Origin of the sequence: Archangium sp., assembly GCF_045802675.1 — a bacterium.
Lineage (GTDB): Bacteria > Myxococcota > Myxococcia > Myxococcales > Myxococcaceae > Archangium.
Genome location: NZ_JBJMQO010000010.1, coordinates 1 through 42,775 on the forward strand (window position 1 = coordinate 1; position 42,775 = coordinate 42,775).

General features: G+C 69.9%; 32 protein-coding genes, 1 tRNA gene and 1 pseudogene. 17 read left to right on the forward strand and 17 right to left on the reverse strand.

Features of this window, described 5'->3' with window-relative positions; genetic code table 11:
* On the forward strand, window positions 1-2,649 hold a 2,649-nt coding region (locus ACJ8AN_RS02195), incomplete at its 5' end, for an FG-GAP-like repeat-containing protein (RefSeq protein WP_407753520.1).
* A 129-nt stretch (window positions 2,650-2,778) separates the two neighbouring features.
* Here the strand turns inward: ACJ8AN_RS02195 and ACJ8AN_RS02200 are convergent.
* The 3 genes from ACJ8AN_RS02200 to ACJ8AN_RS02210 all read right to left on the reverse strand — a co-directional run bounded on the left by ACJ8AN_RS02200 (window position 2,779) and on the right by ACJ8AN_RS02210 (window position 5,584).
* Window positions 2,779-3,165 carry a VOC family protein gene (locus ACJ8AN_RS02200; RefSeq protein WP_407753521.1) on the reverse strand — a complete coding sequence of 129 codons (387 nt, stop codon included), beginning with the start codon at window positions 3,163-3,165 and terminating at the stop codon, window positions 2,779-2,781.
* A gap of 294 nt (window positions 3,166-3,459) precedes the next feature.
* Window positions 3,460-4,443, reverse strand: a complete 984-nt coding sequence (locus tag ACJ8AN_RS02205) for an aldo/keto reductase (RefSeq protein WP_407753551.1) — start codon at window positions 4,441-4,443, stop codon at window positions 3,460-3,462.
* Between the two features lie 97 nt (window positions 4,444-4,540).
* Complete coding sequence (locus ACJ8AN_RS02210; RefSeq protein WP_407753522.1) at window positions 4,541-5,584, reverse strand: NAD(P)-dependent alcohol dehydrogenase; 1,044 nt, start codon at window positions 5,582-5,584, stop codon at window positions 4,541-4,543.
* 161 nt (window positions 5,585-5,745) lie between these two features.
* On the opposite strand from ACJ8AN_RS02210, the gene ACJ8AN_RS02215 reads away from it, so the two are divergent.
* Both ACJ8AN_RS02215 and ACJ8AN_RS02220 read left to right on the forward strand, forming a co-directional pair.
* Complete coding sequence (locus ACJ8AN_RS02215; RefSeq protein ID WP_407753523.1) at window positions 5,746-6,651, forward strand: LysR family transcriptional regulator; 906 nt, start codon at window positions 5,746-5,748, stop codon at window positions 6,649-6,651.
* A 147-nt stretch (window positions 6,652-6,798) separates the two neighbouring features.
* A complete protein-coding gene (locus tag ACJ8AN_RS02220) occupies window positions 6,799-7,587 on the forward strand; it encodes a hypothetical protein (protein ID WP_407753524.1) in 789 nt (262 codons plus the stop codon).
* A 35-nt stretch (window positions 7,588-7,622) separates the two neighbouring features.
* Here the strand turns inward: ACJ8AN_RS02220 and ACJ8AN_RS02225 are convergent, their stop codons facing one another.
* Both ACJ8AN_RS02225 and ACJ8AN_RS02230 read right to left on the reverse strand, forming a co-directional pair.
* Window positions 7,623-9,227, reverse strand: a complete 1,605-nt coding sequence (locus ACJ8AN_RS02225; RefSeq protein WP_407753525.1) for a Na+/H+ antiporter — start codon at window positions 9,225-9,227, stop codon at window positions 7,623-7,625.
* A 108-nt stretch (window positions 9,228-9,335) separates the two neighbouring features.
* Window positions 9,336-9,668 (reverse strand): carboxymuconolactone decarboxylase family protein, encoded by a 333-nt coding sequence (locus ACJ8AN_RS02230; RefSeq protein ID WP_407753526.1) that lies wholly within the window; start codon window positions 9,666-9,668, stop codon window positions 9,336-9,338.
* Window positions 9,669-9,896: 228 nt separating this feature from the next.
* On the opposite strand from ACJ8AN_RS02230, the gene ACJ8AN_RS02235 reads away from it, so the two are divergent.
* The 3 genes from ACJ8AN_RS02235 (at window position 9,897) to ACJ8AN_RS02245 (ending at window position 13,346) form a co-directional block, all read left to right on the forward strand.
* Window positions 9,897-11,699, forward strand: a complete 1,803-nt coding sequence (locus tag ACJ8AN_RS02235; RefSeq protein WP_407753527.1) for an acyl-CoA dehydrogenase — start codon at window positions 9,897-9,899, stop codon at window positions 11,697-11,699.
* 4 nt (window positions 11,700-11,703) lie between these two features.
* Window positions 11,704-12,510 carry a hypothetical protein gene (locus ACJ8AN_RS02240; protein ID WP_407753528.1) on the forward strand — a complete coding sequence of 269 codons (807 nt, stop codon included), beginning with the start codon at window positions 11,704-11,706 and terminating at the stop codon, window positions 12,508-12,510.
* 167 nt (window positions 12,511-12,677) lie between these two features.
* The gene (locus ACJ8AN_RS02245; RefSeq protein ID WP_407753529.1) at window positions 12,678-13,346 is read left to right on the forward strand and encodes a hypothetical protein; all 669 of its coding nucleotides are present in this window, start codon (window positions 12,678-12,680) and stop codon (window positions 13,344-13,346) included.
* A 75-nt stretch (window positions 13,347-13,421) separates the two neighbouring features.
* Here ACJ8AN_RS02245 and ACJ8AN_RS02250 read toward each other — a convergent pair whose 3' ends face one another.
* Entirely contained in the window at window positions 13,422-15,545 is a 2,124-nt protein-coding gene (locus ACJ8AN_RS02250) for a M4 family metallopeptidase (RefSeq protein WP_407753530.1), read from the reverse strand.
* Window positions 15,546-15,754: 209 nt separating this feature from the next.
* Between ACJ8AN_RS02250 and ACJ8AN_RS02255 the strand changes: the two genes are divergently transcribed.
* Window positions 15,755-16,972, forward strand: a complete 1,218-nt coding sequence (locus tag ACJ8AN_RS02255) for a DUF1615 family protein (protein WP_407753531.1) — start codon at window positions 15,755-15,757, stop codon at window positions 16,970-16,972.
* A gap of 85 nt (window positions 16,973-17,057) precedes the next feature.
* Here ACJ8AN_RS02255 and ACJ8AN_RS02260 read toward each other — a convergent pair whose 3' ends face one another.
* The 4 genes from ACJ8AN_RS02260 to ACJ8AN_RS02275 form a co-directional block, all read right to left on the reverse strand.
* Complete coding sequence (locus ACJ8AN_RS02260; RefSeq protein WP_407753532.1) at window positions 17,058-18,656, reverse strand: hypothetical protein; 1,599 nt, start codon at window positions 18,654-18,656, stop codon at window positions 17,058-17,060.
* 93 nt (window positions 18,657-18,749) lie between these two features.
* Complete coding sequence (locus ACJ8AN_RS02265; RefSeq protein WP_407753533.1) at window positions 18,750-20,210, reverse strand: M16 family metallopeptidase; 1,461 nt, start codon at window positions 20,208-20,210, stop codon at window positions 18,750-18,752.
* The gene (locus ACJ8AN_RS02270; RefSeq protein ID WP_407753534.1) at window positions 20,207-21,616 is read right to left on the reverse strand and encodes a M16 family metallopeptidase; all 1,410 of its coding nucleotides are present in this window, start codon (window positions 21,614-21,616) and stop codon (window positions 20,207-20,209) included. The genes ACJ8AN_RS02265 and ACJ8AN_RS02270 overlap by 4 nt, the downstream gene beginning before the upstream one ends.
* Window positions 21,617-21,683: 67 nt before the next feature.
* Complete coding sequence (locus tag ACJ8AN_RS02275) at window positions 21,684-23,318, reverse strand: bifunctional 3-(3-hydroxy-phenyl)propionate/3-hydroxycinnamic acid hydroxylase (RefSeq protein ID WP_407753535.1); 1,635 nt, start codon at window positions 23,316-23,318, stop codon at window positions 21,684-21,686.
* 242 nt (window positions 23,319-23,560) lie between these two features.
* On the opposite strand from ACJ8AN_RS02275, the gene ACJ8AN_RS02280 reads away from it, so the two are divergent.
* From ACJ8AN_RS02280 to ACJ8AN_RS02295, 4 genes are all read left to right on the forward strand, one after another.
* The gene (locus ACJ8AN_RS02280; RefSeq protein ID WP_407753536.1) at window positions 23,561-27,814 is read left to right on the forward strand and encodes a DEAD/DEAH box helicase family protein; all 4,254 of its coding nucleotides are present in this window, start codon (window positions 23,561-23,563) and stop codon (window positions 27,812-27,814) included.
* A gap of 134 nt (window positions 27,815-27,948) precedes the next feature.
* Window positions 27,949-28,218 (forward strand): hypothetical protein, encoded by a 270-nt coding sequence (locus ACJ8AN_RS02285; protein WP_407753537.1) that lies wholly within the window; start codon window positions 27,949-27,951, stop codon window positions 28,216-28,218.
* 251 nt (window positions 28,219-28,469) lie between these two features.
* Window positions 28,470-28,976 (forward strand): hypothetical protein, encoded by a 507-nt coding sequence (locus tag ACJ8AN_RS02290; protein WP_407753538.1) that lies wholly within the window; start codon window positions 28,470-28,472, stop codon window positions 28,974-28,976.
* 2 nt (window positions 28,977-28,978) lie between these two features.
* Window positions 28,979-29,464 carry an SMI1/KNR4 family protein gene (locus tag ACJ8AN_RS02295; RefSeq protein WP_407753539.1) on the forward strand — a complete coding sequence of 162 codons (486 nt, stop codon included), beginning with the start codon at window positions 28,979-28,981 and terminating at the stop codon, window positions 29,462-29,464.
* Window positions 29,465-29,538: 74 nt separating this feature from the next.
* Here ACJ8AN_RS02295 and ACJ8AN_RS02300 read toward each other — a convergent pair.
* Window positions 29,539-29,611, reverse strand: a tRNA-Phe gene (locus ACJ8AN_RS02300).
* Between the two features lie 197 nt (window positions 29,612-29,808).
* On the opposite strand from ACJ8AN_RS02300, the gene nhaR reads away from it, so the two are divergent.
* Entirely contained in the window at window positions 29,809-30,705 is an 897-nt protein-coding gene (gene nhaR, locus ACJ8AN_RS02305) for a transcriptional activator NhaR (protein ID WP_407753540.1), read from the forward strand.
* Here nhaR and ACJ8AN_RS02310 read toward each other — a convergent pair.
* Both ACJ8AN_RS02310 and ACJ8AN_RS02315 read right to left on the reverse strand, forming a co-directional pair.
* Window positions 30,688-32,418: an amidohydrolase gene (locus tag ACJ8AN_RS02310; protein WP_407753541.1), complete on the reverse strand. Its 1,731-nt coding sequence runs from the start codon at window positions 32,416-32,418 to the stop codon at window positions 30,688-30,690. The genes nhaR and ACJ8AN_RS02310 overlap by 18 nt on opposite strands.
* Window positions 32,419-32,543: 125 nt before the next feature.
* On the reverse strand, window positions 32,544-32,747 hold the full coding sequence (locus tag ACJ8AN_RS02315; RefSeq protein WP_407753542.1) for a hypothetical protein: 204 nt from the start codon (window positions 32,745-32,747) through the stop codon (window positions 32,544-32,546).
* Window positions 32,748-32,969: 222 nt separating this feature from the next.
* Here ACJ8AN_RS02315 and ACJ8AN_RS02320 point away from each other — a divergent pair, with 222 nt between their 5' ends.
* Window positions 32,970-34,289, forward strand: coding sequence for a glycosyltransferase (locus tag ACJ8AN_RS02320; RefSeq protein ID WP_407753543.1), 1,320 nt, complete (start codon window positions 32,970-32,972; stop codon window positions 34,287-34,289).
* Between the two features lie 12 nt (window positions 34,290-34,301).
* Here the strand turns inward: ACJ8AN_RS02320 and ACJ8AN_RS02325 are convergent, their stop codons facing one another.
* Window positions 34,302-36,248 (reverse strand): OPT family oligopeptide transporter, encoded by a 1,947-nt coding sequence (locus ACJ8AN_RS02325; RefSeq protein ID WP_407753544.1) that lies wholly within the window; start codon window positions 36,246-36,248, stop codon window positions 34,302-34,304.
* Between the two features lie 116 nt (window positions 36,249-36,364).
* Here ACJ8AN_RS02325 and ACJ8AN_RS02330 point away from each other — a divergent pair, with 116 nt between their 5' ends.
* Both ACJ8AN_RS02330 and ACJ8AN_RS02335 read left to right on the forward strand, forming a co-directional pair.
* Window positions 36,365-37,705 (forward strand): NfeD family protein, encoded by a 1,341-nt coding sequence (locus ACJ8AN_RS02330; protein WP_407753545.1) that lies wholly within the window; start codon window positions 36,365-36,367, stop codon window positions 37,703-37,705.
* Complete coding sequence (locus tag ACJ8AN_RS02335; RefSeq protein ID WP_407753546.1) at window positions 37,702-38,463, forward strand: slipin family protein; 762 nt, start codon at window positions 37,702-37,704, stop codon at window positions 38,461-38,463. The genes ACJ8AN_RS02330 and ACJ8AN_RS02335 overlap by 4 nt, the downstream gene beginning before the upstream one ends.
* 11 nt (window positions 38,464-38,474) lie before the next feature.
* On the opposite strand, the gene map is transcribed toward ACJ8AN_RS02335, so the two are convergent.
* Complete coding sequence (gene map, locus ACJ8AN_RS02340; protein WP_407753547.1) at window positions 38,475-39,275, reverse strand: type I methionyl aminopeptidase; 801 nt, start codon at window positions 39,273-39,275, stop codon at window positions 38,475-38,477.
* 111 nt (window positions 39,276-39,386) lie between these two features.
* Between map and ACJ8AN_RS02345 the strand changes: the two genes are divergently transcribed.
* Window positions 39,387-39,668 (forward strand): LysR family transcriptional regulator, encoded by a 282-nt coding sequence (locus ACJ8AN_RS02345; protein ID WP_407753548.1) that lies wholly within the window; start codon window positions 39,387-39,389, stop codon window positions 39,666-39,668.
* A gap of 13 nt (window positions 39,669-39,681) precedes the next feature.
* Here the strand turns inward: ACJ8AN_RS02345 and ACJ8AN_RS02350 are convergent, their stop codons facing one another.
* Together ACJ8AN_RS02350 and ACJ8AN_RS02355 are read right to left on the reverse strand one after the other, a co-directional pair.
* On the reverse strand, window positions 39,682-40,317 hold the full coding sequence (locus tag ACJ8AN_RS02350) for a hypothetical protein (protein WP_407753549.1): 636 nt from the start codon (window positions 40,315-40,317) through the stop codon (window positions 39,682-39,684).
* A 60-nt stretch (window positions 40,318-40,377) separates the two neighbouring features.
* Window positions 40,378-41,607 (reverse strand): cytochrome P450, encoded by a 1,230-nt coding sequence (locus ACJ8AN_RS02355; protein WP_407753550.1) that lies wholly within the window; start codon window positions 41,605-41,607, stop codon window positions 40,378-40,380.
* A gap of 319 nt (window positions 41,608-41,926) precedes the next feature.
* Here ACJ8AN_RS02355 and ACJ8AN_RS02360 point away from each other — a divergent pair.
* Window positions 41,927-42,775: pseudogene (locus tag ACJ8AN_RS02360) on the forward strand (histidine kinase); the annotation flags it as partial.

Sequence of the window (42,775 nt, forward strand, 5' to 3'; positions counted from 1 at the left end):
CCCATCACCTCCTGGAGCGTGACCCGGCAGCCGGGCAACGTGACGATGACCCAGGCCACGGGGCCGTTCGAGTTCACGGGGCTCACCAACGGCACGAGCTACACGTTCACCGCCGTCGCCACCAATGCGAACGGCGCGGGACCGGTCTCGGATGCCTCGCAGCCCATCTCCCCCGCGGGCACGCCCAGCGCGCCGACGAACGTGGTCGCGACCGCCGGCGACACCGAGGTGACGGTCACCTGGACCGCCTCGGCCAGCACGGGCGGCGTGCCGCTCACCGGCTACACGGTGACCGCGAGCCCGGGCAGCGCGGTGAAGGTCACCCAGTCGACGAGCGTGAAGTACACGCGGCTGCCCAACGGCGTGACCTACACGTTCTCGGTGGTGGCCAATAACGCGGTGTCCTCTAGCCCCGCGGCCACGAGCAACCCCGCTACGCCGACGATGGTCGTCTGCAGCGGGACGCCGATCTTCGGCGCCCAGCCGCTCATCCCCGCGGGCGGCAACGTCCAGTTCCTCCTCGCGCGAGACTTCGACGCCGACGGCAAGGTGGACATCGTCGCCTCGCTCACGTCGAAGAAGTTCGCGATCCTCAAGGGGCTCGGTGGCGGCAAGTTCGGCGCGCCGGCGCTGTATGACGCGACGGACGGCCTGCTCTACCTCGAGGCGGTCGACTTCAACGGCGACGGCAAGCTCGACCTCGCATCGCACTCGACCCTGTGGCCCGGCAACGGCGACGGGACCTTCCAGACCGACTATCCCTTCGGCCTGCCCAGCCTCACGGGCGGAACGGGAGTGGCGTTCGGCGACTTCAACGGCGACGGCAAGCTGGACTCCGTGAGCGTGAACAACAACTACGGGCCTGAGCAGATCTACATCGGGCTCGGCAACGGCGCCGGCGTCTTCACCAAGGCGTACACGACCAGGGCCCACCCCACGAGCAACGTCTACCCGATCTCGGTCGTCGCAGCGGACTTCAACGGCGACGGCAAGCTGGACGTCGCGACGGCGAACAACACGTTCTACGACAGCAACGTGAGCGTGCTCTTCGGCAACGGTGACGGCACGCTCGGCGCGCCTGCCTTCGTCCAGGTCAACGGCTTCCAGTCGACCGACCTCTACTCGCAGCAGGTGATCGCCGCGGACTACGACAAGGATGGCGACATCGACCTCATCGTCGCCTCGCCGAACCAGGGAGGCGCGACGCCGAGCGCCGATGGACGGGTCACCGTGCTGATCAACCCGGGGAACGGGGTCTTCGCTCGCTCGAACGGGACGTCGACCGGGCCCGGGACCTCGACCGTCGCGTTCGCGGACTTCGACGGCAACGGGACCAAGGAGATCGTCTCCGCCGCCTATACCGACGGGACGATCGCGCTCCAGCCGCGTGGCCTCGAGCAGCAGCGCTTCCCCGCCGGCGCGGTCCGAGCGGTCGCCGCGGCGGACGTCGATGGCGACGGCAAGCTGGACCTCCTCGGCGGCGGTGCGGACGGCATCGCGATCCTCCGCGGCCGCGGAGACGGGACCTTCCTCGCTCCGGTGCAGTACGCGACCGGCCCCTGGCCGCAAGGGGCGACCATTGGTCAGATGGATGGCGATGGCTACCCGGACGTCATCGTGTTCGACCAGGACAGGCAGTCCACGACGAACCTGCTCGTGAGCGTGATGCGCAACGACCCGGCGCAGGGCAACTTCTACCGCTCGACCGTCAACATCTTCTATCCCGCCCCCGGCAACGCCTACCTCCACAACGACTACCCGCGAGGCGGCGCATTCGGCGACTTCAACGGCGACGGGACGACGGACCTCGTGCTGTACACGCGCTCCGACACGAGCAGCTGGAACTTCGAGAAGTTCTTCTACAGCGTGGCGGGACAGCCCGGCTCGTACCGCGCGCTCAGCGACGGGCGCACGATGTACCAGCAGTCCTCGGGCTCGCCCTACGGACTCGTCACGGGCAATTTCGACGGGCTCGGTAACGTCGACCTGCTCGCGACCCAGTCCGGAACGTTTGCGTTCATCAACTCCGGCGCGGGGACTGGCAGTTACTTCTACGGCACGGAGACGAACGTGGGATCCACGGGTCCCGTGATCGCCGCGGACGTGAACGGCGATGGGCGCCAGGACGTCATCGCACCGCTCACGATCGCCAACACGGTCAGCGTGCACCTCATGGGTGGCACGGGCAGTACCCCCAACGGCACCCTCGGGACCGCCACCACCTACCCGGCCGGGACCACGCCCTACGAGGTCGTCGCCGGCGACTTCAACGGCGACGGCAAGGTGGACCTCGTGACGATGAATTCGGGCAGCATCGCGAACTTCCTCGCGGGTGACGGTCTGGGTGCGTTCGCGGCTCCGGTGAGCTTCGCCACGGGCGGAAGCTCGGGCATGGCGGCGGGCGACTTCGACCAGGACGGCGACCTCGACCTCGCGTTCGCGAACGCCACGACGTCTTCGATCGCGCTCGTGCGCGGAAACGGAGCCGCGTCGTTCTCGGCGCCCATCGTCTACCCCGCCGGGAAGAACCCGATGGGGCTCCTAGCGGCCGACGTGAACCGCGATGGGCGACTGGACCTGATCACGGTGGCCAACCAGGCCAGCGGCTCCATGCGCGTGTTCCAGAACAACGGGTGCGTGGCGCCGTGAGGCCCCCGGGCTCGCCCGGGGACACACTCCCTCGGGCTGAGATCTCGACCACGCTGGGCCTGACGGAGGACCCTCCCACGCCGAGTCCGCGGAATCGTGTCTCTTTTGCAATGGACCGTGAGCGCGTCCTCAGCGCTTCGGCTTCGGGACGTGCTGATCAATCAGGATGGGGTTGCCATCGGGGTCGATGAGCATGAGGCTCGCGGGGCCAGTGGAGGACTCGTCGGCGGCGGAGACGAGGGTGATGCCGCGGGCCTGGAGGGTGCGCTGGAGCTCGCGGACGTCGTCGAAGTCGGCGAGCGGCTTGGCGTTGCGGTCCCAGCCGGGATTGAAAGTCAGAATGTTCTTGTCGAACATGCCTTGGAAGAGGCCGATGGTGCTGGTCTCGTTCTGCATGATGAGCCAGTTCTGGGCCTGGTCACCGCCGATGGCACGGAAGCCGAGCTTCTCGTAGAACGCGCGGGAGACGGCGATGTCCTTGACGGCGAGGCTGACGGAAAAGTTGCCGAGTTGCATGGGCGCGGCTCCTGTGGGCGGGGCGGTGGCGGGTGGGCGAGGAGGCGCCGCCGCACAGCCGCTCAGGGAGAGGACAACCAGTACGCTGCTGAGGATGCGAAGCATGGGGTGCTCCAGGGCCGCCGAGGGCGGCCGCTGCTCGGCAAGGTACCTGATTTCAACAGGGCCAGGCAGAGGGTTCTCCTGGGCGCGGGGAGGCCCTTCTACGGCAAGCAAGGGGGCTCGCGGAGACGAGGAGCCCGGTGGCGCGAGTCCCGCTCACCGGCGGCGGCTTCGCGAGCCGGCGAGAGTCCCTCAGCGATCGAGCATCGCCATCTGCTGCGGGCTGTAGCGGGGGCCCGCCGTCGCACCGACCGGAACGGCCGCATCGAGCTCCGCGGCCTCGGCGGCGGTGAGCACCAGCTCCGCCGCGGCCACGTTCTCCTCCAGGTACTTGCGGCGCTTGGTGCCGGGAATGGGCACGAGGTCCTCACCCCGGGTCAGCAGCCACGCCAGCGCCACCTGCCCCGGAGTCGCGCCCTTGCGCTGGGCCACGGCCTTCACCACCCCGGCGATGCGCTGGTTCGCGTCGAAGTTCGCGCCCTGGAGGCGCGGGTCGTTCCGGCGGACGTCGCCCTCCGGGAAGGACTCGGCGCGCTGGACGGTGCCGGTGAGGAAGCCGCGGCCGAGCGGAGCGAACGGCACCAGGCCGATGCCGAGCTCGCGCAGCACCGGGAGGATGCGCTCCTCGAGGTTGCGCTCCCAGAGCGAGTACTCGCTCTGCAGCGCCGAGATGGGGTGCACGGCGTGGGCGCGGCGGATTGTCTCCTCCCCTGCCTCGGACAGCCCCAGGTAGCGGACCTTGCCCTCGCGGACCAGCTGCGCCATCGCGCCCACGACGTCCTCGATGGGCACCTGCTTGTCGACGCGGTGCTGGTAGAGCAGGTCGATGTGGTCGGTGCGCAGCCGGCGCAGCGAGGCCTCCACCACCTCGCGCACGTGCTCCGGCCGGCTGTCGAGGCCCGAAACCTTCCCGCCCTCGATGCGGAAGCCGAACTTGGTGGCGATGACCGCCTGGTCGCGCCGCCCCTGCAGCGCGCGCCCCAGGAGCTCCTCGTTGTGGAAGGGGCCATACACCTCGGCGGTGTCGAAGAACGTCACCCCGAGCTCGAGGGCGCGCTGGAGGGTGGCGAGGGACTCGCGCTCATCCGGGGTGCCGTAGGACTGGCTCATTCCCATACACCCCAGCCCGAGGGCCGAAACCTCGAGCCCCTGCCGTCCGAGCTTGCGTTGGGTCAGCATGCTGTCTCCCTTCTAGAAGTGGTGGTGCGTAGGCAGGCACCCGCCCCGCAGCCGAGGGGATCCGGGCGCGGAGCGGGCCGTGGCTCTTTCGTGGCTATTTCAGGGTCGCGGCGTCGATCACGAACCGGTAGCGGACATCGGAGGCGAGCACGCGCTCCCAGGCGTCGTTGATCTTGCTGGCCGGGATGACCTCGATGTCGGCGCCGAGGTGGTGCCGGGCGCAGAAGTTCAGCATCTCCTGGGTCTGGCGGATGCCGCCGATCAGCGAACCCGCGAACGACCTACGGGGCATGATGAGGGAGAACACGTTGAGCGAGAGCGGCTCCGAGGGTGCGCCCACGTTGACCAGGGCGCCGTCCAGGGCCAGCAGGGACAGGTAGGCGTTGAGGTCGATCTTCGCGCTCACCGTGTTCACGATGAGGTCGAACGTTCCAGCGAGCTTCTTGAACGTCTCCGGATCCTTCGTGGCGTAGTAGTGGTCCGCGCCGAGGCGCAGGCCGTCCTCCTTCTTGCTGAGCGACTGCGACAGGACGGTGACGTCAGCCCCCATCGCGTGCGCCAGCTTCACGGCCATGTGCCCGAGCCCGCCCAGACCGACGATGGCCACCTTCTTGCCGGGGCCAGCGCCCCAGTGGCGCAGCGGCGCGTACGTCGTGATGCCGGCGCACAGCAGCGGCGCGGCGGCGTCGAGGCCGATGCCCTCGGGAATCTTGAGGACGAAGTCCTCGGTCACGACGATGTGGGTGGAGTAGCCGCCCTGGGTGAGCTGGCCGTCCTCCCCGATGCCGCCGTAGGTCGGGGTCATTCCCTTGAGGCAGTGCTGCTCCTCACCCTTGCGGCAGTTGGTGCACTCACCGCAGGAGCCGACCATGCAGCCGACGCCGACCCGGTCGCCGGCCGCATGCCTGGTGACCTTGGAGCCGACCTGGGCGACGATCCCAGCGATCTCGTGGCCAGGGACGACGGGGTAGGTCTGCGAGCCCCAATCACCACGGCAGTGGTGGATGTCGGAGTGGCAGATGCCGCAGAACTTGATCTCGATGAGGACGTCGCGCGGGCCGAGGTCACGACGCTGGATCTTCGTCGGACCGAGGGGTTGGGTCGCGGCCGTGGCCGCGTAGGCATTGACGGTGGGCATGTGTCTCCAGCTTGGGTTCGGGGCCGTTCCGCCCTGTTCACGAATAGAAGTACACACCGGGGCCGCGGATGACTACGCCCCAGGGAGCCAATAGGCTCTTAAGCGGTGCTTAACAGTGAGGCGTGAGCGCCTCGGTCGCCTCGTCGCCTTCGAGTCTCGCCATGAATACGGCCCCCCTCTCGCAGCTCCAGGTATTCCTCGCCGTGGCCCGCCTGCGCAGCTTCAGCGGCGCGGCGCGCGAGCTCGGCGTCTCCACCCCCGCGGTGAGCCAGGCGGTGCGGCAGCTCGAGGAGCAGCTGCGCGTGGTGCTGCTCACCCGCACGACGCGCAGCGTGTCGCTGACGGATGCGGGCAGGCGGCTCGTGGAGGGCGCGGGCCCCGCCCTGGGACAGGCGCTCGCCACCCTCACCGAGGTCTCCGCGAAACCGGGAGAGACAGTGGGCCGGGTGCGGCTGTCGGTGCCGCGGGCGGCGGTGCCCTACGTCATCACCCCGGTGGTCCACACCTTCCGCGAGCGTCACCCGCGAATCGAGGTGGAGGTCGTCATCGAGGAGCGCTTCGTGGACATCGTGGCGGAGGGCTACGACGCGGGCGTGCGGCTGAGCGAGTCCATCGAGCGCGACATGGTGCAGGTGCGGCTCACCGACGCCTTCCGCTTCATCGTGGTGGGCGCGCCCGGCTACCTCGAGCGGCACGGGACGCCCCAGCGGCCCGAGGATCTGCTGCGCCACGAGTGCATCACCTTCCGCATGCGGACCACCGGGGCGCTCTATGCCTGGGAGCTGGAGCGGGGCCGCCGGAACTGGCGCGTGCCGGTGCGCGGGGGCGTGGTCAGCAACGACAACCAGCTGAGCGCGTCCCTCGCGGAGCAGGGCCTGGGGCTGGCGTACGTCTTGGAGCCCCTGGTGGCGGAGCAGCTGCGCACCGGGCGGCTGCAGCGGGTGCTCGAGTCCTACGCCCCCACGGTCCCGGGCTTCTTCCTCTACTTCCCCAGCCGTGCGCAGCGCTCTCCGGCCCTGCGCCTCTTCGTGGACGCGGCCCGGGAGTTGGCCGCGCACGCGCTGTGAGCGACCACCACGTCGGCCTCCTGACGGGTCCTTTACGCCGGCCGGGCTCCCCTTCATCATGCGGGCGCGGTCGACGTACGAGCTGTGCACACCGCTTCTCCCGCCCCGGGCTCGAAGAGTCCCCTGGGGCGGCCCCCCGGGAACGCCATGGACATCGACGTGACGCAGGTGGCGAAGATCGACGCTCGCAGGAGCGAGGGTCTGAAGAACATCATCGGCAAGAGTGGCAGCATCCAGGTGTTCGCTGGCGCGAATGACTGCCGGTTCTTCGTCAACAACACCACCAACCCCGCGAGCATCGCCAATCCCGCCTCGAAGGGCGGAGACCTGGAGATCACCATCTCCAGTTGGTTCCTGAAGGGCTACTCGGTGGGGTACGTCATGGGCATGCTCTGCCATGAGGTGGGCGCGCACTACATGGCGGACGAGGGAATCGGAGACAAGGCTTACGGGAACGAGGCGACGACCCTCAAGAACAAGATGAAGATCGCCGACCCGTTGACCAAGTGGACCTACGTCCCCGTGGAGGCGAGCCAGTCCGATCACATCTTCGCGTGTTGCTACGGCTCGCCCCGGTATGACTATTACCGGAATCTCATGGGGGAGTTCGCCACCCTCATCTCCATGTACCTGACGGTTCCCGTCAACGGGAAACTCCTCTACACGGACGAGGACCTGACCGACCTGCTGGATTGCTGGCTCATGGACGTCGCGTCCATCCTCGCGACCAAGGACCGGCGGCCCCTGGGCGTCGTCTTCCCCTATTCGAAGTACGTGGCGGAGGCGTATGCGGCGCATCTGGCCCAGCTCAAGACCGACGCCGCCGCGGTGAGCTCCGATGCCGACGTGCAGAACGCGATCGCCGGGCTCAAGGACAAGACGGCCTCGGAGATCATGAGCGCCTACGGGAGCATGGCCAAGAAGCTCTTCGCGTGAAGGGCTCCCCCGAGCCCCCCGCGAAGTCGCCGCCTTCAGCGCTGCTGCAAGTCCAACTCCTCCAGGTCGAGCTCCTGCTCGACTCGCTGGAAGGCCGCATCGCCGATGGTGCCGTCCGCCCGTAGCGCGAGGAGCCGCTGCCGCTCGGCCGCTGTAGCCCTGCGCACGATGGCCGCGTCGTCGTTGAACGCACGGCCGTCACTCGCGGCCGCCCCGTCAGGTGCGGGGCCGTCGCCGGCCAGCTCCGCTTCGGCGCGCCGGAGCATCAGCTCGTAGCGGCGGCGCATCAGCCCCGACATCTCGTCGCCGGCCAGCCCGTCCGTGGCCGAGAGCGCGGCGCGCAACGTCTCGACGCGGGCGAGCCGCACCTCCCGCTCCACCGAGTCGTCGTCCTGGAGCTTGAGCACGTTGATGAGGGGGCGCAGCGTCATGCCCTGGACGACGAGCGTCCCGAGCACGACGGAGAACGCGGTGAACAGGACCAGGTCGCGGTAGGGAAACGCGGGCCCGTCGGCTCCACCGGTCGGAAGGGCGAGCGCCGCGGCGAGGGTGACGATTCCTCGCATGCCGCACCACCCGACGACCGCCGCCGCGGGCTTCGACAGGGCCACCGTGTCGCGAGGACCCTGGGTGCCGTCCGGCGCTGGACGGCACCGCCAGCGGCTGAAGGCCGCGGCCCCCGACACCCAGGCGATCCGCGCGAGGATCGTCGCGACGCACACTGCGGCCGCGACACCGACGTACTCGAGGAGCGTGCGCGAGTCGATCCGGCCGAGGATCCCCTTCAGCTGGAAGCCGACGAGGATGAAGGCGAGCACGTTCAACACGAACACGGCGAAATCCCAGACCGCGTACGAGGGAATCCGGAGGCGAGCCGGAGTCACGTCCGCGGCGCGGCGGGCGGCCGCCATCGCGAAGACGACCACGGTGAGGATGCCGGAGAGGTGGAGCCGCTCCGCGAGCATCCAGACCGCGAACGTCCCGCAGAACTGAACGACGACCGCCATGGCGACGTCGTTGATCCGCGCGATCAGCACGACCATCACCCGAGCCAGCACGAACCCGAGCACCACACTGCCCACGGTGACGATGAGGAGCAGGGGAATCACGCCCGCCCCCGATAGCGCGCCCGCGAGCGTCGCACTGACGGCGAGCCGGTAGATGAGCAGCGCGCTCGCATCATTGAAGAGGCTCTCGCCCTCGAGGATGACGAGGAGCCGGTGCGGCGGACGGAGCTGCTTGAGGACGGCGGTCGCGGCCGCCGCGTCAGGAGGCGCGACGATGGCGCCGAGCGCGACCGCGACGGCCCAAGGCATGCCGGGCACGAGCAGGCGGGCGACCACCGCGACGACGACGATGGTGAGTGCAACGGCGCCGATGGCGAGGCCAGTGACCGTCCGCCAGTTCGCCCGGAGGTCGCGCTGGGAGGCATCGAACGCGGCGTCCAGCAGCACCGGCGCGACGAAGAGCGTGAGCGCGAGCTCGGGATCCAGCACCAGCGTCGGCGTGCCAGGAACGAGCGCCAGGCCCGCGCCAGCGAGCGCCACCATCGCCGGGTAGGGAGTCCCGATGCGCCGGGACAGCGCGGTGAGGGCCGCACCGGCGAGCAACAACGCGATGATGAGCTCGAAAACGTGCATACGTCCTATCTCCTCAACCACCCGGACCGGTACGCCAGTTCCGGGCCTCTTTTCATGCCTACTCGCATGCGGCTCTCCCTTGCCTGACTCTCCACGGCAGGGCGGACCTCAAGGCTGCTTCTTCCCAAACAGCTCCTTGGCGCGCGCCACGGCCGACATGGCGTTGGGCCAGCCGACGTAGAACGCCAGGTGGGTGATGAGCTCGACGAGCTCCTCTTGCGTCACGCCGTTCTCGATGGCACGCGGGAAGTGGAAGGTCATCTGCTCCGTCTTTCCGGTCGCCACCAGCGCCGCGCAGGTGATCAGGCTGCGGTCGCGCTTGGACAGCTGCGGCCGCTCCCAGACGTCCCCGAACAGCACTTCGTCGGTGAGCTCGGCCAGCTTCGGTGCGAGGTCGCCGATGGCCTTCTGGGCAGCGGTGGCGGGCTTGTGGGCATCCATGTGCGTTCCTCCTTCAGTCGTTCAGTCGAACCCGTGGGACCCGACACGAAGAGAGATACGCCCCGGTCTCGCGGAAGACTAGGCGCCCTGGAGCCAATGGGCTGTTAAGCCCTGCTTCAGAATGGGGTTTCGAGGGGGGCAGCCGGGCAGCCCCTCCCCTCCTGGGCAAAGCGCTCCATACCTTCGCCCTCAAGCTGAATTCCTCGCCTGTGGCATAACACTCCCCCCATGACCGCCCCCGCCTCGAACCCGCTGCTCTCCGACCGCGACGTGGACTTCCAGCTCTACGAGGTGCTGGACACCGCGTCGCTCTGTCAGCTCCCGGCCTTCGCGGACCACTCGCGCGAGACGTTCACCCTCTTCCTCGACAGCACGCGCCGCTTCGCCCGCGACGTGCTCTTCCCCACCTACCGCCTCATGGACCTCGAGCCGCCGGTGTTCCGCGACGGCCGCGTCCACGTGCACCCGCTGATGCGCAAGCTCTACCCGCGGCTGGTGGAGCTCGGCCTGCTCACCGCCACCCTGCCCGCCGAGGCCGGAGGCCAGCAGCTGCCCCTCACCGTGTTCTCGGTGGCCTCGGCGTACCTCATGGCGGCCAACCTGAGTGCGTATGGCTTCGTCGGACTCACCAGCGGCGCGGCGCACCTCATCGAGGCCTTCGGCAGCCCCTGGCTCAAGGACGAGCTCATGTCCCGCATGCACAGCGGCGAGTGGACGGGCACCATGGCCCTCACCGAGCCCCAGGCGGGCAGCAGCCTCGCGGACGTGCGCACCCGGGCCACTCCGGTTGGAGACGGCACGTACCGCATCACCGGCTCGAAGATCTTCATCAGCGGCGGGGACCAGGACTTCACGGACAACGTGGTGCACCTCACGCTGGCGCGCATCGAGGGCGCTCCGGCGGGCACTCGGGGCCTGTCGCTCTTCGCCGTGCCCGCGCGCCGGCCGGAGAACGGGCGGCTGGTGGACAACGACGTGCGCGTGACGGGCGCCATCCACAAGATTGGCTGGAAGGGCATTCCCAGCGTGGCGCTCAACTACGGCGAGGCCGGGGATTGCCGGGGCTGGCTCGTGGGCGAGGCGGGCAAGGGCCTCTCGCACATGTTCCAGATGATGAACGAGGCGCGCATCATGGTGGGCCTCAATGGCGTGGCCACGGCCTCGGTGGCGTACCAGGAGGCGCTGGCGTACGCGCGGAACCGGCCCCAGGGGCGCCCCGCGTGGGAGAAGGACGCCGCGCGGCCCCAGCGCCCCATCATCGAGCACGCGGACGTGCGGCGGATGCTGCTGCGGCAGAAGGCGATTGTGGAGGGCGGCATGTCGCTGCTGGCGGCGGCCTCGTGGCAGGCGGACGTGGCGGCGCACGGGAAGACGGAGGAGGAGCGCCAGCGCGCGCAGCTGTTGTTGGACCTGCTCACGCCGGTGGCGAAGACGTTCCCCGCGGAGAAGGGCTTCGAGGCCAATGCGCTCGCGGTGCAGGTGCACGGCGGTTACGGCTACTCGAGCGAGTACCTGCCCGAGGCCTTCCTGCGTGACCAGAAGCTCAACAGCATCCACGAGGGCACCACGGGCATCCAGGGGTTGGACCTGCTGGGGCGCAAGGTGATGGCGGCGGGAGGCGCGGCGCTGCGGACGTTCGGCGAGGAGGTGGCGGCCACGGTGGAGCGGGCGCGCCGGGCGGGCGTGGACCCTGAGTGGGGCGAGGCGCTCGGCAAGGCCATGCAGCAGGTGGTGGAGCTGACGATGGAGCTGGGCGCGGCGGGCATGGCGGGCGAGGTGGAGCGGATGCTGCGCCACAGCGCGCACTACATGGAGCTGTTCTCGATTCTCACGGTGGCGTGGCGGTGGCTGGCGCAGGCGGCGGCGGCGCGCGAGGGCCTCGCCCAGGGCAGGGACAAGGACTTCTACGAGGGCAAGCTCGCGGCGGCGCAGTATTGGATGCACACGGAGCTGCCGCGCGTGAGCACGCTGGTGACGTTGTGCCGCACGGCAGAGGACTCGTACACGCGGATGCGGCCCGAGTGGTTCTGACGCCATGTCCGTCTCCTTCCACCTGTGCCAGCCGGGCCGGGGCGCCTCGTGTGGGGCGTGCTGCGGCCTCTACAACTTCCGGGACCACTCGCGCGCCACGCTCACCGAGCGCCTCGGCGCGCAGACGGACACCTTCGCCCCGCTGCCCAGGGAGCCCGAGGCGTATGGGGCCGCCGCCCGCGCGTTGAAGGAGGCCCGCACGCCTCCCCTCTTCCCCGCCGTGCGCGTCTGCCCGCTGCTGGGCTTCCTCGACGCGGAGCGCACACGCGTGGGGTGCCTCGGCCACCCGAAGGTGACGGGCGGCGTGGACCTGCGCGACTGCGGCGTCTACCGCGCCGACATCTGTGAAACCTTCACCTGCCCCTCCTTCACGTGGCTCTCGGATGGGCAGGCCCGGCTCGTCCAGGCGGCGTGCGCGGACTGGTACCTGTACGGGCTCGTCATCACCGACGTGGAGTTCGTCCGCGGCTGCCTGCGCCTGCTCGAGTGGGAGCGCGCGGGGCCGGTGGACCCCGAGGCCCTCCTCGCCCGCCCCGAGTCGCTCGAGGCCATGCGCCGCCTGCTGGCCCTGAAGGAGACCGCGCCCGGCCGGGGCACGCACGCCGCCGTGTTCGGCCGCTTCACCCCGGACACCGAGGGCGAGCCCATCTCGCGCACGCTCGACTACGCCGCCCTGGGCGCGCGCGCCGCTCCCGAGGACGAGGTGGTGCTGTGCCTCGGCTACGCGCCCACGAGCCTGGAGGAGCTCACCCGGGCCCGCGAGCTCGTCCGGACGCACGTGCGGGCCGTGGCCGCCACGCTGCCCTCCTAGGCTCACAGGGAGCGGGCCTTCACGCGGGCGCCTGTTGGCCCGCCTGCTCTCCCTGCCAGCCAGATGGCGCGTGGTTCACGCTTCCGCCACCGCGGGGCCAGCGCTGGAATTGCCGCGCCGGGCCCGCAGCCCCACCTTCCCCGCGGGCGAGTGTGGGGGGGCATGGGATGCCGAGATGGGTGGCGGGGTTGGGTCTGGTGGGTTGGTGTGTCCTCTGTTCAGCGGGCTGCCGGAAGCCGGAGGCCGCGCCGGGCGCCGCCGCCGAGACTCCCGTCGAAGCCTCCGCGCCGCGGCCCACCGCCTTCGTCGAGCTGCCCGCGCCCTCCGCGGAGGCGCGCGAGCCCGCGCCACCCCCTCAGTCCGAGCCCTCGCCCGAGCCCGCCGTACCGGCCCTGGCGGAGCGCGCCCCGGACGAGGAGCCACCTCCCTCACGGCTGATGGAGACGGACTCCGAGACCCAGGAGCGGCCGATAGCGGGCCGTTCCTCGGGAGGCACGTCCTCGCGCGGGGACGATGAGCGCATCTGGCTGAGCGAGGCGGCGGAGTCGGCGCGGGCGGGCAACACGCGCATCTCCGCCAACGCGCCCGTGGAGGCCATCACCATCGCCACCGGCACGGTGGAGGGCCGGGTGAAGCGCGTGCGCTCCGGCACCCTCGAGGTGAGTGACGAGGAGGGCAACGTCTACGAGCTGCGCATCGACGGCCGCAGCCGGGGCCTGCGCCGGGGCCGTCACGTCCCACTCCAGGAGCTCACCGAGGGCACGCCCGTGCGCGCCTCGTTCGACCTGGTGGGTGACGGAGAGAGCCGCGCGCGGGACATCGTGCTGCGCCGCTGAGCCCCTCCGGAAAACACAGCGGGCGGCCCCCGAGAGGAGAGCCGCCCGCCGTTCAACCCACTCCGGGCCGCGAGACTACGGCTTGGTGTAGTTGATGTTCAGCGTGTAGGTCGCCGCGGTGTAGCCGCGCACCATGACGTAGGCGCTCGTCTGGCCCGCCGGCACCGTCAGGTCGCACGTCTCGGCGGCGCCCGAGACATACGGACGGCAGTTGTAGGTGGTGGTGGTGGGCGCCGCGCCGAAGCGGACGTAGAGGTCCGGGTCTCCCGTGCCCGACATCACGACCTTGAACTGGGTGCCCGCCACCACGCTGTACGCGGGGTAGTTGACGTTCTGGCTCGAGGCCACGCTGCCGCTCACCGTGGTGGACACCGGCGTGCCCGTGCCGCCGCCCCTGCCGCTGTAGGTGCCCGTGAGCGTGGCGCCCGAGTACGTGGAGTACCCGTTGACCATCACGTACCAGGTGCCCGCGGCCGGGTTGGTGAAGGGGCAGCTCTCCGCGTTGCCACCGGTGTACGGACGGCAGTCGTAGGTGCTGGCCGTCGGCAGCGCGCCGTACTTCACGTACAGGTCCGCGTCACCGGTGCCGCCGCTCATGGCGAACGTGAGGCTGCTCTTCCCGGCGGGCACGTCCAGCGAGTAGTACTTCTTGCTGCCCGAGCTGCCGGCGATGCTCACCGCCACGCCGTTGCTCAGCGGGTTGATCACCGGCGGCAGAGGCGGCACGCCCACGGCCTTCCAGGCCTCGGTCACCGCGACGGACTCGGCCGAGCCCACGCCGTAGAGCGCCTCGGCGGCCTGCACCGTGTACGTCTTGGCCTGCTCGAAGGTGGTGGAGGCGGTGAAGAGGTCCGTGTTGGCCTTGTAGAAGATGCGGCCGGCCTTCTCCACGCCGATGGCGGGCACCACGTTGGTCGACTTGCCGCGCGGGTGCGTGCCGCCCTTGCTCAGCATGGCGAACACCAGGTTGCTGATGCCCGAGCTGTAGTGCACGTCCTGGCCGCTGTAGTCCGCGTAGAAGTCGAGCGACGAGCCGTCCTTCGCCGGGTCGTCCATGTAGCGGAGCGCGTCGTTGGGCGTGGCCGGCGTCCAGATGTCCTCGCCAATCATGAAGATGTCCGGCGTGGTGGCCCAGGTGCCGGTGAAGTAGCTCTCGCACACGCCGGCGAAGATGTCGGACATGGACTCGTTGAGGCCGCCGGACTCACCCGAGTAGGTGAGGTTGGACTCGTTGCTCGTCACCGCGTGGGTGAGCTCGTGCACCGTCACGTCCAGGTCCAGGCCCAGCATGGTCGAGTCCACGCCGTTGCCATCGCCGTACACCATCTGGGTGCCATCCCAGTAGGCGTTCACGTAGTTGGTGCTGTAGTGCACCGTGCTGATGAGCGTGCCACCCGCGTTGTCGATGGAGTCGCGGGCGAAGAGGTCCTTGTAACAGGTGTACGTCTGGCCGAGCCTGTCGTAGTTGGTGTCGACGTGGGTGTCGCCCACGGCGGCGCCGCCCTCGGAGCGCTTGAGGGTGCCCGGCGTGGTGGTGCCATTGTTGGCGGTGTACACCTTGCGGTTGAGCGCCGAGTGCACGAGCGGATTCACCAACAGGATGCCGCCCCGCTGCGCGTCCACGTAGACGAGGTCGTCGGCGGGCATGCCGTCGCGCTCGCCCTTCACGCGCACCTCATAGGCCAGCTGCACGTCCCGGGCGTGCTCGGCGCGGACGTAGACGAGGCTGGCGCCCTGGGCCGAGGCCCCGCGCGCGGTGGAGCCGTTCACGGCGGCCTTCAGCGCGGCCTCGGGGGCCACCTTCGCCGCGGCGGACACCTGCTCGCCGGAGCGCGCCGAGCCGTTGGCCGCGTAGATGTTGCCCGCGCCGTCCGTGTGCAGCACCAGCTCACCGCCCACCACGCGCAGCCCGTGGAGCGTCTGCTGGAAGCGCAGGTGCCGGTGGCCCTGCTCGTCCACCGTGGCGCGCTTGAACACCAGATCCTCACCGCTCACGCGGAACACCGGAGCGATGTCCTCCACCGCCGCGCGCGCGTCCTCCTGCATCCGGAGCGCGCCCACCTTGTCGGCCACTCCCTTGAGGGTGCCCAGGTTGCCCGTCACCGAGTACGGGACGCCATCCTCCATGCCCCGCACGCGCACGTCCTTGAAGCGCGCCAGGGCCGCCTGGACGTCCACGTCCTTGGCCCCTGCCCGCACCGCCTCCTCGTTGACTTCCGCCGTCGAACCGCACGCCGCGAGGCTTGCTCCCAGCCACGCCGCACAGAACGTCCTCAGAACACGATTAGCCAATGCGATACCCCTCTGTAGAAGAAGAGCAATACTTGACTCCCGAAGAAGACCGTTTTCAAGAGATTGTGATGATTTTCAGGAATTTTTCTGTTTCGAGTCCTGTAAACGTCGCCCCCGTGCCACGGGCGCCCTCCTCGGGTGCGAGGAACGGAGAGCCCCGTTTCCGGCGTCGCCTGGGCCCGCTGCCGCTGTGCGCGCTGCTGATGCTGGCGGCCTGCGCGCGCAACGTGCGCCCCACCCCGCCCCTCCCCCCGCGCGTCACCCCGGAGCAGGCGGTGAAGCTGGTGCCTCCGGACGTGAAGGAGCGCGAGGGCTGGGCCGAGGACGTGATGGCCGCGCTGGAGGCGCACCGGCTCTACCCCTCGGCGGAAGCCGTGTGCTCGGTGCTGGCGGTCATCGAGCAGGAGTCGGGCTTCCAGGCCAACCCGCCGGTGCCGGGCCTGGCGAAGCTCGTCCAGCAGCGGATGGAGGCGTACGCGGACAAGCTGGGCCCGCTGGGGCCACCGGCGGTGAGGGCGCTGCTGGAAGGCAAGGCGCCGGGGCAGACGCAGACCTTCGAGCAGCGGCTCGGGCAGGTGAAGACGGAGCGGGATTTGGACCGCATCTTCCGCGAGCTGCTCGAGTACTACGAGACGGAGTACCCGAAGACGTACACGGCGGCGAAGCTGGCCAGTGCCCTCTTCAAGTCCACGCGGCTGGAGGACCTCAACCCCATCACGACGGCGGGCTCGATGCAGGTGAGCGTGCGCTTCTCGGAGGAGCTGGCGGGCGGGGACGAGCAGGCGCTGCGGCGGGTGCGCGAGGAGCTCTACACGCGCGGCGGCGGGGTGTACTACGGGGCGGCGCGGCTGCTCGGCTACGAGACGCACTACAGCGACCCCATCTACCGCTTCGCGGACTACAACGCGGGCTTCTACACCTCGCGCAACGCGGCGGTGCAGCAACAGGTGAGCCGCCTCACGGGCCTCTCCCTGGTGCAGGACGGAGACCTGCTGGCCTACGACAAGCAGGGCGAGCCGGTGGACGAGGACAGCAACTCGTTGAAGGCGATCCTCACCTTCCGTCAGCGCTACGCGCCGGACCTGAGCGAGCGGCGGGTGCGCAAGGACGTGAGCCGGGAGAAGGAGCTCGACTTCGAGGAGACGGACACCTGGAACGCCATCAAGAAGGCATACCAGGAGGTGACGGGAGAGACGCCCGAGTACGCGAGGCTGCCGACGGTGGTCATCCGCAGCCCGAAGATGAGCACGGAGCGGTCCACGGCGTGGTTCGCGCAGTCGGTGAACAAGCGCTACCAGAAGTGCATGGGCCGCTACGCCGCGCTGCCGAAGTAGGGAGAAGCGCGAGCCACGCAATGGAGGCGGGGGTCCCGAGCACGGGGGTGAGGGGAGCTCGCCCCCGTGCTCTGGAGCCCTCACCTCACGGCGTGAAGAACACGCTGGTCAGCGCGGACGCGCGGTACTGGGGCAGGACGTCGACGAAGTAGGGCGCGCGCGACACGTCACCCGCCCCACTCATCGCCACCACCTCCACCACGTAGCTCGTCGCCGGCTCGAGGACGCCTGGAGGCAGGCGCACCTCCGTGGCGGACGGGCCCACGTAGAAGGTGGCCATCCGGGTGCGCTTCAGGTTGAGGCTGGTGGGGGTGGTGCGCGAATACTTGTTGAGCCGCACGGAGTAGCCCGCGGTCGGCACGCCGATGGCCGGCGGCTTCCAGGCAATGACGGGGCTCACCGAGCCCACCATCCGCGAGATGTACGCGCTCACGCCGTCCACGGTGAGCTCCCTCGGCGGTGACAGGTGCAGCGAGATGGGGCTGGCGATCATCCGGTCCAACTGGTCCATCTCCGTGAGGTACCCGTAGGCGGACGTGGGGTTGAAGCCCGGCACCACGACGTCCACGCGGAAGCCGTGGGACACCTCGCCCACGACGCCCCAGGTGGACGGGTAGGGATTGCCAAAGGACACGCGGCGCACCAGGTCCCCCGTGTTGGGAGGCACGTCCAGGGTGAGCAACTCTCCCGAGTAGCCAATCCACCCGTTGGCCAGCCCGTGCGCGGCCGGCAGCACATACAGGTCCGAGTAATACCCGGCCGCCTGGGGGTGGACGGACGCGCTCTGGGCCGCGTAGGAGGACATGCGCCACTCGAAGGGAATCGTCGTGCGGGGCGGGTCCACCATCGTGCCCTGCACGGAGATGGGCGAGCCGCCGTCGAACGAGAACGCCGGCAGGTTGAGGCCGCGGGTGACGGCGGTGTACTTCAGCGTGCCTCCATCCGGCAGCGTGCCCGCGTCCTGGGTGGAGAACTGGGTCACCCAGGCCCGGTCTCCCTTGGCCGCCTCGAACCGGGGCATCTCACCCGTGTAGTTGTCGAGCCGCCCGCTGCCGATGAGCGCCGTCGCGCCGGTCGCGGGAAACACGTCCAGGGAGGCGGCGCCCATCAGGTCCACCTCACCCGAGCTCATCTGGAAGCCGGCCCCGGGATCCCACGCGGACAGGTTGGCGAGGTTGAAGTTGAGCGAGGTGCTGGTGACGCCCGTGAGGCGCACCGCGTCCGAGCGGCCGAGCTGATCGTAGCCCACGTCCACGGCGCGAGCGTCCGTGACGACGTAGCCCGTCCCGTTCTTCAGGTAGTACGTGCCCTTGGGGATGTTGGAGAAGACGTAGCTCCCGCTCGCGTCGAGCGTGCCGTTGACGGTGACGAAGGTGCCATCGCCCTGGGGCACGAGAAGCTGTGGCACCGAGGCGAGTTGGCCCGGGAGCGTCGTCAGGCCGCTCGCGGTGAGATAGCGGATGGACGCCGACACCGTCACCACGTCCGTGCCGGCGTCCGCCACGCCTCCATCGCCCGCGAGCGCGCCGCCCGCCAGGGGGCCATCGCCGGGGAAGTGGCCCACGGAGGGGTTGTCACGGACGGAGCGCTCATCGCCGACGGGGGACGACGGGGGCTCGGCCACGCAACCCGCCGACAGCGAGCATAGGGGAAACAGCCACAACAGCCGACGTCGCAGCGACATGGGGCCTCCGGGGGAGCGAATCAACGCGCACCCTACAGGGAGCGTCCGACATGCCCTCGGACGCTCCCGGACGGAGGTGTGTCCCGCGCGGCGCTACTTCTTCTCCGCCCGGGGAGCGAAGTACGGATCAGTGAGCTTCATCTCGGTGACGGTGCCGTACTTGCGAGCCACCTCGCGGATGTCCGAGGCCTTGCCGATGAGCACGACGGTGAGGTCGTCGCGCGAGGGCAGCACGCGCTGGATGGCGGCCTGGACGCGGGCCTTGTCGGCGCTGGCCACCTTGGAGGCGAAGTCGTCCACGTCGCTCGAGTCGAGCCCGTAGAAGGAGAGCTCGGACAACTTGGAAGCGAGCTGCAGGCCCGTCTCGAGGGTGGGAGGGAACTGGCCGAGCACGTACTCCTTGACGGAGGCGAGCGTGGCGTCGTCGAGGCCCTGCTCGCGGTAGCGCGAGAGGACGTCGAGCGTCATGTCGAGCGCCTGGCCCGTGGACTCCGTCTTCGTGTACGAGGAGATGGCGAAGACCCCTGGCTGGGTCTGGGTCATCACCAGCGAGCCGGCACCGTAGGTGAGCCCGGACTTGATGCGCAGCGCCGTATTGATCAACGAGGTGAAGCGGCCGCCGAACACGGTATTGGCCAGGTTCACGTCGACGCGAGCGGGGTCGGTGCGGGAAATACCGGTGTTGCCAGCCCAGAAGTACGTCTGGGTGGCGTCGGGCTTGTCCACGAGCAGGACGCGCCGGCCCTTCGAGGGCTGGGTGGGAGGAGCCACCGGGGCGGGAGTGGACGCGCGAGCCCAACCGCCGAGCGCCGCCTCGAGCTGCTTGCCGAGCTTCTTCGCGTCGAAGTCACCCACCACCGAGAGGATGAGCCGGTCTCCTCCCAGGTGCGCCCTGGCGTACGCGAGCACATCCTCGCGCTTCAGCGTGGCGAGCGAGGACTCGCTGCCGCCCACGGGCCGCGCGTAGGGGTGCGCGCCGAAGTGGAAGGCCTGGAAGTAGGTGCCGATGACGGCGCGCAGGTCGCCGTCCTTCTCGGCGGCGATTTCGGACACCATGCGCTCGCGCGTCTTGTCCAGCTCGGCCTGGTCGAAGCGGGGCCGCATGAGCAGGTCCGAGAGCAGCTCCACCATGAGGGCGGAGTCGCGGGCCATGAACTGGCCGTCGACGTCGAGCACCTCGCGGTCGGGGCTCACCGAGAGCTGGCCGCCCACGCTGTCCACGGCCTCGGCGAACTGCTGGGCATCGCGCTTGCCGGCGCCCTTCTGGAGCAGCTCGGCGGTGAGCGCGGCCACGCCCTCCTTGCCCTCGGGGTCCCCGAGCGCCCCGCCGCGCAGCTTCGCGCTGAAGGACACCAGCGGCACCTCGTGCTTCTCCACCAGGAGCAGCCTCGCGCCGTTCTTCAGCTCCAGCACGGTGGCCTGGGGCAGCTTCACCGCGTCCTGCACCGCGGCCTGTTGTGCCGCCGCCGCGCCCTTGGGCTTCGACTCCTGGGCCCCCACCGTCGAGGCCACCAGCAGCGCCGCGAGCGCCACCTTCCCATTGAGAAGCTTCATTGCGCCGCCTCCTTCTTCGCCTCGTCCGGGCCCGCCTCGGGCACCAGCACGCCCACCGTGCGGTTGTTGCGCGCGAACACCTTCTCGGCCACCTTCCGCACCTGCTCGCCCGTCACGGCCTCATAGAGCTCCGGCGCGCGGAAGAGCTTCTGCCAGTCCCCGTGGAACACCTCGTACGTGCCGAGCGCCTTCGCCCGGCCGCTGTTCGTCTCCAGGTTGCGCCAGAAGTCCGCCACGACGATGTTCTTCGCCTTGCGCAGCTCCGCGTCGGTGATGCCCGCGGATGCCACCTTCGCCAGCTCCGCGTCGAGCAGCGACTCGGCCTTGCCGAGGTCTCCTCCGGGCGGCAGGTCCACCAGCAACCACGTGAGCGATGGGTCGAAGCCCTCGCCCACCAGACCCTGCACGTTGATGGCCACCTGCTCCTCCTCCACCAGCCGCCGGTGCAGCCGCGAGGAGTCGCCGTCGGAGAGGACGCGCATCAGCAAGTCGAGCGCGGGAGCGTCCTCGTCGCGGCCCCGCACGCCGTGGAAGGCCAGCTGCAGCAGCGGGGCCTGGGCCAGCTTGCGCACCACCACGCGGCGCTCGCCCTGCTGCGGCGGCTCCTGGGTGCGCACCGGCTCGGGCGCGGGCTGGGCGGGGATGGGCTCGAGGTACTTCTCCGCGAGGGAGAAGATTTCCTCGGGCGTCACCGCGCCCACGACGATGAGCGTGGCGTTGTTGGGCGCGTAGTAGGTGCGGAAGTAGCGCTCCAGGTCCTCCTGCTTCCAGCTCTCGATGTCCGAGGGCCAGCCGATGACGGGAATCTCGTAGGGGTGCGCCACGAAGGCGGTGGCCTGCACCTGCTCCATGAGCATGCCGGCGTTGTTGTTGTCCACGCCCGAGCGCCGCTCCGAGTAGACGACGCCGCGCTCGCTCTCCACCATCTTGGGGTCGATGGCGAGGGACTGCAGCCGGTCCGCCTCCAGGTCGAAGATGGTCTCCAGCGCCGAGCGCGGGAACCAGTCCTGGTACACGGTGACGTCCTCGGAGGTGTAGGCGTTGTTGCGGCCGCCGTGCGCCTCCATGACGCGGTCGAACTCACCGGGGCCGTACTTCTTCGCGCCGTTGAACATCATGTGCTCGAAGAAGTGGGACAGGCCGGTGATGCCGGGGCGCTCGTTGCGGCTGCCCACGCGGAACCAGTCGTAGAGCGACACGCTGGGGTTGTCCGGGTCCGCCCAGACGATGACCTTCAACCCGTTCTTCAGCGTCTTCGTCCGCACCTGCGCACCGGGCTTCGCCGCCGGAGAAGCACTGGCCGGCGCACGGGCCGGTGTCCCCGTCTTCGCGGCCCGGCCCTCGGCGCACGCGGCCGTCGAGGCCAGCAGCACCATCCCCGTGACGAACAACTTCTGTCTGAGCATCCGCTCTCCCTTGTGACGCGAGTCTGCTCCCGAAGGCGCCCCAACCGGCCGAGCCGCCAGAAATTCCTCAGGCGGACACGGACTCGAGCGGCGCCGGCCCCACCCCACTCAGGGGCCCGTGAATCCAGCCGCGCAGCGCCGTGGAGAGCGCGGCGAGGTGCGAGCCCCGCACGGCGCCGTAGAGGTACCTGTCCGGGCGCAGGACGGCGATCTCCACCCGGTGCTCGCGGAACCACGCGTCGAGCTTGCCCTCGGTGTCCACCACCTCACCGGGCTGGGCCTGGCCGGAGCGCGGCGGGATGATGCGCAGGCACTGGGCCCCCAGGCTCTCGGCGAGCTGCTGGGCACCGCGGCGCGCCGTCTCCCGGGTGTCGGGGTGCACCAGCACGGCGAAGCCGGGGCCGAGCAGCTCGTCGAGCCGCACCACCTCGCCACCCGGAGCGCCCACGCGGGGCTGGGGGAAGTAGGTGCCCTCGGGGGCCAGGCGGTGCGCGCGCGAGCCGCCGAGCATGAAGCCGCGGGAGATGAGGGGCCGGGGCTTGAACTCGAAGTCGCGGATGAAGCGCTGCGCGCGGGGGATGTGCCCGAGCGCCCGGAAGACGCTGTCGCGCAGCACGGCCATGGGGCGGCTGCCGGTGAGGACGACGCGGCCCATCTGGACGCTGGTGTCGAGCATGGCCTCCACGTGGGGGCGGCGCTCCTGCTCGTAGGTATTGAGCAGCGGCTCATCCGCGTGGCCGCGGAGCACGGCCGCGAGCTTCCAGGAGAGGTTGTGGGCGTCGCGCAGGCCGGAGCACAGCCCCTGGCCGAGCACGGGCGGCATGAGGTGGGCGGCGTCACCGAGCAGGAACAGCCGCCCGTCGCGCCAGCGCGAGGCCATGCGGCGGTTGAAGACGTAGGCGGCGGCGCGCAGGACGGTGGCGCGATCCGGGTCCACGAAGGGAGCGATGAACTGGCGGATGCGCTCGGGCTTGAGCAGCTCGTCGGGATTCTCGTCCCGGCGGATGGTGCAGTCCACGCGCAGCTCGTTGCCGGAGCAGCGGGCGACGAAGACGTGGCGGTGGGGGTCGCACACCATGCGGCAGATGGGCGGCGGCGGCTCGGGCAGCAGCAGCGCGATGGTGAGCATCTTCTCGTCGTAGGTGGCGCCCACCATCTCGATGCCGGCCAGGCGGCGCAGGGTGCTGCGGCCGCCGTCACAGGCCAGGAGGTAGCGGGCACGCACGGTGCGCTCGGAGCCGTCGCGGGCGTCGCGCACGGTGGCGGAGATGCCGTGGGCGTCCTGGGTATAGGCCTCGACGGACTGGCCGAAGCGCAGCTCGACGTGGGGGAAGCGCGAGAGACCCTGGCGCAGGACGTCCTCGACGTAGGGTTGGCTGAAGAAGCGCAGGGCGGGGAAGCCGTAGCCGAAGTCGAGCCCCTGGATGACGACGCGGGCGAAGAGCTCCCCGTTGGCCCCGGTCATCTGGACCTCGGGGACGGTGTACATGAGCGCGTCCATGGGCTCGGAGAGACCGGCGGCCTGGTAGATGCGAAGGGCCTCGTCGTCACAGGTGATGGCACGCGGCAGGCCATGGGGGGAGAGCATGCGCTCGACGAGGAGCGTACGGACCCCGTACAGCCCGAGGAAATTGGCCGTCAGCGCCCCCACCGGACCGCAGCCCGTGATGAGCACGTCCGTCTCTTCCACCCGTGGCGTCATGAAACTCCCTGCCTCGATGCCCCTGCCGTGGGGTCCTGGCGGGAGGAATGTAGCGGATGGAGGGCGTCCCAACACGTGAGTTGTCACGGGACTACCCGCCTGGCGTCCGGGCGAGGGCACTGGCACACACTGGGGGTGTGCTCGCCTCGACCGGGGGACAAGGGAGAGGCCCTCGGACGGGGCGCCCCGGGGACCTGGCGCGGTGGTGACCGGACAGGAGCCGCGTGGGGTACGGTGCGCGCGTGAATTCACCCTTCCTGAAGGTGCCCGAAGCCGAGTGGGTGGCCTCCAACGCGCTGGCCTTCGCCATCCGGGACCGCTACCCGGTGAGCCCGGGACACACGCTGGTGATTCCGCGCCGGCCCGTGCCCACCTGGTTCGAGGCCACGGCGGAGGAGCAGCGGGCCCTCTTCGAGCTGGTCGAGGTGGTGCGGCGGGGGCTGGAGGCGGGCGACCCGCGGCCGGACGGGTACAACGTGGGCATCAACGTGGGCGAGGCGGCGGGACAGACGGTGTTCCACCTGCACGTGCATGTGATTCCGCGCTACCGGGGCGACATGGCGGATCCGCGAGGCGGCGTGCGCCACGTGATTCCCGGCAAGGGCAACTACCTCGTGACGAGGGAGAAGCCCCTGGCCACGGGAGGCCTGGAGGATCCCTTCCTGCGGCACCTGGAGCCCCTGTTCGCCCGGGCCCTGGATGTGGCGGTGCTGGCGGCGTTCGTCCAGGACAGCGGGCTCGAGGTGCTACGCGAGGCGGTGGAGGCGGCGCTGGCGCGGGGCGCGCGGGTGCGCATCCTCACCGGGGACTACCTGGCCATCACCCAGGCGAAAGCCCTGCGGCGGCTGCTCGACTGGATGGACGAGAGCGCGGCACGGCACGCGGAGGACGAGGAGCCGCCCGAGTCACCCCGAGGCACTTTCGAGGCGCGGGTGGTGGAAACGGAGAAGCTGGGGCGCTCGTTCCATCCGAAGTCCTGGCGCTTCGAGGGCCCGGCCCTGGCGACGGCCTTCGTGGGCTCGAGCAATGTCTCGCACGCGGCGCTGCGCACGGGGGTGGAGTGGAACCTGCGCGTCGAGCGGGACCGGGACGCACGGGCCTACCATGAGGTCGCGGAAGCCTTCGAGGAGTGGTGGCGGAGAGCCCTGCGCTTCGATGCGGCCTGGGTCGAGCGCTACGAAGCGCGGGCGCGGCAGGTGGCGCGTCCCCTGCCCTCTGGAGAGGCCGAGGCGGAGCCGGTGGAGCCACCCCGTAAGCCGCACGGCGTCCAGCTCGAGGCGCTCGCGGCCCTGGCCCGGAGCCGGAACGAAGGGCGCCAGCGGGCCCTGGTGGTGCTCGCCACGGGACTGGGAAAGACGCTGCTGGCCGCGTTGGACGTGGAGGCATTCGAGAAGCCGCTGGGCCGGCGGGCGCGGGTGCTGTTCCTCGCGCACCGGGCGGAGCTGTTGACGCAGGCGGCGGAGACCTTCCGGCGGCAGCTCCCGGAGTCACGCTTCGGCTGGTTCATCGCGGAACAGTCGAGCCTCGCGGGAGACGTGGTCTTCGCGTCGGTGCAGAAGCTGTCTCGGCCCGAGGGGCTCACGCAGCTGCGGGAGGCAGCCCCCTTCGACTACGTGGTGGTGGACGAGGTGCACCACGCGGCGGCGGCGAGCTACCGGGCCATTCTGGGGAACCTGGCACCGGGATTCCTGCTCGGGTTGACGGCGACGCCAGAGCGCGCGGACGAGGGCGACGTGCTGGGCCTGTTCGACGACCACCTCGCCTACCGGGCGGACGTGGGCGAGGGCATCGCGCGAGGACTGCTGGTGCCGTTCGCGTACCACGGGCTGAAGGACGACGTGGCGTACGAGAACATCCCGTGGCGCAACCGGCGCTTCGAGCCACGGAAGCTCGCGGAGGCGGTGCAGACGGAAGCGCGCATGCGGAGGATGTGGGCGGCGTGGGAGGAACATCGCGCGACCCGCACGCTGGTCTTCTGCTGCTCGGTGGCCCACGCGACGTACGTGAAGGAGTGGCTGAAGGCGCAAGGGGTGCGAGTGGTCGCGGTGCACTCGGCGCCGGGCTCGGATGACCGGGCGGAGGCACTGCGCCAGTTGGCCCGTGGCGAGTTGGACGCGGTCTGCACGGTGGACCTCTTCAACGAGGGCGTGGACCTGCCGAGCGTGGACCGGGTGGTGATGCTGCGGCCCACGGAGTCGCCCGTGGTGTTCCTGCAGCAGCTCGGGCGAGGGCTGAGAAAGGCCGAGGGCAAGGTGTCGGTCACGGTCATCGACTTCGTGGGTAACCACCGGGTGTTCCTCGACCGGGTGCGCGCGCTGTTGGCGCTGGCGGACCGGAACGAGCGCCTGTCACTGCGCGACTTCCTCGTGGATGGCCAGGAGCCCGAGTTGCCTCCGGGCTGCTCGGTGCAGGTGGAGCTGGAAGCAAAGGACCTGCTGAGGCGGCTGCTGCCCCAGGAGGGAAGCCGCAGTGAAGTGGTGCGGGTGTACCGCGAGCTGCGAGAAGCCTGGGGCCGAAGGCCCACGGCGGGCGAGCTGTACCGGATGGGCTATCGCCCCGCAACGCTGCGTGAGGCACACGGCGGCTGGCTGGGGTTCGTCCGGAGTGAGGGAGATCTGACCGCGGAGGAGTCTCGCGCACTGGGGGATGGAGCGGATTGGTTCGAGGAGCTCGAGACCACGCCGATGAGCAAGAGCTTCAAGATGGTGCTCCTGGAGGCCTTGCTCGACGCGGGAGCCCTGGGAGAAGGAATGCCACTCCCGGAGCTGGCCGAGCGCAGTCGCGCGATCCTCCGCCGTTCTCCCGAGCTGTGGAAGGATGTGGAAGGGGTCAAGGCCTTGAACGCCTCGAGCGAGCCGGAGCCCAAACGCTTCCTCGCGTATTGGAAGGAGAATCCCATCCAGGCGTGGATCGGAGGCCGCTGGTTCCGCGTGGTAGGGAATGACTTCGTTCCGCGCCTTCCCATGACCGGGGACACCCGAGAGGCATTCCTCGGTCTGACGCGGGAATTGGTGGATTACCGGCTCGCGCAGTATCGCGCCCGGCAGAACACGGAGACGCCGGGCTCGGCATTCGAGACCAAGGTCCTCTGGAACAAGCGCGACCCCATCCTCAAATTGCCAGACCGGCGCAAGCGATTGGACCTGCCCCAGGGTGAGATCGAGGCCCGGATTCCAGATGGCAGTCATTGGGGCTTCCGGTTGATGAAGGAGTTCTGCAACGTGGCACGGCCGGTCGGCACGGACCGCAACGGTCTGCCAGACCTCCTGCGAGGCTGGTTCGGTCCTGGAGCCGGGCAACCGGGTACTGCCTTCCGGGTTCGCTTCACCCCCGGGCCAGACGGGTGGTGGGTGGCCCCCGTTGAAGCGGAGGTGCTCCCGTTGCACCGCCGGGGAACGCTCGTGGCATTCCCGAGCCTGCGCGCGGCGGCGGGCGCGGCGACCCACTCCGTCGCGTTGGCGAGCGCACCGGAAGCCGAGCAGGTGAGTCTGCCGGTCCAGGCGAGGGACGAGGGGCTGTTCGCGGTCCGTGCCTCCGGCGACTCCATGGAGGGAGGCAAGAGCCCGATTCGGGACGGGGATTGGCTCGTGATGCGTTACGCCCGAGCGGCCGGCATCGGCGCCGTCGAAGACAAGGTGGCGCTCGTGCAGGTACCGGGCCCGGCGGGCTACGGGTACCAGGTGAAGCGGGTCGTTCAGGAGAAGGGCCGGTGGATGCTGCGCTCCGACAATCCGGCGCGGCCTTCCTTCGAGGCGACGGAAGACGTGGTCCCCATCGCCCTGCTCGTGGAAGTGATTCCACCCGGGCGCCTCGGCCCGGCCACGGGCGAGCGGCTGACGGATGAGGAAGCGGCCAAGGCATTCGGGCTCGACGTGCCGCCCAGAACGGGGCGCATCCAGGGCCATCTCTTCCTATGTGTGGATGACAAGGGATTGCTCACCGAACCCGATCGCCTGAACCTGCGCATCGAGGATCGCCGGCCTGCGGAAACGGCTTTCGTGCTGACGCGAACCTCGCCGGAGGAGTCCTGGAGATACGCGAGCGTGGCCCGCTGGCTGGAGGACGAGGATCGCTGGGCACTCGCGGAGCCGGTGGATTACACCACCTGGAGAGCGCTCGGACATGGGCGCCAGAGCTCCCGACGGCTTCCTCCTGGCGCGACCGAACGGGCCGCGGCCTGGGTCCAGAACCTGCTGAGCAGACATCCCGCTGGGGACCTCATCGAGCAGGAGGGCAGACGCTGTCGCATCGTGGGCAGCGCGCCCGGAGGAGGCGTGCGCATCGATGGCGGAGAAGGAGGCTTCGCGGAGCGGACCGTCTCCCTGACCGACCTCGCCTGGGCGCTGCTCGCTCACGAGGACGCGCGCTCCACCGGGGGCATCCCTGACGAAGCGCGCGTCAACCAACTGCGTTATCTGGAAGGCACGCCCAAGGAGTCGACCCGGTGGATCGACACGGGTTGGGCCCTGTACCTCCTGCGCGTACAGGAGAGCTGAAAACACCAAGGGCCGACACGCCAGGTTCAGTCCATGGATCGGCCCTTCTGAGCCCACTACGGACAAAAGAAAAAGGGCGACAGAGCCCCTTGCAGCCAGGCACCGCCCCCGGTGTTTCCAGGAGCAAACAGTCCATGTCCTCCCAAGAAACAGCACAGAAGCATACCCGATCGAAACAGGCGGCCCACCTCGAGGACGCGTTGAACGAGCTTCTCGCCGCGATACGCAAGGTCGATGGCATCCTGCAGGATGCTGTCGAGCCCGGAGAACTGCGAGAAGGATGTCCCGCCTACTTCCGATTCGAGCGGCTCATCGAGGATCTGGCGCTCTGGAGGGACATGGTCGAGGAGAAGTCCGTCCAGCTCGCCGCCGAGGTCCGGCTGGAATCGAAGCGCTCCAGGTGAATTGGCCGTGCAGCACCGGAAGTTGTCAGCCCCTTCAGGTATCCCCTCTGCCCACCTACCCATCAGGGTTGGCCATCACCACGAGGATTCCCATGAAGTTGGCCCGAACAGCGGTAGTGCTGATGCTCCTCGCCGGGTGCGGCTCCATCAATGGCGCGAGCGACTCCCTCGGGACCAAACTCACGCCATCACCTGGAGCCACGCCCGCGACGAAAAAGGAGTTGCCCTGGGTGAACGTGCCAGGTGGGCGCATGAAGACGACCCTCTTCTACGGCCCCTGGCAGTGCCGCCAGCAGTTCATGAACCAGTGCCAGACGAAGTGCACCAGTGAGGGCTACGCACTCATGGGTTGCATCTGGCTGGCCGACTTCAAATACGATTGGGAGGGAAACCTCGTCCTCTTGCCCGTGGACGTCGCGGCCGGTAGCCGCTACGGCATCTATCACTGCTGCTGCAATTACCCTGAGCTGACGAAGGAGGACAACGAGACTCAGCGCGATCAATGGAACGATTTCAGAGACTCGTTCCGGGATGATTGGTCCAAAAAGTTCGGGAAGTGGCCCTTTGAAGGCGGAGAGAATTGGCCAGGGCACCACGTCTGGGACTTGAAGCACGGCGGTGCCCCGACGGAACCCAACAACATCATTCCCGCGCAGCCAGGTGCACATAAGGCCTTCAACAAGGCATACCCCGCTTGCTACGGCGGCCAGTCCCCCTGGAATACAGTGGGGCCAGACCTCCCCTACACGGACAATTGACGATGACCCCACTCATGAGCCGCCTGCTCGAAGAGGTTTCACGCGCTCATTTTCCGTATCTCCCTGCCACGCCCGGGGAGATCGAAGAGTTCGAGCGGCGGGTGGGCTGGAGGCTGGACCCGGACCTCCGCACCTTCTACCTGCACTGCAACGGGGCGGAGTTGTTCAAGCAGCGACCGGGCTGCCCCTACCGCATTCTTCCCCTGGCCGAGATCATCCGAGCGAGGGTGGCCATCTTCGACGAGGACGATGACTCGTGGGGTCCCGCCTCTGTGTTCGCACTCTGCTACGTGCAGGATGGCGATTACGTGGTGGTGGATGTGGGCCGCCAGGAAAACGGCCGCTATCCCCTCATCGATGGCTGGCATGAAGCATGGCCAGATCCGAAGCAGTGCGGCCAGATCGCCCACTCCTTCTCGGAGTTCTTGGAGGCGGCGCTGCGAAGCAAGGGGCGCCAGTTCTGGCTGAAGCGTGATGCCGCGCGATGAATGGCTGGGCGGATACCTGCCCCAAAAAGAAAAAGGGCGTCAGACCGAAGCCTGACGCCCTTCTTGTGTTTCTGTGCCCAGGGGCGGAATCGAACCACCGACACGGGGATTTTCAGTCCCCTGCTCTACCGACTGAGCTACCTGGGCGTGCTGCGCAACCGCTCGCTTCAGGGGCGATTTACGGGGACTCGGCCCTCTCGTCAAGCGGCTTCTTCAACCCCCATCCACTTCCCCCTCTTCCCCCTTCCCCGCTCGCACGCCCGGCCTCCCTCCCTCCACCCTCCCACGCACCGTCCGTGCGTTTCCGTTAAATCCTGGAGGCCGTCCCCCTGGAGGCTCCTCGCGTGAGCTGGCTCAACTACCACCACCTCCTCTACTTCTGGACCGTCGCCCGCGCCGGCTCCATCGCCAAGGCCAGCGAGGAACTCCACCTCGCCCAGCCCACCATCAGCGCCCAGCTCAAGCTCCTCGAGGAATCGCTCGGCCACAAGCTCCTCGAGCGCCAGGGCCGCCGCCTCGTCCTCACCGACGTCGGCCGCACCGTCCTGCGCTACGCCGATGACATCTTCCGCCTCGGCAACGAGCTCAAGAACGCCCTCAACGGCCTGCCCTCCGGCCAACAACTCCGCTTCGCCGTCGGCATCACCGATGTCATCCCCAAGCTCGTCGCCGAGCGGCTCCTCCAGCCCGCCTTCGACGTCTCCCCCCACATCCGCATCACCTGCCGCGAGGGCCCCCTCCCCCAGCTCCTCGCCTCCCTCGCCCTCCACGAGCTCGACGTCGTCCTCGCCGACGCCCCCTCCTCCGAGCCCGTCAGCGTCCGCTCCTTCAACCACCTGCTCGGCAAGTGCGGCGTGTCCTTCTTCGCCGCGCCCCGGCTCGCCCACCTCGCCAAGGGGTTCCCCCGCTCGCTCGATGGGGCGCCCACCCTCCTGCCCTCGGAGACGTCCTCCGTGCGCCGCTCGCTCGAGATGTGGTTCGACGCCCAGCACGTCCATCCCCTCATCGTCGGGGAGTTCGACGACTACGCCCTGCTGACGGCCTTCGGCCAGCGCGGCCACGGCCTCTTCGCCGCCCCCTCCGTCATCGAGGACGAGGTCTGCCGTCAATCCAACGTCTCCGTCATCGGCCGCACCGAGGACATCGAGACGTGCTTCTACGCCATCTCCGTCGAGCGGCGCCTGCGCCACCCCGCGGGCGTCGCCATCGCGGAGACGGCCCGCTCACGGTTGTTCGGGTAGGGCCCGGTACACCTCGCGGCCGTCCACCACCGTGGCCACCACCTTCGCGTCCACCAGGGCCCGAGGCTCGTCCGCCACCGGGTCCACCGACAGCACCGTGAAGTCCGCGTCCATCCCCTCGCGCAGCCGGCCCCGCCGCTCCTCCGCGAACGAGGCCCACGCCGGCCCCACCGTGAAGCCCTCCAGCGCCTCCTCGCCCGTCAGCCGCTCCTGGGGCTGCCAGCCGCCCTCGGGTTTCCCCGCCGCGTCCTGACGCGTCCTCGCCGCGTACAGCCCCGCCAGCACGTCCGGGTTCTCGATGGGGAAGTCGCTCCCCAGCGCCAGCACCGCCCCCGCCTCCTTCAGGCTCTTCCACGCGTACGCGCCCTTCAGCCGCTCCGCCCCCAGCCTCGCCTCCGCCCACCCCATGTCGCTCGTCGCGTGCGTGGGCTGCACGCTCGCCACCAGCCCCGCCTCGCCCAGCTTGCGGATGTCCTCGGGCCGCAGAATCTGGGCGTGCTCCACCCGGTGCCGCAGCGGCCGCGTGCCCGTCGCCGCCGAGGCTCGAATCAGCGTGTCCACCACCAGCGTGTTCGCCCGGTCGCCAATCGCGTGGATGCACACCTGGAAGCCCCGCTCCATGAAGGCCCACGTGCGCGAGGCCAGCTCCTCCGGCGTCATCAGCAGCAGCCCCGTCTCGCCGGGCGCGTCGCTGTAGGGCGTGTGCAGTGCCGCGCCTCGCGAGCCCAGCGCCCCGTCCAGCAGGAACTTCACCGCCTTCATCTCCAGCATCCGCCCGCCGTACGTCCCCAGCTCCAGGTACGTCTTCCGGTCCTCGCCCTGCCCGTCCGCCATCGCGTACACGCGCACCGGCAGCCGCCCCGCCATGTCCCACGCCTGCAGCTTGCGGAACGTGCGCAGGTCCATCCCCGCGTCGTGCACCCCCGTCAGCCCCACCTGCGCGCAGCGCTCCAGCGCCGCCGCCAGCCGCGCCTCCAGTTGCTCGTCCGTCGGCGGCGACACCACGCGCGACACCAGGTCCATCGCGTTGTCCACCAGCACGCCCGTCGGCTCGCCCCTGCCGTCCCGCAGAATCCGCCCGCCCGCGGGGTCCGGCGTCTCGCGGGTGATGCCCGCCCGCTTCAGCGCCTCGCCATTCACCCACGCCGCGTGGTGGTCCACCCGCGTCAGGTACACCGGCGTTTTCCGGAAGCGCGCGTCCAGCTCGGCCCGCCCGGGGAACTCCTGGCCCGGCCACCCGTTCTGGTCCCACCCCTTCCCCATCAGCCAGTCACCCTGGAAGCTCGTGGCCGGGGCGTCCGCCAGGCGCCGCACCACTTCGTCAATCGACCGCGCGCCCTCGAGCCTCGCCACCGTCAGGCTCCAGCCCAGGCCCGCGATGTGCGCGTGCGCGTCCACCAGCCCCGGCACCATCACCGCGTCGCCGAAGTCGACGACTCGAGCCCCCTCGCCCGCCGCCTTCAGCACCTCCGCCTTCGTCCCCACCGCCACCACCTGCCCCCGCCGCACCGCCAGCGCCCGCGCCTCCGGCCGCTTCGCGTCCAGCGTCCGGATCCGCCGTGCCACGTAGACCGTCGTCTCCACTCGTGCTCCCTCGGGCGCCCGCCGGGCGCACCCCACCCCCAGCGCCAGCAGCAGTGCCCCGCACAGGGCAAGCAGCGCCGCACCCAGGGCACTCGTTCCGTGATGGTGTTGGGATGAACGTCCCCGCATCGCCGCGCGCCACTGTGCGCCAGCCGCTCGCGGCTGTCACCGTCACAGTGGGGCTCCACGGGAGAGCGGCCCCTCAACCCCCTTCCCAGTTCCTTTGTGTGGGAGAGGCCGCGGCGAGGGAGGTTTCAGGGTTGGCTGGGGGGTATCCCCGCGTCCGGCTCGGTGATGGGGGTCGCGGGCCCCGGCGGCTCCGCCGGCACCAACTGCGCCGGCTCCCGCTGCGCTGGATCCTGAATGGGCTCCCTGTTCTCCGTCCCGGCGGGCTGGGTCGTCCGGCAGGCCAGCAGGGAAACCACCACTCCCACGGCGATGAGCAGCGCTCGGCGCATGTGTCCTCCTCTTCCTGAAAGCACGCCGAGCCACCGTAGGGAGCCCTTGCCTCCTCCGCAACGCGCTCCCGCACCGCTCCGTCCGCCACCGGATGCACGCGCCCCACGGAGCGCTCTCCCCATCGCCTCCCACCCCTCCCGCCGGGCGCCCCCTCCCGCCGCGCGTCCCCGCCATCGTCACCTTGTCCTCGAAAGGCGCATCCCTTCCGGGCAGGAGGCCCCATGCTCGACGTCATCGACATCGGTGACCGGTCCCTCGAGTCCTACCGGGGCATTGCTCCCGACGAGCAGCTCGACGAGCTCGTCCGCGTCGCCCGGCGCCTGCGCGGCGCGCGCATCCTCCACCTCAACGCCACCTCCTACGGCGGCGGTGTCTCGGAGATCCTCCGCGCCTGCGTGCCCCTGCTCAAGGACCTCGGCCTGCGGGTCGAGTGGAAGATCATCCGCGGCGACGACGCCTTCTTTCAAATCACCAAGCGCCTCCACAACGGGCTGCAGGGTGCCCCGGGCGAGCTCTCCGAGACCGAGAAGGCCCTCTACCTCGGCAATGCCCAGCTCAACGCCCCGCACCTCTCCGAGGACTACGACTTCGTCATCGTGCACGACCCGCAGCCCGCCGCCATCCCCGGGCTCGTCCACCGGAGCGGCTCGCGTTGGATCTGGCGCTGCCACATCGACACGTCCCATCCCAACCCGGCCATCTGGGACTTCCTCACGCCCTACCTGCGCATCTACGACGCCGCCATCTTCACCATGCAGAACTTCATCCCCCCCCGCTTCCCCATCCGCCGCGTCGGCATCCACCCGCCCGCCATTGATCCGCTCAGCCCCAAGAACCTCGCCCTTCCCCGGGAGCTCGCCCGCCGCATCCTCGAGTGGATCGGCGTCCGCCTCTCCTACCCCCTCGTCACCCAGGTCAGCCGCTTCGACAAGTGGAAGGATCCCCTGGGCGTCGTCGCCGCCTACCGGCTCGTGCGCCAGCACATCCCCCACCTCCAGCTGGCCCTCGTCAGCTCCATGGCGCTCGACGACCCCGAGGCCTGGGACATCTACGAGAAGGTCCGCGCCGAGACGGCCGACGACCGCCTCATCCACGTCTTCACCAACCTCGTCGGCGTGGGCAACATCGAGGTCAACGCCTTCCAATCCCTCTCCGACGTCGTCATCCAGAAGTCGCTGCGCGAGGGCTTCGGGCTCGTGGTGTCCGAGGCGCTCTGGAAGGGGACGCCCGTGGTGGCCGGGCGCGTGGGAGGCATTCCCATGCAGATGCCCCCCGGCACGGGCGGGCTCCTCGTGGACAGCGTCGAGGAGTGCGCGGAGGCGCTGCTCCACCTGCTGAGCCACCCCGAGGAAGCCCACGCGTTCGGCGAGAGCGGCCGGGAGCGCGTCCGCCAGCACTTCCTCATGCCCCGGCTGCTGCTCGATGAGCTGCGCCTGCTCGAGGCGCTCAGCGAGAACGAGCCCGTCGCGGCGCCCACGGAGTCCCCCGCGCACGGCACGGGCCCGGAGGAGGCCCTGCTGGCGGGGAACGTGGGGCACTGAGGCCGCGAGGGCTCAGCGCTTGGAGCGGCCCGCGCGCACCAGGAAGGCGCACAGGCCCACCACCAGCACCAGCGCGGCGAGGCTCCCCGCGCCGCCCTCCAGCACCGCTGCCTTGGGCCGCGCGTAGCCGAAGCCGCCCACCAGCACCGCCACCGCCAGGCCCGCGAGGCCCTCGCCCGCGACGAGCCCCGAGGCCGCCAGCACGCCCCGGCCGCCCTCCGCGTCCTCGTCCGCCTTCTTGTTCCAGCCGTCCGCGAGGCGCCGCGCCACGCCGCCCACGAAGATGGGCGCCATCGACGCCAGCGGCAGGTACACGCCGATCGCGAAGCCCAGCCCGTTCACCCCCATCAGCATCGCGCCCACCGACAGCCCCGCGCCCGAGAGCACCAGGTCCCTCGGTAGCGAGCCGGACATGATGCCCTCGATGAACGTCTTCATCAGGGTGGCCTGGGGCGCCGGCAGCTCCTGCGTGCCGAACCCATACGCCTTGCCGAGGAACAGCAGCGTCGCCGCCACCGCCCAGCACGCCGTGGCCGCGCCGATGAACTGCCCCACCTGCTGCACCGCGGGCGTGGCGCCCACCAGCTGTCCCGTCTTCAAGTCCTGCGAGATGTCTCCCGCCTTCGACGCGGCGACGGCCACCACCGTGCCCACCATCAGCACCGCGGCCTTCATCCCCGGCCCCGTCCACCCCAGCAGGGTGAACACCCCGCCGATGCACAGCAGCGTCACCAGGGTAATCCCCGACGTGGGCTGCGACGACACACCCACCAGGCCCACGATGCGCGAGGCCACCGCCACGAAGGCCACGCCCAGCACGCCCACGCCCAGCGCGCACACCACCCGCTGCACCAGGCTCAGGTCGTTGCCCAGCAGCCCCGGCACCAGCACCAGCGCGGCCACCACCAGCGCCAGCACCGACACCACCACCTTGCCCGAGATGTCCCGCTCCGTCCGGCCCCGCGCCTCCTCACCCGCCGCGCCGCTCGAGCCCTTCAGCCCGCTCGCCACCGCCAGGAAGGCCCCCGCCATGGACGGCAGCGCCTTCACCACCGTGGCGATGCCCGCCGCCGCCACCGCGCCCGCGCCGATATAGCGCACGTACCTGCTCCAGATGGCGCCCGCGCTCATCTCCGACACCAGCTTCGCCGTCTCCGGCGCCAGCGGCGCCTGCAGCCCCGCGCCCACGTGCGAGAGGAGCGGAATGAGCACCAGCGACGAAATCACGCTGCCCGACACCACGATGGCCGCCTGCCGGAAGCCCAGGATGTAACCCACGGCCAGCAGCGCGGGAGCAATCTCCATCGCCAGCTCGGCGTTGTGCAGCCCCGGCAGCTCCACGTGCAGCTCGCCCGGCATCAGGCGCAGCAACTCCAGCACCAGCTTCACGCCCGCGCCCAGCAGCAGCCCCCGGAAGATCCACGCCCCCGAGGACGAGCTCGCGTTCTCACCCGTGGTGGCGTTGAGCACCTCGGCGCACGCGCGCCCCTCGGGGTACGGCAGCTCCTTCGCCGCGCGCACCAGCAGCAACTGCCGCAGCGGAATCATCGCCGAGATGCCCAGCAGGCCACCGAGCAGGGCCAGCCCGACGATCTGCCAGTACGACGGGACAATCCCCCACAGGAAGAGCGCGGGCAGCGTGAAGATGGAGCCCGTGGCCAGCGCCGTCGACGCGGAGCCAATCGTCTGCGCGAGGTTGGCCTCGAGGATGGAGGCGCGGCCGCCCATCGCGCGGAAGAGCGCCACCGTCATGACGGCCACGGGGATGGAGGTGGCCACCGTCATGCCCACCCGCAGGCCGAGGTAGGCATTGGCCGCGCCGAACATCGCCCCAAAGACAACGCCCGCCACCACCGCGCGCCGCGTGAGCTCCACGGGGGGAACGAGGGCCGCGACCGCGGGGGCCGTCACCTGGGCGGGAGACGAGGGCTCGAGAGAAGGAGCCGGAGAGCTGCTCATGAATGAACCGTCCGCTGAGGGGGAGTGCCCTGTGTAGCACAGCTGCCCTCCTGGGCTGGACGCCCCGGGGCGGCCCCATGGCCAGTGCTTGCCCCGATGCTTGGGACGGAGGCGTGATGGAGCGGTTCGGGCGTTCGATCTGGGGGGTGCTCCTGCTCGGGCTGCTCCTGCTCGGGCAGGCGACCGGGCATGCGCAGCCTCCCGCGGCGCCCGTCGTCTCCCGCTGCGTGCTCGACGGCATGGTCGATTCCGGCTCCAGCGCCTACCTCGTCGACTGCGTGCGCCGGGCCCAGGAGGCCGGCCATCAGGCCCTGCTCGTGCGGCTGGACACGCCGGGCGGTGAGCTCGAGTCCACGCGCGCCATCGTCCGGGCCTTCCTCGGTGCGCACCTCCCCGTGCTCGTCTGGGTGGGGCCCTCGGGCGCGCGAGCGGGCAGCGCTGGCGTCTTCATCACCCTCGCCTCCCATCTGGCCGCCATGGCCCCTGGCACCAACATCGGCGCCGCCCATCCCGTCTCCGGTCTCACCGGCCAGGATCCCGAGGAGAGCGGCGGCAAGGAGATGGCCCGCAAAATCGAGAACGACGCCGTCGCCTTCATCGAGGCCATCGCCCGGCAGCGGGGCCGCAACGCCGAGTGGGCCATCAACGCCGTGCGCCAGAGCGAGAGCGTCCCTGCCGAGAAGGCCCTCGCCCTGCACGTCATCGAGCACGTCGCCCCCACCCAGGAGGCCTTCCTCGAGTGGGCCAATGGCCGCACCGTCACCGTCGCCGACACGCCCGTCACCCTGCGCACCGCCAACGCCCAGGTGGTGGAGCTCGCGCCCTCCGTCTCCCAGCGCGCCCTCCACATGCTCGCCCAGCCGGCCGTCGTCTATCTCCTCTTCCTGCTCGCGGGCCTGTGCCTCGCCGTGGAGCTCACCCACCCGGGTCTCTTCGCCCCCGGCATCCTCGGCGGGGTGTGCCTGGTGCTCGCCCTGCTCGCCTCCTCGGCGCTGCCCGTGCACGCGGGCGCCATCGTCCTGCTGCTGCTCGGGGTAGCGCTGCTCGTGGCCGAGCTCTTCGTCACCAGTGGCCTGCTCGGCGCCGCGGGCACGGTGCTGCTCGTGCTCGGCGGCGTGTTCCTCGTGGACCGCTTCGACCCCGGCTGGTTCCTCGACCACCCCTTGCGCATCTCCCTGGGCACGGTGCTGCCCACCGCCCTCTTCGTCGCCGGGGCCGCTGTCTTCCTCGCCTTCCGCGCCGCCGAGGCCCGCCGCAGGCCCCAGCTCGCCGGAGACGTGGGGCTCGTGGGGGAGGTGGGCCAGGTGCTCGGGGCCGTCTCGCCCTCGGGCGGCGAGGTCTTCGTCCACGGCGAGCGCTGGGCCGCCGTCTCCTCCACGCCCATTCCCCTCGGCGCCCGCGTGGTGGTGCGCCGCGTGGAGGGGCTCACGCTCTTCGTCGACGAGGTGAAGCCATGAATGACGTCTTCCTCGGAGCCCTCGGGTGGCTCATCCCCCTGGGCCTGCTCGTGCTCGTCTTCATCTCCGGCGTGCGCATCGTCAACGAGTACCAGAGCGGCGTCGTCTTCCGGCTCGGCCGCTTCGTGGGCCTCAAGCGCGCCGGCTTCCGGTGGCTCATCCCCTTCGTCGAGCGCATGGTCATCATCGACATGCGCACCGTCGCGCGCGACGTGCCCCCGCAGGACGTCATCACCCGGGACAACGTCAGCGTGAAGGTGAGCGCCGTCGTCTACTTCCGTGTCATCCAGGCCGACAAGGCGGTGCTCCAGGTGGAGGACTACCTCTACGCCACCAGCCAGCTCGCGCAGACGACGCTGCGCGCCATCCTCGGCCAGGTGGAGTTGGACCAGTTGCTCGCCGAGAGGGACCGCGTCAACCGCGACATCCAGAAGGTGCTGGACGCGCACACGGACCCGTGGGGCATCAAGGTCTCCAACGTGGAGGTGAAGAACGTCGACCTGCCGGTGGAGATGCAGCGAGCCATCGCCCGCCAGGCCGAGGCCGAGCGCGAGCGCCGCGCCAAAATCATCGCCGCCGAGGGCGAGCACCAGGCGGCCGAGCAGCTCTCCCTGGCCGCCGACGTGCTCAACCGCAACCCCATCACCCTCCAGCTGCGCTACCTGCAGACGCTGGTGGAGATAACGGGGGGAGGCAACCAGACCATCGTCCCCATCCCCCTCGACTTGATGCGAGCGCTCGGCGTGCAGCCGAAGTGAGAGCCTCCCGCTCAAGGCGAGGCGAGGGCCACGGCGTGCATGCCGCCCCGGACGGCGGGCACCCACGGGGTGAGCACCTCGCAGCCCTCGCGCGTCACCAGGAGGGTGTGCTCGAACTGTGCGGAGAGGCTTCCGTCCTCCGTCACCACCGTCCACCCATCCGGCAACACGCGCACCTCCGGGCGCCCGAGGTTCACCATGGGCTCGATGGTGAGCACCATCCCCGAGCGCAGGGTAATGCCCGTCCCCTTGCGGCCCACGTGCGGCACATGGGGTGGCTGGTGCATGGAGCGGCCGATGCCGTGCCCCCCGAACTCGTGCACCACACTGCACCCCTCGGACCGCGCCAGCTCGTCGATGGCCGCGCCAATGTCTCCCAGCTTCGCGCCGTGGCGCACCACCGCCACGCCCGCGTCCCGGCACCGCCGCGCCACCTCCACCACGTGCCGCGCCTCCTCGGACACCTCGCCAATGAAGAACGTGGCCGAGGTGTCCCCGTGAAAGCCATTGAGACACGTGGTGACGTCCACGTTGAGGATGTCCCCCGGCACGAGCCGCTCGTCCGCTCGCGGGATGCCGTGGCACACCACGTGGTTGCGGCTGGTGCACACCGTCGCCGGGAAGCCGTGATAGCCCAGCTGGCTCGGCGTCCCCCCGCGCCTCGCCGTGTCCTCGCGCACCCACGCGTCGATGTCCGCCGTCGTCACCCCGGGCGCCAGCCGCTCCGCCACGTACGCCAACGTCCCCACCGCCGCCTGCCCCGCGAGGCGCAGCCGTTCGACCTCGGTCCCCTTCACCAGTGGAATTCCCATGCCCGGCAAGGTGGCACCCGGGTCCTCGGAGCGTCCAATGCTGTTTCGGCATGACACCCGGCGGTGCACCCCCGTGTACCCGGCTCGGGGACTTGAGTTAACCTTCACCCCGTGAGCCTCACGCACATCCAGTCATTCGTCGCGGTGGCCGAGGAAGGGCACGTGGGACGCGCCGCTCGCCGGCTCCACCTCACGCAGCCCCCCCTCAGCCGCCACATCCTCGCGCTCGAGGACGAGCTGGGCGCGCCCCTCTTCGAGCGCACGGCCCGGGGGATGCGCCTGCTCCCCGCGGGCGCGGCCTTCCTGGAGCACGCGCGCCGCATCCTCGCCGAGGTGGACGCGGCGGTGCACACCGTGCGCGACGCCGCCGGAAGCCGTCCTCCGCGTCCCTGACGCCGCTCCCGGACTACTTGAGCTCCTGCGCGACGGACTTGAGGTTGCGAATCTTGTCGAGCTGGTCGTGCCAGTAGGAGCTGCCCGCCGCCGCCGCCAGACCGCCCACGAGCACGTTGATCCACCCCGACTGCAGGCCGTTCAAGGAGCTCAGCCAATCCTTCGCATCGGGCGACGAGGCGAGAATCTGGAAGACATAGAAGTGGACCTTCCAGGCGAGGAGGCAGCCCACGACGGCCGCGAGCGCGCGCAGGATGAAGATGCGCTGGCGCTCACTCTGCTCCAACCGGGCCTTGATGGAGGTCGCCACCCCATTGAGCTCGCCCGCGAGGGTGTTCATCCCCGCCGCGTCGACCGCGGTGAGCTTCTGCTTGAGCGAGTCCAACGTGGACAGCTCACCCGGGACCTTGTCCTTGATCTGCTCGGCGGCGGAGCGGACGGCCTGGAGCCGGGTGTTGAGCTCGGTGTTGTTCGGGGCGAACTCGGCGGCGAGCTTGAGCGAGTCATCGAGCGACATCTTCCCCTTGGCCCAGGTAATCCCGAAGCGCTCCAGGCTACCGCGGAACAACTCCAGGATGACCTCGACCGCGGCGGCCAGGACGAGGAACATGAAGAACAGCGTTCCGAGGACCCCGAGTAGCGAATTCATCTGTCTTCCCCTTCTGTGGTGACAGGGGGAGTGGCCCCAAGCCGGATGTGACGCCGGCCGTCACGCCAGCTGGACGGGCAGGGACGCGAAGCCCCGGAGCGAGAGGTTCTCCACCCGGTGCGGCGTCCCCCCCGAGCGCTTCAGGCCCGGGAACCGGCGCAGCAGCGTGCCGAGCGCGAGCTGTGCCTCCAGCCGCCCCAGCGGCGCGCCCAGGCAGAAGTGCGCCCCCATGCCGAACGTCAGGTGGCGGTTGTCCTGGCGCCGCACGTCCAGCCGGTCCGGCTCGGGGAACTGCGCGGGGTCCCGGTTGGCCGAGCCAATCATGAGCACCACCGTCTGCCCCTTGGGAATGCGCTGCCCCCCCAGCTCCAGGTCCTCGGACGTCAGGCGCATCTGCCGCTGGACGGGGCTGTCGAAGCGCAGCACCTCCTCGATCGCGGAGACCCCCGCGCCGGGTTCGCGCCGGAGCACCTCCAGCTGGTCCGGGTGCTCCAGCAGCGCGTTCACCGCGTTGCCAATCAGGTTCGTGGTCGTCTCGTGTCCACCGAAGAGCACCAGGGTGCAGGTGGAGAGCAGCTCCTGCTCGGAGAGGAGGGAGCCCTGCTCCTCGGCGGCGCTCAGCCGGCTGATGAGGTCCTCGCCCGGACGCTTGCGGCGCTCGGCGATGACCTGGCGCAGGTAGTCCTCCATGGACACGATGCCGCGCACGGCCTCGGCGAACAGCTCCGGCGTCACGCGGGTGGCGCCCAGGAAGCCCACCAGCATGTCCGACCACGCCTTGAGCAGATGCCGGTCCTCGCGCGGCAGGCCCAGCAGCTCGCCAATGACGATGACGGGCAGCGGGCTGGCCAGGTCCGCGATGACGTCCATCCGCCCGGCGGGCGCCACCGCGTCCAGCAGCTCGTCCACGAGCGCCTGGATGCGCGGGCGCAGGTTCTCCGTCACCTTCGGGGTGAAGGCCTTGTTGAGCAGCCCGCGCAGGCGCGTGTGCTCCGGCCGGTCCGTGAAGAGGGCCCACGAGGCGAGGTTGCGCAGCACGGGCGTGAGCTGCTCGAGCACCGCGGGCGGGAGCAGCTTCCCATAGCCGCTGGTGAGCCGAGAGGAGAGGCGCGGGTCGCGGAACGCCGCGAGCACGTCCTCGTAGCGGGTCAGCAACCAGGCCCGCAGGGCCTCGCTGAAGTACACCGGCGCCTCGGCGCGCAGCCGCGCGTAGACGGGATACGGATTCTGGAGGGACTCGGGCTTCAGCAGCCCGAAGGGATCGACGTCTGGAGGAAGGGGGGTGCTCATCCGACAAACGTTGGCACATCCTGTTTGGGACGCGCTATACAAAGCATTGACAAATATCGGGAGCCCAACGCCTCTCACACGACAAAGGCTTGACAGTCACGGCCGCCCCCACCCAAGGGAGGCGCCCGAGCCCCTCCTCGCAGGACGCTCCAGGAGACATGTGGGCAGGCAATTCCTCGCATGCGCCCGTGTGGAATTCCCATGACTGGCTTCGTGTCCCCTCGCACACCGAAAAATCCCTCACCTGGCGTGCTCGGCGCATGTGGGCAGCAGTTGCCCCGCATGCCCGCGAGCCGCGAAGCCAGGCCCGCGACCGACCATGATACAGCCCTCCGCCAGCTCCCGTGTCTCCCTGGCCCGATCAACGCTCCTCAAGATGGGCGTGCGCATCGCGGTCATCATCGCCCTGACCACCTTCTTCAGCTACCTCCACATGTTCCACACCCTGCGCACCGAGGCCCTCGCGCAGCTGCGGCAGCATGTCTCCGAGCGCGGCCAGCGCGAGCAGTCCATCTTCGTGCTCGCGGAGGACAATCACGCGGCCCTCAAACAGGCCTTCGGGGAGCGGCTCCGGACCCTCTCGAAGGAGGACGTGGACTCCCGCTTCGACAGCCTGTTCGTGCGGCTCCCGGATGGCACGGTGCGCAACCGCCCCGAGCGCTATGACGGCAAGCGGATGGTGGGCGTCTTCGTTCCCGCGCACGTGGTGCTCGACGCCGGATTCCGCACCCGGCTCCTGGCGGCGTACGACGTGCTCGGCCAGTACGGCCCCGCCTTCCACATCCGCTTCAAGACCACGTACATGAGCCTGCCGGAGGGCGCCATCGCGGGCTACTGGCCGGATTACCCCACCTGGAACCTGGACCTCGCGCCCGACTTCAAATTGGCCGGCCTCGAGTACTTCGACCTCGGCCTGCCCCAGAACAACCCGAGCCGGCAGACCGCCTGGACCGGCATCTTCGAGGACGAGATGTCCAATCAATGGATGGCCTCGGTCTCCACGCCGGTGGACGTGAACGGCCGCCATGTCGCGACCGTCAGCCACGATGTCCTCCTCGAGGAGCTGATGACCCGCACCATCAACGACCACCTGCCCGGGGCCCACAACATGCTCTTCCGCGAGGATGGCCAGCTCATCGCCCATCCCTCGCTGAAGCTCGATGGCGTC

Bases quoted from the DNA above. Each gene is read 5' to 3' on its own strand.
- ACJ8AN_RS02200 (WP_407753521.1), bottom strand. From the start codon at position 3,165: ATGCAACTCGGCAACTTTTCCGTCAGCCTCGCCGTCAAGGACATCGCC.
- ACJ8AN_RS02210 (WP_407753522.1), bottom strand. From the start codon at position 5,584: ATGCCCACCGTCAATGCCTACGCGGCCACGGCCGCGACCCAACCCCTC.
- ACJ8AN_RS02215 (WP_407753523.1), top strand. From the start codon at position 5,746: ATGAATACGGCCCCCCTCTCGCAGCTCCAGGTATTCCTCGCCGTGGCC.
- ACJ8AN_RS02220 (WP_407753524.1), top strand. From the start codon at position 6,799: ATGGACATCGACGTGACGCAGGTGGCGAAGATCGACGCTCGCAGGAGC.
- ACJ8AN_RS02225 (WP_407753525.1), bottom strand. From the start codon at position 9,227: ATGCACGTTTTCGAGCTCATCATCGCGTTGTTGCTCGCCGGTGCGGCC.
- ACJ8AN_RS02230 (WP_407753526.1), bottom strand. From the start codon at position 9,668: ATGGATGCCCACAAGCCCGCCACCGCTGCCCAGAAGGCCATCGGCGAC.
- ACJ8AN_RS02235 (WP_407753527.1), top strand. From the start codon at position 9,897: ATGACCGCCCCCGCCTCGAACCCGCTGCTCTCCGACCGCGACGTGGAC.
- ACJ8AN_RS02240 (WP_407753528.1), top strand. From the start codon at position 11,704: ATGTCCGTCTCCTTCCACCTGTGCCAGCCGGGCCGGGGCGCCTCGTGT.
- ACJ8AN_RS02245 (WP_407753529.1), top strand. From the start codon at position 12,678: ATGCCGAGATGGGTGGCGGGGTTGGGTCTGGTGGGTTGGTGTGTCCTC.
- ACJ8AN_RS02260 (WP_407753532.1), bottom strand. From the start codon at position 18,656: ATGTCGCTGCGACGTCGGCTGTTGTGGCTGTTTCCCCTATGCTCGCTG.
- ACJ8AN_RS02265 (WP_407753533.1), bottom strand. From the start codon at position 20,210: ATGAAGCTTCTCAATGGGAAGGTGGCGCTCGCGGCGCTGCTGGTGGCC.
- ACJ8AN_RS02270 (WP_407753534.1), bottom strand. From the start codon at position 21,616: ATGCTCAGACAGAAGTTGTTCGTCACGGGGATGGTGCTGCTGGCCTCG.
- ACJ8AN_RS02275 (WP_407753535.1), bottom strand. From the start codon at position 23,318: ATGACGCCACGGGTGGAAGAGACGGACGTGCTCATCACGGGCTGCGGT.
- ACJ8AN_RS02285 (WP_407753537.1), top strand. From the start codon at position 27,949: ATGTCCTCCCAAGAAACAGCACAGAAGCATACCCGATCGAAACAGGCG.
- ACJ8AN_RS02290 (WP_407753538.1), top strand. From the start codon at position 28,470: ATGAAGACGACCCTCTTCTACGGCCCCTGGCAGTGCCGCCAGCAGTTC.
- ACJ8AN_RS02295 (WP_407753539.1), top strand. From the start codon at position 28,979: ATGACCCCACTCATGAGCCGCCTGCTCGAAGAGGTTTCACGCGCTCAT.
- ACJ8AN_RS02310 (WP_407753541.1), bottom strand. From the start codon at position 32,418: ATGCGGGGACGTTCATCCCAACACCATCACGGAACGAGTGCCCTGGGT.
- ACJ8AN_RS02315 (WP_407753542.1), bottom strand. From the start codon at position 32,747: ATGCGCCGAGCGCTGCTCATCGCCGTGGGAGTGGTGGTTTCCCTGCTG.
- ACJ8AN_RS02320 (WP_407753543.1), top strand. From the start codon at position 32,970: ATGCTCGACGTCATCGACATCGGTGACCGGTCCCTCGAGTCCTACCGG.
- ACJ8AN_RS02325 (WP_407753544.1), bottom strand. From the start codon at position 36,248: ATGAGCAGCTCTCCGGCTCCTTCTCTCGAGCCCTCGTCTCCCGCCCAG.
- ACJ8AN_RS02330 (WP_407753545.1), top strand. From the start codon at position 36,365: ATGGAGCGGTTCGGGCGTTCGATCTGGGGGGTGCTCCTGCTCGGGCTG.
- ACJ8AN_RS02335 (WP_407753546.1), top strand. From the start codon at position 37,702: ATGAATGACGTCTTCCTCGGAGCCCTCGGGTGGCTCATCCCCCTGGGC.
- map (WP_407753547.1), bottom strand. From the start codon at position 39,275: ATGGGAATTCCACTGGTGAAGGGGACCGAGGTCGAACGGCTGCGCCTC.
- ACJ8AN_RS02350 (WP_407753549.1), bottom strand. From the start codon at position 40,317: ATGAATTCGCTACTCGGGGTCCTCGGAACGCTGTTCTTCATGTTCCTC.
- ACJ8AN_RS02355 (WP_407753550.1), bottom strand. From the start codon at position 41,607: ATGAGCACCCCCCTTCCTCCAGACGTCGATCCCTTCGGGCTGCTGAAG.